This window comes from Streptomyces sp. GbtcB6, from assembly GCF_019091475.1.
Classification (GTDB): Bacteria; Actinomycetota; Actinomycetes; order Streptomycetales; family Streptomycetaceae; genus Streptomyces; species Streptomyces hyaluromycini.
In genome coordinates this window covers 1-57671 of the sequence record NZ_JAGXJL010000037.1, presented here as the reverse complement: position 1 = coordinate 57671, position 57671 = coordinate 1, and the positions used below count along the sequence as shown (strand labels likewise).

General features: G+C 70.8%; 44 protein-coding genes and 2 pseudogenes (1 of these 46 running past the window's edge). 12 read left to right on the top strand and 34 right to left on the bottom strand.

Annotated elements, in window-relative coordinates:
- The 3 genes in view from KVT45_RS40575 to KVT45_RS40565 are tightly spaced (each overlapping or abutting the next) and all read right to left on the bottom strand, a layout consistent with a single transcriptional unit that may run on beyond the window.
- Positions 1 to 1405 carry the 5' portion of an aldehyde dehydrogenase family protein gene (locus tag KVT45_RS40575; protein ID WP_217554393.1) on the bottom strand. The gene continues 47 nt to the left of window position 1, outside the view, so 1405 of the gene's 1452 nt are visible here — the first part of the coding sequence; the start codon lies at positions 1403 to 1405; its stop codon lies off the left edge, out of view.
- Positions 1402 to 2280: an SDR family NAD(P)-dependent oxidoreductase gene (locus KVT45_RS40570; protein ID WP_217554391.1), complete on the bottom strand. Its 879-nt coding sequence runs from the start codon at positions 2278 to 2280 to the stop codon at positions 1402 to 1404. Before KVT45_RS40570 ends, KVT45_RS40575 begins: the two co-directional genes overlap by 4 nt.
- Complete coding sequence (locus KVT45_RS40565; RefSeq protein WP_217554390.1) at positions 2277 to 3623, bottom strand: NAD(P)/FAD-dependent oxidoreductase; 1347 nt, start codon at positions 3621 to 3623, stop codon at positions 2277 to 2279. Before KVT45_RS40565 ends, KVT45_RS40570 begins: the two co-directional genes overlap by 4 nt.
- Positions 3624 to 3944: 321 nt before the next feature.
- On the opposite strand from KVT45_RS40565, the gene KVT45_RS40560 reads away from it, so the two are divergent.
- A complete protein-coding gene (locus tag KVT45_RS40560) occupies positions 3945 to 5207 on the top strand; it encodes an MFS transporter (RefSeq protein WP_217554389.1) in 1263 nt (420 codons plus the stop codon).
- Between the two features lie 57 nt (positions 5208 to 5264).
- On the opposite strand, the gene KVT45_RS40555 is transcribed toward KVT45_RS40560, so the two are convergent.
- A complete protein-coding gene (locus tag KVT45_RS40555; protein WP_217554388.1) occupies positions 5265 to 7652 on the bottom strand; it encodes a SpoIIE family protein phosphatase in 2388 nt (795 codons plus the stop codon).
- A 167-nt stretch (positions 7653 to 7819) separates the two neighbouring features.
- Between KVT45_RS40555 and KVT45_RS40550 the strand changes: the two genes are divergently transcribed.
- Positions 7820 to 8443 (top strand): TetR/AcrR family transcriptional regulator, encoded by a 624-nt coding sequence (locus KVT45_RS40550; RefSeq protein ID WP_217554387.1) that lies wholly within the window; start codon positions 7820 to 7822, stop codon positions 8441 to 8443.
- Between the two features lie 92 nt (positions 8444 to 8535).
- Here KVT45_RS40550 and KVT45_RS40545 read toward each other — a convergent pair whose 3' ends face one another.
- The 18 genes from KVT45_RS40545 to KVT45_RS40460 all read right to left on the bottom strand — a co-directional run bounded on the left by KVT45_RS40545 (position 8536) and on the right by KVT45_RS40460 (position 32700).
- Positions 8536 to 9741, bottom strand: coding sequence for a sugar MFS transporter (locus KVT45_RS40545; RefSeq protein WP_217554386.1), 1206 nt, complete (start codon positions 9739 to 9741; stop codon positions 8536 to 8538).
- 58 nt (positions 9742 to 9799) lie between these two features.
- Positions 9800 to 13024 (bottom strand): bifunctional cytochrome P450/NADPH--P450 reductase, encoded by a 3225-nt coding sequence (locus KVT45_RS40540; RefSeq protein ID WP_217554385.1) that lies wholly within the window; start codon positions 13022 to 13024, stop codon positions 9800 to 9802.
- 433 nt (positions 13025 to 13457) lie between these two features.
- The gene (locus KVT45_RS40535) at positions 13458 to 14252 is read right to left on the bottom strand and encodes an ABC transporter ATP-binding protein (RefSeq protein ID WP_217554384.1); all 795 of its coding nucleotides are present in this window, start codon (positions 14250 to 14252) and stop codon (positions 13458 to 13460) included.
- Between the two features lie 49 nt (positions 14253 to 14301).
- Entirely contained in the window at positions 14302 to 15276 is a 975-nt protein-coding gene (locus KVT45_RS40530) for an iron ABC transporter permease (RefSeq protein ID WP_217554425.1), read from the bottom strand.
- Positions 15277 to 15338: 62 nt separating this feature from the next.
- Entirely contained in the window at positions 15339 to 16379 is a 1041-nt protein-coding gene (locus KVT45_RS40525) for an ABC transporter substrate-binding protein (RefSeq protein ID WP_217554383.1), read from the bottom strand.
- Positions 16380 to 16470: 91 nt separating this feature from the next.
- Positions 16471 to 20718, bottom strand: a complete 4248-nt coding sequence (locus KVT45_RS40520; RefSeq protein WP_217554382.1) for a non-ribosomal peptide synthetase — start codon at positions 20716 to 20718, stop codon at positions 16471 to 16473.
- Complete coding sequence (locus KVT45_RS40515) at positions 20715 to 20960, bottom strand: phosphopantetheine-binding protein (protein ID WP_217554381.1); 246 nt, start codon at positions 20958 to 20960, stop codon at positions 20715 to 20717. The genes KVT45_RS40520 and KVT45_RS40515 overlap by 4 nt, the downstream gene beginning before the upstream one ends.
- A 25-nt stretch (positions 20961 to 20985) precedes the next feature.
- Positions 20986 to 22548 (bottom strand): long-chain-fatty-acid--CoA ligase, encoded by a 1563-nt coding sequence (locus KVT45_RS40510; RefSeq protein ID WP_217554380.1) that lies wholly within the window; start codon positions 22546 to 22548, stop codon positions 20986 to 20988.
- Between the two features lie 17 nt (positions 22549 to 22565).
- Positions 22566 to 23063, bottom strand: a complete 498-nt coding sequence (locus KVT45_RS40505; protein ID WP_217554379.1) for an FcoT family thioesterase — start codon at positions 23061 to 23063, stop codon at positions 22566 to 22568.
- Positions 23060 to 23950, bottom strand: coding sequence for a TauD/TfdA family dioxygenase (locus KVT45_RS40500; protein WP_217554378.1), 891 nt, complete (start codon positions 23948 to 23950; stop codon positions 23060 to 23062). The genes KVT45_RS40505 and KVT45_RS40500 overlap by 4 nt, the downstream gene beginning before the upstream one ends.
- 32 nt (positions 23951 to 23982) lie before the next feature.
- The gene (locus KVT45_RS40495; RefSeq protein WP_217554377.1) at positions 23983 to 24225 is read right to left on the bottom strand and encodes an acyl carrier protein; all 243 of its coding nucleotides are present in this window, start codon (positions 24223 to 24225) and stop codon (positions 23983 to 23985) included.
- Positions 24222 to 25265 carry a beta-ketoacyl-ACP synthase III gene (locus tag KVT45_RS40490; protein WP_217554375.1) on the bottom strand — a complete coding sequence of 348 codons (1044 nt, stop codon included), beginning with the start codon at positions 25263 to 25265 and terminating at the stop codon, positions 24222 to 24224. The genes KVT45_RS40495 and KVT45_RS40490 overlap by 4 nt, the downstream gene beginning before the upstream one ends.
- 99 nt (positions 25266 to 25364) lie before the next feature.
- On the bottom strand, positions 25365 to 26765 hold the full coding sequence (locus tag KVT45_RS40485) for an MFS transporter (protein ID WP_217554373.1): 1401 nt from the start codon (positions 26763 to 26765) through the stop codon (positions 25365 to 25367).
- A 231-nt stretch (positions 26766 to 26996) separates the two neighbouring features.
- Positions 26997 to 27749 (bottom strand): aspartyl/asparaginyl beta-hydroxylase domain-containing protein, encoded by a 753-nt coding sequence (locus KVT45_RS40480; protein ID WP_217554372.1) that lies wholly within the window; start codon positions 27747 to 27749, stop codon positions 26997 to 26999.
- Between the two features lie 356 nt (positions 27750 to 28105).
- Entirely contained in the window at positions 28106 to 28627 is a 522-nt protein-coding gene (locus tag KVT45_RS40475; protein ID WP_217554371.1) for a copper chaperone PCu(A)C, read from the bottom strand.
- On the bottom strand, positions 28624 to 30909 hold the full coding sequence (locus KVT45_RS40470; RefSeq protein ID WP_217554370.1) for a cation-translocating P-type ATPase: 2286 nt from the start codon (positions 30907 to 30909) through the stop codon (positions 28624 to 28626). The genes KVT45_RS40475 and KVT45_RS40470 overlap by 4 nt, the downstream gene beginning before the upstream one ends.
- Complete coding sequence (locus tag KVT45_RS40465) at positions 30909 to 31175, bottom strand: hypothetical protein (RefSeq protein WP_217554369.1); 267 nt, start codon at positions 31173 to 31175, stop codon at positions 30909 to 30911. Before KVT45_RS40465 ends, KVT45_RS40470 begins: the two co-directional genes overlap by 1 nt.
- A gap of 286 nt (positions 31176 to 31461) precedes the next feature.
- Positions 31462 to 32700: an MFS transporter gene (locus KVT45_RS40460; RefSeq protein ID WP_254648075.1), complete on the bottom strand. Its 1239-nt coding sequence runs from the start codon at positions 32698 to 32700 to the stop codon at positions 31462 to 31464.
- 216 nt (positions 32701 to 32916) lie between these two features.
- Here KVT45_RS40460 and KVT45_RS40455 point away from each other — a divergent pair, with 216 nt between their 5' ends.
- Complete coding sequence (locus KVT45_RS40455; protein ID WP_217554368.1) at positions 32917 to 35571, top strand: glycosyl hydrolase; 2655 nt, start codon at positions 32917 to 32919, stop codon at positions 35569 to 35571.
- A gap of 39 nt (positions 35572 to 35610) precedes the next feature.
- On the opposite strand, the gene KVT45_RS40450 is transcribed toward KVT45_RS40455, so the two are convergent.
- Positions 35611 to 35964 (bottom strand): acetyl-CoA synthetase, encoded by a 354-nt coding sequence (locus tag KVT45_RS40450; RefSeq protein ID WP_308311013.1) that lies wholly within the window; start codon positions 35962 to 35964, stop codon positions 35611 to 35613.
- A 532-nt stretch (positions 35965 to 36496) separates the two neighbouring features.
- On the opposite strand from KVT45_RS40450, the gene KVT45_RS40445 reads away from it, so the two are divergent.
- From KVT45_RS40445 to KVT45_RS40430, 4 genes are all read left to right on the top strand, one after another.
- Complete coding sequence (locus KVT45_RS40445) at positions 36497 to 39163, top strand: Ig-like domain-containing protein (RefSeq protein ID WP_217554367.1); 2667 nt, start codon at positions 36497 to 36499, stop codon at positions 39161 to 39163.
- Positions 39164 to 39325: 162 nt separating this feature from the next.
- A complete protein-coding gene (locus KVT45_RS40440) occupies positions 39326 to 40678 on the top strand; it encodes an NAD(P)/FAD-dependent oxidoreductase (RefSeq protein ID WP_217554366.1) in 1353 nt (450 codons plus the stop codon).
- Between the two features lie 352 nt (positions 40679 to 41030).
- Complete coding sequence (locus KVT45_RS40435; RefSeq protein WP_254648073.1) at positions 41031 to 41939, top strand: MBL fold metallo-hydrolase; 909 nt, start codon at positions 41031 to 41033, stop codon at positions 41937 to 41939.
- Between the two features lie 97 nt (positions 41940 to 42036).
- Positions 42037 to 42669 (top strand): TIGR03086 family metal-binding protein, encoded by a 633-nt coding sequence (locus KVT45_RS40430; protein WP_217554365.1) that lies wholly within the window; start codon positions 42037 to 42039, stop codon positions 42667 to 42669.
- Between the two features lie 48 nt (positions 42670 to 42717).
- Here the strand turns inward: KVT45_RS40430 and KVT45_RS40425 are convergent, their stop codons facing one another.
- The 4 genes from KVT45_RS40425 to KVT45_RS40410 all read right to left on the bottom strand — a co-directional run bounded on the left by KVT45_RS40425 (position 42718) and on the right by KVT45_RS40410 (position 45906).
- A complete protein-coding gene (locus KVT45_RS40425) occupies positions 42718 to 43020 on the bottom strand; it encodes a helix-turn-helix domain-containing protein (protein ID WP_254648082.1) in 303 nt (100 codons plus the stop codon).
- A gap of 214 nt (positions 43021 to 43234) precedes the next feature.
- Positions 43235 to 43954: a hypothetical protein gene (locus tag KVT45_RS40420; RefSeq protein ID WP_217554362.1), complete on the bottom strand. Its 720-nt coding sequence runs from the start codon at positions 43952 to 43954 to the stop codon at positions 43235 to 43237.
- Positions 43955 to 44091: 137 nt separating this feature from the next.
- The gene (locus KVT45_RS40415) at positions 44092 to 44994 is read right to left on the bottom strand and encodes an MBL fold metallo-hydrolase (RefSeq protein WP_254648072.1); all 903 of its coding nucleotides are present in this window, start codon (positions 44992 to 44994) and stop codon (positions 44092 to 44094) included.
- A gap of 69 nt (positions 44995 to 45063) precedes the next feature.
- Positions 45064 to 45906, bottom strand: a complete 843-nt coding sequence (locus KVT45_RS40410; RefSeq protein ID WP_217554361.1) for an alpha/beta fold hydrolase — start codon at positions 45904 to 45906, stop codon at positions 45064 to 45066.
- Positions 45907 to 46090: 184 nt separating this feature from the next.
- On the opposite strand from KVT45_RS40410, the gene KVT45_RS40405 reads away from it, so the two are divergent.
- A complete protein-coding gene (locus tag KVT45_RS40405) occupies positions 46091 to 46699 on the top strand; it encodes a TetR/AcrR family transcriptional regulator (RefSeq protein WP_217554360.1) in 609 nt (202 codons plus the stop codon).
- Between the two features lie 358 nt (positions 46700 to 47057).
- Here KVT45_RS40405 and KVT45_RS40400 read toward each other — a convergent pair whose 3' ends face one another.
- The 5 genes and pseudogenes from KVT45_RS40400 to KVT45_RS40380 all read right to left on the bottom strand — a co-directional run bounded on the left by KVT45_RS40400 (position 47058) and on the right by KVT45_RS40380 (position 51581).
- The gene (locus KVT45_RS40400; protein WP_217554359.1) at positions 47058 to 48044 is read right to left on the bottom strand and encodes an SDR family NAD(P)-dependent oxidoreductase; all 987 of its coding nucleotides are present in this window, start codon (positions 48042 to 48044) and stop codon (positions 47058 to 47060) included.
- Positions 48045 to 48160: 116 nt separating this feature from the next.
- Positions 48161 to 48307 (bottom strand): hypothetical protein, encoded by a 147-nt coding sequence (locus KVT45_RS40395; protein ID WP_217554430.1) that lies wholly within the window; start codon positions 48305 to 48307, stop codon positions 48161 to 48163.
- A 148-nt stretch (positions 48308 to 48455) separates the two neighbouring features.
- Positions 48456 to 48728, bottom strand: a pseudogene (locus tag KVT45_RS40390) (NADP-dependent oxidoreductase); the annotation flags it as partial.
- 250 nt (positions 48729 to 48978) lie between these two features.
- Positions 48979 to 49881 carry an LLM class F420-dependent oxidoreductase gene (locus KVT45_RS40385; protein ID WP_217554358.1) on the bottom strand — a complete coding sequence of 301 codons (903 nt, stop codon included), beginning with the start codon at positions 49879 to 49881 and terminating at the stop codon, positions 48979 to 48981.
- Between the two features lie 494 nt (positions 49882 to 50375).
- Positions 50376 to 51581, bottom strand: coding sequence for an MFS transporter (locus KVT45_RS40380; RefSeq protein WP_308311012.1), 1206 nt, complete (start codon positions 51579 to 51581; stop codon positions 50376 to 50378).
- A gap of 138 nt (positions 51582 to 51719) precedes the next feature.
- Here KVT45_RS40380 and KVT45_RS40375 point away from each other — a divergent pair, with 138 nt between their 5' ends.
- On the top strand, positions 51720 to 52256 hold the full coding sequence (locus tag KVT45_RS40375) for a TetR/AcrR family transcriptional regulator (RefSeq protein WP_254648071.1): 537 nt from the start codon (positions 51720 to 51722) through the stop codon (positions 52254 to 52256).
- Between the two features lie 206 nt (positions 52257 to 52462).
- Here KVT45_RS40375 and KVT45_RS40370 read toward each other — a convergent pair whose 3' ends face one another.
- The gene (locus KVT45_RS40370) at positions 52463 to 53122 is read right to left on the bottom strand and encodes a hypothetical protein (RefSeq protein WP_217554356.1); all 660 of its coding nucleotides are present in this window, start codon (positions 53120 to 53122) and stop codon (positions 52463 to 52465) included.
- Positions 53123 to 53517: 395 nt separating this feature from the next.
- Between KVT45_RS40370 and KVT45_RS40365 the strand changes: the two genes are divergently transcribed.
- Both KVT45_RS40365 and KVT45_RS40360 read left to right on the top strand, forming a co-directional pair.
- Positions 53518 to 54195, top strand: coding sequence for a TetR/AcrR family transcriptional regulator (locus tag KVT45_RS40365; RefSeq protein ID WP_217554354.1), 678 nt, complete (start codon positions 53518 to 53520; stop codon positions 54193 to 54195).
- Complete coding sequence (locus KVT45_RS40360; RefSeq protein WP_217554353.1) at positions 54192 to 54593, top strand: hypothetical protein; 402 nt, start codon at positions 54192 to 54194, stop codon at positions 54591 to 54593. The genes KVT45_RS40365 and KVT45_RS40360 overlap by 4 nt, the downstream gene beginning before the upstream one ends.
- 265 nt (positions 54594 to 54858) lie before the next feature.
- Here the strand turns inward: KVT45_RS40360 and KVT45_RS40355 are convergent, their stop codons facing one another.
- Positions 54859 to 56214 carry an ankyrin repeat domain-containing protein gene (locus KVT45_RS40355; RefSeq protein WP_217554352.1) on the bottom strand — a complete coding sequence of 452 codons (1356 nt, stop codon included), beginning with the start codon at positions 56212 to 56214 and terminating at the stop codon, positions 54859 to 54861.
- A gap of 248 nt (positions 56215 to 56462) precedes the next feature.
- On the opposite strand from KVT45_RS40355, the pseudogene KVT45_RS40350 reads away from it, so the two are divergent.
- A pseudogene (locus KVT45_RS40350) lies at positions 56463 to 57571 on the top strand (IS701 family transposase).
- The last annotated feature ends 100 nt before the right edge of the window (positions 57572 to 57671 follow it).

Here is a 57671-nt window from a genome sequence, read left to right as displayed (position 1 = left end):
ATGCGTTGGTGGACCGCTCCGCCCCGCCGAATCCGGACTGTTTCCAGCCGCCGAAGGGGGAGGTGATGTCGCCCTCGCTGTAGGCGTTGACGGAGACCACTCCGGCCTGGATGCCGCGGGCGAGGCGGAAGGCGGTGTCGAGGTCGCGGGTCCATACGGAGGCGGCGAGGCCGTAGTCGGTCGCGTTCGCCATCCGGATCGCCTCCTGTTCGGAGGCGAAGCTCTGGACGGTGACCACGGGGCCGAACAGTTCCTCGATGAGGACCCTGCTGCCGGCGGGGGCGCCGACCACGACGGTGGGCGGGTAGTAGGCCCCGTGCGGGTGCAGGCCTTCCGGCAGTCGGGGTGCGTGCGCCACGGCGCCGGCGGCGACCGCCTCGTCCACGGCGCCGGCGACCCGGTCCCGCGCCGTAGCGCTGATCAACGGTCCCATCCGGGTGTCCGGGTCGGCGGGGTCCCCGATGGCCAGCGCCCCGGCGGCGGCCGTGAACCGTGCGACGACCTCGGCGGCGATGTCCTCGTGGACCAGGACGCGGGAGCCCGCCGTGCAGTTCTGGCCCGCCGTCAGGAACGCGGCCTCGACCATGTCGTCGACGAGTTCGGCACCGAAGTCGAGCGCGTCCGGCATCAGGATCTGGGGGCTCTTGCCGCCCATCTCCAGGGAGACCCGTTTGAAGTTGGTCTCCGCGGCATCCGCCAGGATCCGCCGTCCGGTGGCCGTCGAGCCGGTGAAGGAGAGGGCGTCCACCCCGGGATGGCGGGCGAGCGCCCGGCCGGCTTCCGCCCCGTGGCCGGGCAGGACGGTGAGCGTCCCGTCCGGGAGACCCGCTTCGGTGGCCAGCCGGGCCAGGTGGAGGGCGGAGCGTGGGGTCGCTTCGGCGGGCTTGAGCAGCAGGCTGTTGCCCGCGGCGAGGGCGGGGCCGACCTTCCAGGCGGCCATGGCGAGGGGGTAGTTCCACGGGAGGACGGCGGCGGCCACGCCGACGGGTTCCCGGCTCATCAGGCCGAGGTGGTCGTGGCCGGTGGGTGCGACGCGGCCGAAGACCTTGTCGGCCGCCTCCGCGAACCAGCGGATCGACTCGATCGCGCCGGGCACGTCGCCGGTGCGGCAGTCCGTGATGGGTTTGCCCGCGTCCTCGCAGTCCAGGCGGGCCAGGATCCCGGCGTCGCGTTCCATCAGGTCGGCGAGGCGCAGTAGCACCGCGGCCCGCTCCCGGGGCGGCCACCCCGACCACACCCCGCTGTCGAAGAGCCGGCGGGCCCGGTCCACTGCCTTGTCCACCTCGTCGGCGGTGGCGGCGGGCAGGGTGTCAAGGGTTTCTCCGGTCGCCGGGTTGACGATCCTGAGCAGACGGACGTTCGTTTCCGTGGTCACGGTCATGCCTCTTTCACCAGTCCCCGTCATGCGTCTTTCACCAGTTCCCAGTGGCCGTCGACCTGACGGGCCAGTCCTCTGCGGCGGAGGTCCTCCAGGTACCTCGCCAGGCCGCGCTCGCCGCGCCTGCGGAAGAGCGGGAGGAGCCTGGGGATGAGGTTCGGCACCAGCATGGAGAAGCGCACCAGGCGGGATTCGCCTGCGCGTGGATACGCTTCGAGTCGCGGCCGGTCGAGCATGCTCACCACCGCGGCGACGACGTCGGACGGCTGCTGCGGCGGGTCCTGGAACTGGAGGGAGTTGCCGCCGTCGACGGCCTCCTGACGCAGCATCGGGGTGTCGGTGGCCGACGGCAGGACGGAGCCGACGCGGATGCCCTTGTCCCCCAGGTCCAGGGCGATGGAGAGCATGGCGCCGCGCAGCCCGAACTTCGACGCCGCGTAGATGGGGGTCTCGCCCTGCGGGAAGATGCCGGCCAGGGACACCGTCGTGATGACGCGTGGGTCGCCGGACGCCTTCAGCAGGGGGATGGCGAGACGGGTGGCGACGAGCGGGGAGAGCAGGTTGAGGTCGATCTCCCGTTCGATGCTCTCCACCGCGCGCACGTCGAATCGCTCGGTGCTGGTCATGCCGACGTTGTTGACCAGCACATCGAGGCGGCCGAAGGCGAAGGCGACGTGTTCGAAGAGGGCCACCACCCCTGCCCGGTCCAGCAGGTCGCAGCCGAGCCCCAGGTGACCGGCGCCGGGCAGGGCGTCCGCGACCCGCTGCGCGCGCTCACCGTCGATGTCGACGACGACGCACACGGCGCCGCCGGCCGCGAACCGCCGGCACAGCGCGCTGCCGATGCCGCCCGCGCCGCCGGTCACCAGCATCACCTTGCCGGTGCAGTCGTAGCCGCTCATGCCACCGACTCCTTGCTGCGGACGGCCGGCACCGCCGGGGGGCGTCCCTCGGTGGGCCAGCCCATGGCGGCGGCGACCTTGGTGAGGTACCTGGTGAACGCGGCGCTGTCGACGTAGCCGGTGTGGCGCGGGGAGTCCACGAACCTCAGGCCGCCGGACAGGTCCGGGCGGTCGCCCCGGATCATGCGGGCGAACCGCTCGGCGTTCGGCAGGCCTCGGCGGGCGTCCTGGACGAAGCCGGCGATCAGCTGCGCCTGGGCGTCGAACAGCTTGTAGGCCGCCGCGTTGGTCTCGACGAAGCCGACACCGAACAGCCCCTCGTGCTCGCGGGAGAACGACGACAGGTACAGGTCGGGGTGCTGCTCGTCGCCGAAGTAGCGCTGGGCGACGGGCACTTTGTGGACGTAGCCGGTCGCCAGCAGGATCAGGTCGAAGTCGTTGCTGCTGCCGTCGGTGAAGTGGACGGTGCGGCCCTCGGCGCGCACGATGCCGGGCCGCGCGGTGATGTCACCGTGCTGCAGGTGGTGCATCAGCATCGAGTTGACCGACGGATGGGTCTCGAAGAGCTTGTGGTCCGGCTTCTGCAGGCCGAGGCGCCGCGGATCGCCGTTGACGATCCGCAGAAGGGTGCCGAACAGCTTCTGCTCCAGCCACTTCGGCAGCCGGGGACCGACGCCTTCGAGGGTGTCCACCGGCCTGCCGAACAGATGCTTGGGGATGAACCAGTAGCCGCGGCGCATGCTGATCTCCGCGTGGTCGGCGGCGCGGGCCGCGTCGCAGGCGATGTCGCAGCCGGAGTTGCCCGCGCCGACGACGAGGACCCGCTTGCCGCGCAGTTCGTCGCTGCTCCGGTACCCGACCACGTGCCGGATCTCGCCGCTGAAGTCACCCGGGATCTCGGGCATGCTGGGGTGCCACTGCGAGCCGGTACAGACCACGACCTGCCCGTGCCGGCTGGTCCGTCCGTCGGACCGGGTGACCGTCCAGGTGCCGTCCGGGTTCTTCGCCACGTCACGGACCTCGGTGCCGAACTCGATCCGCTCCGTCAGTCCGTACGCGTCGGCGAAGGACGTCAGATACGACAGGACCTGCCGCCGCGAGGGGTAGTCGGCGAAGTGGTCGGGCATCGGCCAGCCGCCGAAGCCCGAGAGGGTCCTGCTGGAGATGAAATGCGCCGACTCGTACATCGGGCTGCCCGGGTTGTCGATGTCCCACAGACCGCCCGGCCGTGTGTGACGCTCGATGTGCGTGCAGGGAAGCCCTCGCTCGCCGAGCGCCCGTGCCACTGCCAGCCCCGCGGGACCCGCACCGATGACACACGCGTCGTATTCGGACTTCTTCACGAGTCCACCTCCTGTCGTCACCACGTTTGGTGTGGGAGGAACTTAGGCAGCGGACAGGCTCCCGCGGACTGGCCTGTGCGGCCACAAAGGGGGCCGCGGCGGCCAGCCCGTTGACCGGCCGGGCGCGGTGACGGCCGGTGGACCTCGCCGCCCTGGTGGTGTGCCGGTCTCCTGAGGCACCGCCCGGATCGTCCGCCCCTGGCCGCCAGGGTCCTCAGTGTGGCCGTCGGTGCCCTCCGCCGGGTCGGTCCGCATTCCTACGGTTGCTCCCGTTCGCGCGCACCCCCGGCCCGCCCACGGTCCGTGACAGGAAGAGGCCCCATGACCGCGTCCCTCGGAGCGACGGCTCCGCCTCTGCCCGTGAGGAGCGGCCCGCTCGCGGGAGCCCGCCGGGTCACGGCCGCCGTGTTCGCCGCCCAGGGCGCGGCGGTGGCCGCCGTGTCCACCACCGTGCCCGCCGTGGAGAACCATCTGCGGCTGTCGTCCCTGGCGATGACCGCGCTCACGATCGCCCTGACACTGGCCGCGGGCGCCGGCAGCTTCGCGGGCCTGGCCGCCGTACGACGCTCGGGTACCGTCGCCGTCATGCGCGCGGCCGTGCTGACCGCGGCCGTGGCCCTGCTCTCCGTGGCCTGGGCACCCGGTCGGCTCGCCGCCTCGGCGGCCTATGTCCTCCTCGGGCTGGCGCTGGGCGCCATCGACGTGTCCGTCAACACCCGCGCGGCCACCGTCGAACGCCACTACGGGCGCAGCATCCTCTCCTCCTTCTACGCCGCCTGGAGCGCCGCCGGCGTGGCGGCCGCGCTGCTGACGGCGGGCGTGTCCCGGCTGGGCTGGCCGGTCCAGCACGTCCTGACCGTGCACGCCGTGCTCGTGGCCCTCCTGGCGCTGACCGTCCGGCGCCATGAGCTCGGCTCCCCGCCCGGTGAGGTGCCGGATCCGGCCCAGGAGGTGCTGAGTCCGAGGGTGTGGGCACGGCTCGTCCCCTTCGGTGTCGTTCTCCTCGTCGCCTACGTCGTGGACTCCACGGTCTCGGCATGGTCGACCGCCTACCTTCATCAGACCCTCGCCGCGTCCCTGGCGGCCGCGCCGCTCGCGTACGCGGCCTACCAGGCGGGCACGGTGACCGGCCGGGCGAGCGCCGACCTCATGGTCCGCCGGGTCGGGCCGGTGGCGGTGGTCCGCGCCGCCGTCCTGTTCGCGGCCGTCGCCCTGACCGCTCTGGCAGCGGCCCCGAGCTGGCCGTACGCGGTCGTCGCGGCAGGGTGTACGGGCCTCGGAGTCGCCGCCCTCACCCCGCTGTGCGTCGCCGCGGCCGGCCGGCTGCGGCCGGGTGCCCCCGAGACCGTGCTGGCCCGGCTCAACGTCTTCAACTACGTCGGCGTTCTCGTCGGAGCCGGGGCGAGCGGGGGCCTGGGGGCGACGGGCCACTTCCGCGTCGCCTACGCGATACCCGCCGCACTCGCCCTGGTCCTGGTGACCACGGCACGCTTCTTCCGGACCGGCGGCACCCCGGCCGCCGCGGGCGCGGACACCCCGGTGCCCGGGCTCAGCCCACGTCCTCCCCGTGGCCGTACCCCATGACCGCGGTCCCCCGCCGGCATCCTGTGCGGGGCATGCGCACGGACGCGCCGTCACGCCTCAGATGTGCTCCAGGGACTGTTCCGCCCAGATCGTCTTCCCGTTCTGACCGTAGCGACAGCCCCACCGTGTGGTGAGCTGGGCGACCAGGAACAGGCCGCGTCCTCCTTCGTCGGTTGTGCGGGCGCGTCTCAGGCGCGGCTGGGTGCTGCTGGAGTCCGTGACTTCGCAGACCAGGACGTTGTGCCGGATGAGGCGCAGGTCCACCGGTGGCCGGCCGTACCGGATGGCATTGGTCACCAGTTCACTGACGACGAGCTCTGCCGTGACTGCCAGGTGATCGAGGCCCCATGCGGTCAGCTGACGTGTTGTCGCAGCCCGCGCGTCGGAGACGGCCGCGGGGTCCGACGGGAACGTCCAGTGTGCCGTGTCCTCCGGTGGGATGGCGCGGGTCCGGGCCAGCAGCAGGGCCGCGTCGTCCCGGCGCTCGGGATCCCCGAGTTCGGCGAGGAGGTCCCGGCCGGTGTCGTCCAGCGCGCGGTCGGGACGGCACGACGCGGCCAGTGCGTCGGTGAGCCTCCGTACGCCGCGGTCCACGTCTTCGCCGTTCCGCTCGATCAGGCCGTCGGTGTACAGGGCGAGCACGCTGCCCGGCTCGACGTCGAAGGTCGCGGTCTCGTAGGGCATGCCGCCCACGGCCAGGGGCGGCCCCACGGAGATCGCCACGGGTTCGGCCCGCAGGTCGGGCCGGACGACGATCGGCGGGGGGTGTCCGGCGCAGGCGAGGGTGCAGCGGCGCGCGACGGGGTCGTAGACCGCGTACAGGCAGGTGGCACCGACGGCGTCGTCATGTCCGGGCGGCGCCTCGGCGGCGAGGCGTTGGACCAGGTCGGCGATGTGAGCGAGGAGTTCGTCGGGTTCCGGTTCGAGGTCGGCGAGCGACTGAACCGCCGTGCGCAGGCGTCCCATGGTCGCGGTCGCGTGTATACCGTGACCGACCACATCTCCGGCCACGAGTGCCAGCCGGAGGGAGGGCAGGGGGATGGCGTCGAACCAGTCGCCGCCGATCTCGGCCCCGCCGCCCGCCGGCAGGTAGACGCCGGCCGTCTCGGCGGCCGGTGTGTCCGTCGTGGCCGGCGGGAGCAGCCGCTCCTGCAGCGCCAGGGCCGCGCGATGCTCTCGCGTGTAACGCCGGGCGTTGTCGATGGCGAGGGCGCCTCTGGACGCGATCTCCGACACCAGTTCCGTTTCCTCTTCGGTGAACGGGGCGCATCGGTCGCCGCGCCACAACGTTATGTCCCCGAGCAGCAGGCCGCGGGCATGCAGGGGCGCGATCATCAGCGTGCGGAAGTCCTTGGGAAGAATATGCTCCGCCAGCTGGGGATCCCCGAGGTCGGCGACGAACTCGTCACGATCGAAGATGATCGTCTCTCCGCTCTGGAGCCTGCGGAGTTTGGGATGGTCGGGGAACGGAGGAAGTACGTCGCCGGGCTCCATGCCCACATCGAAGGCGCCGATCGGCGCTCTGGCGGCGTCCCGCAGGTGAAGATCACCTCCGCCCAGCCATTTGGCGGGCTCCTCGCCGTCGAAGACCGCCTCTGCGAGATCGACGCTTGCCAGGTATCCGAGGGCGGGTGCGAGCAGGTCCGCGATGCTCTGTGCCGTGCGAGTGATGTCCAGGGAGCGTCCGATGCGTGCGCCTGCCTGCCGTAGGACGTCCAGATGCAGGCGTGCCCGCCTTTGCTCCGTGGCGTCCCTGAGCACCACGACCACCCCGGTGGGATGGCCTGCTCCGTCCTCCAGCCGGAAGGCCGACAGGGACAGCACCGACTGACGTACCGGCTCCCGCAGCCATGCCGTCGGCTCGTTCTCGAGCACCGCGGGTACGCCGGTCCGCAGAACCTCCCGAAGCACGTCCTCGACGCCCTCGGCTTCCGAAGAGGGCAGGGTGTCGCGCAGGCGCCTGCCGAGGACTGCCCGGGGATCGCCGGGCAGGTCCGGACCGCCATTGGTGCGCACGATGGTCAGATCCGTGTCGCAGAGCGCGATCCAGAACCGCTTCTGGGCGAAGAGTGTGCGCAGCAGTGAGACGCCCTGTTCGCTGTCTGTCGCATGCGGTTGCGGGGTCGCGAGGACGAGGAATTCCGGCGAGCCCGCCAAGCGTGTGAGCCGGAAGGCGACGACGACCACGCCCCCTTCGCGGTGCCGCACCCGCACGTGCCCAGCCGCCGGCCACTTGTCGACTTCGTCCTTGGCCCTCCGGCCGTCGTGCGGGTCCGACAGCAACTCCCGCACCGGGTGGCCGCAGACCTCCTCAGCGGCGAAACCCGTCAGGCGCGCCGCCTCGTCGGTCCAGGACACGATCGTGCCGCGGTCGTCGATCACGGCGCCGGCCGCCGCGTCGCACGTGAACGACCGGGCGCTGCCTGAGGTGGTCGATGCACTCATGGCATCCCTTAGGAGATAGACCCTGATTCATACCATAATGCGCATCTGTAGCTCCGGGCCTACAGATGATCGGCGCCCAGGCGGCAGCCGCGGCGCGGCCGCCGGGGTCAGGAAATCCGACTTGGTCGAACGACTTGCTCGGGGGACTAAGTCAGTATGATGCCGCCATGGCTCATGTGTCCGCGGCGGAGCGCCGCCCCCAGCTGATCAAAGCGGCGATCGATCTCATGACCCGCGAGGGCATCGCCGCCGGAAGCACCCGTGCCATCGCCGCCGAACTCGGCGTGGCGCAGGCGACGGTGCACTACACCTTCGGCACCAAGGAGGACCTCTACCGGTCCGTCATGGAACAGATCACCCATGACCTGGTCGCGCAGGTCGAGGAGTGGGCGCCCACGGACGCCGGTTTCGAGGAGTCCCTGGCCGCGCTGGCCGCGTCCCTGTGGCGCACCGTGCACCAGCAGCCGGCCAGCCACCAGTTGCTCAACGAGTTGAGCATGCTGGCACTGCGGACCCCGAGTCTGCACGAGGCCGCCACGAGCCACCACCGCGAGGTCACGGCCGTCACGGCGAAGCTGATCGGCTTGGCGGCCGAGCGTACCGGCCGCGAGCTCGCCCTGCCGTCGGAGACCATCGCCAGGTTCTTCCTCGCCGGTTTCGACGGACTCATCATGCAGCGTCTCTCCCTGCCCGACGAAGAAGCCGAACAGACCTGTCTGCAGGCCCTGGTCTCGGCCGTCGTCGCCCTGGCCGGCGGCCGGCGCGACCTCGTGCCGGTACCCACGGCCTAGCCGGGGCCTCGGCCGGAACCTCGAAAGCCGGCGCCCGTGAAACACCGAGGCCGCCGCCGTCATTCGACGGCGGCGGCCCCGCTTCGTACGGCTCAGGCCGCCGGCGAGGTGGCAGGCTCGCGTTCACCGGGGATCGAGTCACTGGCCACCGTCATCCTCAGCAGCGGCATGGAGGCGACGAAGGTGCCGACCGCCAGGAGCAGGCTCAGGACCCCGGCCCCCGCGCCGTCGAGGACCGCCCCTACGGCCAGCGGTCCGACACCGGTGCCCAGCGCACCCGCTCCGCTGAGCGAGGCCACGAGTCGCCCGGTGGAGTCGATGAGCGCGGCGGCGGCGAGGGTCTGGACCAGGACCGCCAGCTGGCATGTCTGCCAGAGGACGGCCGCGACCGTGAACAGCACGGGGTCGTGCGTGAAGATCAGCAGCGCCATCGCCAGGGCCTGCGCGCCGACGAAGGCCGCCATCGACCGCCTCCGCCCGAAGCGCCGGGCGGCGGCCGGTCCGGCCATCGCACCGACGAGCGCCACGACGCTGGACACCGCAAGCACGGCCGAGACGACGGAGTGCGACATGCCCGTGTGCTGCCGCCCCAGCACCGAGGCGTAGGACCACGCGCCCTGGGTCACCGCCCAAAGGAGCGCGGTCCCGGCCAGCAGGCCCACCGAAGGGCGGGCCGCCCGCTCGTCCGGGATGCGGGCGGACATGGTCCCCGGCAGGGCAGGCCCGTCCGGCAGCCGTCGTACCAGCGGCCAGGCGGCGAGGCAGCAGACGGCCATGAGGAGAAACCCGGTGCCCTCCCCCACGCCGTGGTTGGCCTCGGGCACGGCCATGATCAGCAGGGCCGTCACGCCGACCACACCGGAGATGGTGACCGCGGACGCCTTGTCGGCGTCGTCGGTGGCGGCGAGCGCGGCCGTGGCCGCCGCGTAGACCGCCCCGAGCCCCGAGCCGAGAACCACGTTGGCCAGGATCAGCGTCGGCACGTCGGTCGCCGCCGTCGCCCCGAGAAAACCGGCCGCCGCCAGGACCAGACCGAGCCGGGTCATCCGCACGCGTCCGGGCCGCGCGGCGCGCTTGGCCAGCAGCAGGGTCACGATCGCGGTCGCGGTCAGCTGGGTCGCGGCCACCAGGCCCGCCGTGGAGTCCGCCAGCGCGAACCGCGAGGCGAAGTCGTCGACGAAGACGGGCATCACGTTCGCTCCGCCGTTGCCCAGCGTCACGCCGGCGACGAGCGCCACCGCGACGGCGAAGGTAAGGGCGGCCGGGCCCCGGCGGGGGGCCGAGGGTGCAACAGACATGTGGTCCTCACGAGTTGGGGACATGGGAGGTTCCGGAGGAGGCCGGCGGGCGGAGTGGTCAGCCCGCCCAGACGTCCTCCACGTAGTAGCCGGACTCGGTCAGGGCGCTCAGCCAGACGCTCGCCTCCGCGTCCCCGGCGCCGGTGTACCTGCGGTAGACCGCCATGAACGCCTCCCGCACCGCGGGGGCCATGCGCCGGCCGTCGCCGCAGACGTAGACCCGCCCGCCGGCTTCCAGCGCCGCCCAGACCTCGGCGCTCTCCCTCGCGATGCGGTCCTGCACGAAGCGTGCACCGTCCTCGGGTGCGCAGGAGAAGGCGGGCCGCATGCTGACGGCGCCCGCGGCCTCGGCCGCCTCGAACTCGTCGCGGTGCAGGTAGTCCACGTCAGGGTGGTCGCACCCGAAGTAGCACAGCAGCGTTCCGGTGGACCGGGCGTGGTGCCGGTCGAGGACGGCGCCCCGGAAGGGAGCCAGCCCCGTGCCGGCGCTGACCAGGACCACCGGTACGGACGGGTCCCGCGGCAGCCGGAAGTCCTCGCTGCAGGGCAGCACCCTGGCCTGGACGGTGTCGCCGGCTTCCACCGTCTGCAGGTAGTGCGAGGCGATGCCCCGGAAGGTGCCCTCGCCGGCGCGGTGGGGTGCGGCGAGCAGCGACACCATCAGGTCGACCTCGCCGGGTGCCGCCTGGGCGGACGAGGAGATCGAGTAGTGGCGCGGGCGCAGCACCGGCAGCAGCTCCAGGAAGCGCTCGAACGGCAGCTCGCAGGCGCGGTGGCGCTCCAGCAGGTCCAGCACACTGTGTCCGGCGGCGGTCACCTCCTCGCCGAAGGCTGCCGGGTCCGCGGCGGCGAGCGCGGCCAGGGGCCGTCGTTCCGGCGGGCAGGCCGTGTGTTCGGCGAGTACCGCCACCTGCTCCCGGGTGGCGGGGTCCTGCAGTTCCACGAAGTCGGTCAGCAGCCGGCGCAGGGTCAGCGGGCGGTCGACGGGCAGGGCGCCCCGGCTGCGGCGGCGGGCGCGCAGGCGGACGGTGCGGTCCAGGTCGAGGCCGAAGCGGTCGGCGACCCTGCGGACGAGGGCCTCCGGGTTGCCCGGCAGTACGGCGATGTGGTCGCCGGTGCGGTAGGTGACGCCCTCGGGCAGCCGCAGTCGCAGGAAGCGTTTGGAGCGGCCGAGTTCGTGGTTCATGTCGACCAGTTCACGGGCGGCGAGGACCTCCATCGGCTGGACGCCGTGCCGTGCCGCGAGTCCGCCGATGACCGAGTCGTCCGCGTCCTCCAGCGCGTACAGTCCGTCGTCCGCCTCGCCTTCCGGTTCCGCTGCCGGCTGCGCCTCGCCGTCGGTGCCGTGCCGTTCCAGGAGCGCGGCCCACAGGTCGGCGGTCCACCGGTCCACCGTGCCGGCGAAGTCACCGGAGGCGTCCGCGGCGCCCCGCTCCAGGACCGGCGTGGCACCGGCGGCGGTCAGGCGGTCGTCGATGAGGGTGGGGATGCGCTGGTAGGTGGCGGCCCAGTTGCGGTCGCCGACGCCGAGTACGGCGTACTGCACGCCGTCGAGCGAGCCGGGTTCGAGCCCCTCCAGCCGGCGGACGAACTCCGCCGCGTCGTCGGTGGGCCTGCCGTTGTAGGAGGCGGCCACGATGACGACCGGTCCGTCGGTGGCGGAGAGCCGGTCCACGGCGTCGTCGAGGGGGGCGGCGGTCGCGAGGAAGCCGTGCTCCTGGCCGTCCGCCGCCAGGTCGCGGGCGATGCCCGCGCAGGTGCCGAGGTTGGAGCCGTGCAGCACGGTCAGTGCGGTGCCGGTGGCACGACGGACCGCGGGCCGGTCCCGGGCGTCGGGCGCGCTGCTCGTGGCGACGACGGGCAGGCGGCGCTCACCGCTGGTGCGCCGGGCGAGTTCGAGGGTGAACCCGTCGGGCTTGATGGTGAGCGACTGCTTGATCTTCAGGTGGTAGTCGCAGTGGTCGACCAGACGGTAGCGGTGGACCAGCAGACCCAGCAGCAGGGTGGCTTCGTGCAGGGCGAACTGGCGGCCGATGCAGGCACGTTCACCGTTGCCGAACGGCTTGAACAGATGGATCGGGCGCGCCGCCTCCTGCTCGGGCGTGAACCGCTCGGGGTCGAAGAGCTCGACGTTCTCGCCCCAGGCGGGGTCGCGGTGCAGGGCCGGGGTGAGGATCATCAGCGTCTCACCCTTGCGTACCTGGTACCTGCCGCCGATGACGGTGTCCTCGATCGACTCCACGGCGAAGGCGGGCGCCGTCGGCCACAGCCGCAGGCTCTCGGTGAGCACCTGGCGGATGTAGGTGAGCTTGCCGATGTCCCCGTACTCGGGCTCGGGGTTGTCGGTGTCGCCCCACAGGGAGTCCACCTCGGCCTGGGCCCGGGCCAGTACCTCGGGGTGCTTGGTCAGGTAGTACAGGGCGAACGACAGGGCCCCGCTGGTGGTCTCGTGGCCGGCGATGAGGAACGTGATCACCTGGTGGCGGATGTTCACGTCGTCCAGTGGCTCTCCCGTTTCGATGTCACGGGTGTGCAGCATGCGGCCCAGCAGGTCGCCGGTGCTCGTGTCGCCGGAGGCCCTGCGCTGCCGGATCACCTCGTCGACGAGGTTCGTCATCAGTTCGGCGTCCTTGCGGAACCGGTCGGCCTGCTTCCTCCGGAACAGCTCCGTGCCCGGGATCGACTCGCCCTTGGCCTGGGTGAAGGCCAGCGCGCGTGACATCGCCTCGACGAAGGGGTGCGGCTCGTCACGACGGAAGGACTCGAAGTCGTAGTCGAAGCCGCACAGCCCGATCGTGTCGAAGGTGAGCCGGGTCATGTCCTCGGGAACGTCCACGGAGTGCTGCCCGGCGGCCCGGTCCCACTTGGCGAGGAGAGAGCGGGCGGCCCGGAGCATGGTCGCGTGGTAGCCGCGCATCGCCCCGAGCGAGAAGGCCGGCATGAGGATGTCGTGCGCCCTGTGCCAGTTCGGTTCGTCGTTGAAGGCCGTGAACAGGCCGTCCCCGGCGATCTGGCGGATCTCGACCAGGTCCGGGTGCACGTTCTTGCGGAACCGGGTCGTGTCGGACAGCTCGGCCACCAGGTCCAGGCCGCCGACGAGGACGGTCTCGATCCCGAAGACACGGACCCGGAACACCGGACCGAGCTCCTTCATCTCCTTCATCAGGTGGACGAGGCCGTCGGCGCCCTTCGGGATGCCGAGCGCGTGACCGAACAGGGGCAGCGCCGGGCGCTCGGGGATCGCCTGGAGGGTGTCGCTCGTGTCGACGAACGCGTGAGTCATGGGCGTGCCCTTTCGTTCCACATCAGCAGTCGCTTGTCGATCAACATACAAGCGACATTGTCACTCGACAATGTCGATCGATTGTGTTGATTGACACGGTCGACCGACAGAACCAAGTCGAGATGCAGAGCGTCTGGATCGTTCGGCCGCCGCGCCGACCGCAAGGGCGCCTGAGGGCAGGCCGGCTGCCGTCGAAGGGCAGCCGGCCGTCACTCCCTCCCGCTCGGCGGCCGACCGCACCTGTCACCGTCCACGACATCAGCGCGGTCGGCATGCTCGTGACGGCGTGGCGGGGAGGCCCACGCTCGCGAAGCGCGACGGGGCGAGCGACGCCCGCGCGGGCGTTCGGTACGCCGACGACGGCGACGTCGTCAGCTCGGTCGGGGTGTCGGCCGGGATCCCGTACGAGCCGGCCGGCACCTGGCCTCGCGCGTCACGCCTCCACCGGTGCGGGCTCCCGGGCCAGGGGCTGGGCCGCGTACGTGATGCGGACGACACCGTCCGCATGGCGTTCCGTACTGCCTCGGACGCCGAAGACGTCGCGGAGGAGATCCGGGGTCAGGACGTCCAGGACGGGCCCTGCCGCCACCACCGCGCCCTCGTGGAGGACGACCAGGTGGTCGCAGAGCCGGGCGGCCAGGTCGAGGTCGTGGAGGACCGCCAGGGTGGTGATGCCCGTGCTGCGGATCAGGTCCAGGAGCTCGAACCGGGCGCGGATGTCGAGGTGGTTGGTGAGTTCGTCGAGGACCAGGAGCCGGGGCCGCTGGGCGAGGGCGCGGGCGAGCAGGACGCGTTGGCGTTCGCCGCCGGAGAGGGTGGTGTGGTCTCGGTCCGCGAAAGGGCCGACTCCGCAGCGGGTGATCGCCTCGGCCACGGCCTCGCGGTCCTCGGTGCCGTCGCGGCCCATCAGGCCGTGGTGGGGCGTGCGGCCGAGAGCGACGATCTCGGTGACGCTCAGTCCGGTCGTGGTGCCGGCGTCCTGGAGGACGGCCGCGGTGCGGCGGGCGGCGGTGCGTGCGGAGAGTTCCCACACGTCGTCGCCGCCCACCCGGACCACTCCCCCGGCCGGGCGCAGGGAGCGGTAGACCGTGCGGAGCAGGGTGGACTTTCCGCTGCCGTTGGGGCCCACCAGCCCGACGATGTCGCCCTTCGCCGCCTCCAGGGTCACCTCGCGGAGGATCGGCTTGCGGTCCAGTGTCACGGCCAGCTTGTCGACGGTCAGTTTCATGCGCGAGTCGGTTTCACGGGCGAGGTCATTTTCGTGCGCGACGTCATTTTCATACGGTGTCCAGGCCCTTGTTGCGGCGCAGCAGCCACAGGAAGAAGGGGGCGCCCAGCAGGGCGGTGAGGATGCCGAGCGGGAGTTCGTTGGGGCGGGTGAGGGTGCGGGAGAGCAGGTCCACCAGGACCAGGTAGATCGCGCCGAGGAGGGCGGTCAGGGGCAGCAGGCGCCGGTGGTCGGCGCCCACGGTCAGGCGGATCAGGTGGGGAATCATCAGGCCGACGAAGCCCACCCCGCCCGCGACGGCGATGACGGTGCCGGTGAGCAGCGCGCTGATGACGAGCAGGACGGCCCGGAGCCGGTGGACGTCCACGCCGAGCGCGGTCGCGGACTCGTCGCCCGCCAGCAGGGCGTTGAGGCGCCGGCCGAACAGGGTCAGCAGGACCGTGCCGGCCAGGACGACGACCGTGACGGTGGGCAGTTGGCTCCACTGGGCGCCCGCGACGCTGCCGAGCATCCAGAACATCACCGTCCGCAGCTCGGTGGGGGTGGCGAGCAGCTGGACGAAGCTGGTCATCGACAGCAGGACGTAGCCGACCGCGACGCCGGCGAGCACCAGCCGGGTCGGGGCGAGCCGGCCGCCCCGCTGTCCCAGGGCGAAGACCAGCGCGCCGGCGGCGAGCGCGCCCACGAACGCCGCACCCGAGACGCCGAGTCCGCCCAGTCCGGCGAGCGCGGCACCGCCGAGGGTGATGACCAGGACGGCGCCGAGTGAGGCGCCGTAGGAGAAGCCGAGGACGACCGGGTCGGCGAGGGGGTTGGAGACCAGGGTCTGCAACACCGCCCCGGCGACGGCCAGGCCCGCGCCGACCAGGGCGGCCAGGGCGACGCGGGGTGCCCGGAAGGTCCATACGATCTGGTCCAGGGCGGGGTCGCCGGTGGCACCCCGGCCGGTGACGTGGTGCAGGAGGATCCGCCACACGTCGCCCACCGGGATGTTCACCGCGCCGATGCTCACCGCCACCACCATGACGGCGACGAGCACGATCGGCAGGACGACGAGTCCCAGCCCGCTCAGGATCTCCGGCGCTTTCAGAACTTGTCGGGGTGCAGCATCTCGGCGATCTTCGCCACGGCCAGGTCGTTGCTCGGGCCGAGGTACATCGAGTCGGAGAGCGCTACGTACTTGTCGTTCTTCGCGGCCGGCCACTGGGGGAACTCCTTCAGCAGTTTCCTGGCGTAGGCCGCCGGGTTCGGGTCGTTGTAGCCGATGACGACGAGCGCGTCGACGTCGGTGGCGGCCACCTTCTCCTTGCTGAGGTCGGCGAAGGAGGTCCTGGAGGCGTTCGCGAAGGCGTTGGTGCCGCCGGCCTTGGCGAGGATGTCGTTGTAGATGCCCTTGGCGACGACCGAGCTGAAGTCGTTGCCGCCCATGGCCATGTTGGAGAAGAGGACCATGACCTTGGGCTGCTTCTCGCCCTCGACCTTGGCGGCGACCTCGTCGATGTGCTTCTGCGACGCGGCGACGAGTTTCTCGGCCTGGGCGCTCCTGCCGAAGATCTTCCCCATGTCGCGCAGCAAGGTGTAGCTGTCCGCGATGGTCATCCTGGAGGTGTCCTGGTCGCAACCCTGCGGCGAGACATAGGTGTTGGCGCCGGCCTGCTTGAGCTGGTCCCGGGTGGCGAAGCCGTTCTTCTCGTCGAAGCCGTACGACGTCGTCGACAGCACCAGGTCCGGGCGCAGCCCGATCATCGCCTCGCGGGGGATGTCGTAGGCGTCGTTGAGCTTGACGTTGCCGGTGGGCAGCTTCTTGACGGCGGCGGCGCGGCCCGCGACCTCGGACATCCCGTAGCTCTGCTGGTTGGCCACGATGCGGTCGCCGAGGCCGAGGGAGAGCAGGGTGGAGACCTCGGCGACGGAGGCGCCGTTCATGAGGACGACGCGGCTGGGCTCCTTGCCGAACTTCTCGGACTCGCCGCAGTTCGTGAGGGTCACCGGATAGCCGGACTTCGCGGCTGCGGCGGACGCGTCGCCGGCGGCGCCGTCCGCTGTGCCGGTCGGGGATCCGCACGCCGCGGTGACCAGACAGAGGGCGCCGGCCAGGGCGGTCGCGGCCGGCCGTTTCTTCGACATGCAGACTCCTTCTTGGGGGGGCGTTCGTGAGGCGTCGGGTTCTGTTGCAGTAGTCGGGGGGCGCTGCCGGCGAGTTCCCGGAGGTTCCCGACTACCTTGTGGGGACGGCGAGTTGGCCCTGTTTCCGGCCGGGCGCGGGGAGCGCTCCGGTGGTGACGCAGTGGTCGAGGTAGCGGAAGACGAGGTCCCGGTCGGCGGGCGGGCAGGTGAAACCGCTGCCGCGCAGACCGTCGGCGGTGTTCTCGGCACGGATGTGTCCCAGGCGAAGGCCGGGTCCGGTCACGTCGTCAGCCGCCATGTCCGTGGCTTCGAAGAAGGCGAGCATGCTCCGTGCCGCGTCGGAGGGCGCCGAACGCGGTAGTTCGGCGCGCCACCGGGCCAGCGGCAGGCGCCGCAGCGGGTAGCCGTACTCCTCCAGCCAGTCGTAGACGTCGCTCAGCCGCACCGGGGCGACGGTCGCGTGGTTGAAGACGGTGGCGCCCGGGGGCCGCCGGACGAGGCACAGGTGGACCAGGGCCCGGGCGACGTGGTCGACCGGCATCCAGATCTCCTCCTCGAACAGCTCGGGGACGATGCCGGCGGGGATCCCGGCGCGCAGCACGCTCCACAGGAAGTCCCGCGCGTTGACGTATCCGGTGGCGGCCGGGCCGACGATCCGGCCGAGCCGGTGCACGGTGACCGGCAGGCCCCGCTCGGCGGCCTGTTCCAGCAGGCGCTCGGCGGCCCACTTGGACTGCTGGTAGCCGTGGCGCAGTCCCGGGTGGGGCGGCAGGAACGCCTCCGGTACCTCGGGGCCGAGGGCGAGCGGCAGGGCCACGGACAGGGTCGACACGAAGTGCAGGGGCGTCGACCGTACGGCCGCCATGCGCAGCAGCGTCCTGGTGGACTCGGTGTTGGCGGCCCGGAGGGTGGCGTACTCGCGCATGATGCTGACCGTCGCGCCGTTGTGGAGGATCGCGTCGCAGGTGCGGGCGAGGTCCGTGAACCGCGCCTCGTCCAGGCCGAGGTGGGGGCGGGCGAGGTCGGCGGGGAGCGCCGTGACGCGTTTGCGTGCCGTGGCCGGGAGATCGACCAGGTGCGTCTCCAGGGCCCGGTGGAGGCGTGCGGCGGCCTCGTCGGGGCTCGCGGCCCGAACCGGGCAGACGACCTCCGCGCCGGTGGTCGTGAGGAGTTCGGCCAGCAGGTGGACGCCGACGAAGCCGGTGGCGCCGGTGAGCAGGATCCTGTCCGGTGCCCCGGTCGCGTGGGGGCCGTCGCCGGGGCCTATGTCGGGGTCGAGGACGGAGTCCGTGAGCAGGGCCGCCGGGAGACCGGGGGCGGCCGGACCGTCCTGTTGTTCCAGGTGGCGGGCGAGCCCGGCCGGCGTCGGATGCTGGAAGAGCCAGGCGACCTTCACGTCACGGCGCAGCTCCACGCCGAGGCGGTTGGCGACCTGGATGGCCTGGAGGGAGTGGGCGCCCAGGTCGAAGACGTCGTCGCGGGCGGAGACGGCGGGCACGCCGAGCACCTGTTGCCAGACGGCGGCGATGGTGCGCTCCGGCTCGCCGTCGGACGCGGTCGTCTGCGCCCGGGGCGCGGGGACGGCGAGCGCCTTTCTGTCGGTCTTGCCCGAGCTGGTCAGGGGCAGGCGGTCCAGGAACTCGACGGCCGACGGGATCACCGCGGCCGGCAGCGTCGACCGGAGGTGGTCCCTGACCGAGGCCACGGCCGGGGCGGGCCCGGCCGGGACGACGTACGCGGCCAGGCGCCGTGTCCCGTCCTCCAGCACCTGTCCGACCACGGCGGCGGCGCCGATCCCCGGATGGGCCAGCAGCGCGCTCTCGACCTCGGCCGGATGCACACGATGTCCGCTGATCTTGAACTCGGTGTCCGAGCGGCCGAGGTGGCGCAGTTGCCCGTCGTCGCCGATCCGTACGAGGTCGCCGGTGCGGTAGGCGCGGGGGGCTCCGGGGAGTGCGTCGAGCGGCGCGAAGCGGGAGGCGTCCGGGAGGTCGTGTGCCCGGTAGCCGACGGCCAGGTTGTCGCCCAGGAGGTGGAGTTCGCCGTCGGTGACGGCGGCGCGGGTGCCGGGGAGGGGCAGGCCGATCGGGACGTCTCCCGGCGCGAGGGCGGGGTCGTGGAGGTCGGCGACGGTGGCGACGACGGTGGCCTCGGTCGGGCCGTAGGTGTTCAGCAGCCGCACCGAGGTGCCGACGGACCTGCGCCAGCGGTCGACGCGTTCCGGGAGGGCCGCCTCGCCGCCGATGACGACGGTCCGCACCGCTGTCGGCAGTGTGGCGGTGCCGGTCGACACGGCGTAGGCCAGTTCGTGCCAGTAGGCGGTGGGGAGGTCGAGGAAGTTGATCCGCAGCCGCGCGCAGGCATCCAGGAAGGAGGGGACGGAGTCGGTCATGTCGTCGGTGCGGACGACCAGCGTGGCGCCCGCGCACAGGGTGAGGAAGATTTCCTCGACGCTGGTGTCGAAGTGCAGTGGGGCGAACTGCAGGACGCGGTCGGCCTGTTGGAGACCGTAGCGGTGGGTGGCGCCGGCGACGAAGTGGGCGAGGGCGCGGTGGTCGACCTCGACACCCTTGGGGCGGCCGGTGGAGCCCGAGGTGTACAGGACGTAGGCGAGGTCGCCGGGGGCCGGCGCGGTCGGCTGTAGGGTGCGGGGCCCGGAGTCGGAGGCGTGCAGGTCGGCGGCCGTCAGGACGAGCGCGGGCCGGGCGTCCGCCAGCAGCTCCGACCTGCGTGCCGAGGGGGCCGTCGGGTCGAGCGGGCAGTAGGCGGCGCCGGAGAGAAGGATGCCGAGGAGGGCGGTGACCGCGTCGATGCCGCGGGGCAGGTCCACGGCCACCAGGTCCCCGGGGCTCACTCCCCGGGCGGCCAGTCGGCGGGCCAGGTCGCGTGCCGAGCCGAAGAGTTCGGCGTACGTCACGCTGCGTCCGTCGTGTTCGACGGCCACGGATCCGCCGCGCCGGGCGGCATGGCCGGCGATCAGGCCGAGGACCGGGCGGGCGGGGCCCGGCAGCGGTCCTCCGTCCAGGACCGGCACGGTCGCACGCGCACGCAGGTCGCCGAGCGGCCGGTCGGGTGCCGCGACGGCCGCCCGGAGCAGGACGAGGAGCCCCTCCTGGAATTCACCGGCGTCGGCCTCGTCGTAGAGGTCGGGGTTGGCGTCCACGGCGATGCGCAGCCCCGCGCCCTCGGAGCGGTCGTAGACGTTGACGGCCAGGTCGTCGACGGGTCCGGCGGAGACGTTGTGGACGGTGCTGCGGTGTCCGGCGAACCGCAGGTCGTACGCGAACGGCATGATGTTGACGCCGGGCCCGGACAGGCGCCGCTGTCCGCCGACGAGCCTGAGGTCGCGCCGCAGCCGCTCGTAGCGGTAGCGCTGGTGGGGCAGTGCGGCGCGGAGTTCGGCCGAGATCCGGGCCGTGAGGTCGCGCAGGGTGTCCGACGCGGTGACGCCGACGCGCAGCGGCAGGATGTTGCGGACCATGCTGGGGACGCGCAGGGAGACGGAGCCGAGGCGGCCCATCGCGGGCAGGCTGAGGACGATCTCCGGCTCGCCGGTCAGGTGGTGCAGTCGGGCGGCGGTGACGGCGAGGACGACCTCGGACCAGGTGGCCCCGAGGTCGCGGGCGACCGCGCGCAGCGCCTCCGTCTCCGCCGGCTCCAGGTCGGCCACCCGCCGGTGAAAGGTGCGCGCGGGCAGGGCCGTTCGCCCGGCCGGGGTCGCCACCGGCGGCCGGTCCGCGTACCGGTCGGCCCAGTAGGCGCGGTCCTTGGCGAAGCGGGGCGACTCCCGGTAGGCGCGTTCCTCCTCCCGGACGGAGTCCAGGGTGCGGAAGCCGTGCTCCGGCACCGGCTCCCCTGCCGCCAGGGCCGTGTAGACCTGCGCGACCCGGTGGGCGACCAGCGACAGGCCGAAGCCGTCGAGGGCGATGTGGTGGACGCGGTGGTACCAGAGGTACTCCCGGGGTGCGATGCGCAGCAGGGCGTGGCCGAAGACGGGCTCGCGGGTGAGGTCGACCGGGCGGGCCATGTCCTGGTCCATCCAGGCCAGGGCCGCCGCGTGCGGGTCGGGTTCGGCGGTGAGGTCCGCGGAGTGCGGCTGCCAGTCGGCCGCCGGGGCGGGCGTCTCCCAGGGGCGGCCCCCGTCGTCCACGACGTAGGCGACGTTCAGGGCCTCCGTCTCCGCGACCACCCGGTGCAGGGCGGCGGCGAAGGCGGCGGTGTCCACCGGCCCGTCGATGTGGACGTACTCGGCCGTGTTGTAGGCGGGGCTGTCCGGGTCGAGCCGCTGACCGGTCCAGATGCCTTCCTGGGCGGCCAGCAGCGGACGGCGCACGGTCACGCGGTCGCCTCCCGCCGTGCGGAGAGGAGTTGCCACCACTGGGCGAACGAGGTGCACTCGGCGAGTTCGACGAAGGTCACGTCCACGCCGGCCGCCCGCCACCGCTCCACGAGGGTGGTGATGCGCAGGGAGTCCAGTCCCGCGTAGAGGGGGTGCTCTTCGAGGTCGACCTCGTCGGGCTGCTGGTACAGGAACTCCGCCAGGTCCGCGCGGAAGCCCTCCAGCGTGAGGGGAGCGGTCATGTCGTCATCTCTCGGGTGAGGAAGGTCAGTTGACCTTGCGCGCGGTGTCGCTCCAGAAGCGGTCGCGCAGTTCGCGGCGCAGGATCTTTCCGCTGGGGTTGCGCGGGACGCTGTCGATGAACTCGTAGCGGGCGGGCAGCTTGAAGCCCGCGAGCCGTGGGACGAGGTAGGTGTGCAGGTCCCGGGGGCTGGGCCGCTGTTCGGGGTCCGGGACGACGAAGGCGTGCACGTACTCGCCCCAGCGTTCGTCGGGGGCGCCGACGACGACGGCCTCCGCGACGCCGGGATGGCCCTCCAGTACGTTCTCGATCTCGGCCGGGTAGACGTTCTCGCCGGCGACGAGGATGGCGTCCTTGATGCGGTCGCGGATGAAGAGGTAGCCGTCCTCGTCGACGTAGCCGGCGTCTCCGGTGTGGATCCAGCCGTCGACGAGGGTCTCGGCGGTCCTGTCGGGCAGCCCCCAGTACTCGACCATGCGGGCGGGCGTGGCCAGGCAGACCTCGCCGACCGCGCCGGGCGGCAGTTCGCGCCCCTCGCCGTCGATCACCTTGCTGCGGACCCCGGGGTACGGGTGCCCCGCGGCCTGCATGAGGGGGCCGCCGGGGACATGGGCGGCCGGGGGCAGGCAGACGGCGGTGTTGCCGGTCTCGGTGAGGCCGTAGATCTGGGCGAACTCGCAGTCCAGGACGGCGAGGCTCTCCTCCAGCAGGGCCTCGGAGATCGGGGAGCCGCCGTATACCGTCTTGCGCAGGGTGGTGAAGTCCTCGGCGGTGACGCCGGGTTCGGTCAGCATCATGCGGAGCATGGCCGGGACGACGCAGGCGGTGGTGATGCCCAGGTCCCGGATCAGGTCGACGGCCTGGCGGGCGGCGAAGGCGCGCATCGCGACGACGGTGGTGCCGGCGTTGAAGTTCTGGGTGGCCCACCACAGGCCGCCGATGTGGAAGCCGGGGATGCCGATCAGGGCGATGTCCCCCGCCCGCCAGTCGATCCAGTCCAGGTTCTCGCGCGCCAGGGCGTCGCGGATCGCGAAGAAGCTGCGGTGGGCGAGGACGACGCCCTTGGGCAGTCCGGTGGTGCCGCTGGTGTAGAGCTGGGCGACGGGGGTGTCCGGGGTGGCGCTGTCCGGCACGTCCGTCTCCGGGTGAGGTGCCTTCCAGGCGGCGAAGGGCTCCCCGAGCGCCACGGTCGTCTCGGGCGGCGCGGTCGGCATCTTCTCGACGATCGGCGCGAACTCGTCCTCCAGGAACAGCAGTCGGGTGCCGGAGTCCTGGAGGATGTGGCTGACCTCGGGTGCGGTGAGCCGCCAGTTGACGGGCACCAGGACGGTGCCGCTCTTGGCGCAGCCGAAGAGGATCTCGTAGTAGTGCTCGGACTCCTTGCCGAGGTAGGCGACGCGGTCGCCCGGTGCGAGTCCGGCGGCCTGGACGGCGTGGGCGATGCGATTGCTCTCGCGGTGCAGCTGCCCGTACGTCAGGGTGCGGCCCTCGCAGCGGACCGCGGGGGTGGTGGGCCGGTGTTCGGCGTGGAAACCCGTGGTCCGGACGAGCGTCCGGAGCTCCGGGTGGTAGAGCCGGTCGGTGGTCATGGACAACTCGCCTCAGGTCAGGGGATGTTGACGATCGCCAGGGTCGCCTCGCCGTCGCAGCGGCCCGAGTCTGCGTCCCAGTAGCGGAAGACGGTCTCGGCGCGCAGGAAGGCGCTGCCGCCGGCCGGGGCGCGCCGGGTGACGGACCGGATCTCCATCTCCCCGGAGAATGCACGGGGGTTGACGGGCCGCCGGAAGTTCGAGGCGAAGCGCGCGATGAGAATGTCCGGGAGCTGGTGCTTGAAGAAGTCGTCCAGCGTCCAGCCGGGGAATCCCGTGCCCAGCCCGTCTTTCACGGACTTGGCGACGAGGTAATACATCATCTGGTTGTAGCAGATGTTCACCTCGACGGAATTCAGATGGCCGGTGTCGTCGATGTAGCACGACTCGGTAATCGCGAACTCGCAACGGGCGGACGTCCGGTCGTCGGCCTCCGTCACGACGGCCGAACGCAGGTACCTGCAGTGGTCCTTGTACGGCGTCAGCACCCGGGCCAGCAGAGACTCGTCCGTCATGCCGCCCTGATCCCGTCGTGCAGCTTGCGTTCGTCGTGCACGGTCACGCGGAACGAGACGGTCGGCTCGGGCGTGGTGGTGTGCCGGGCCCGGTGGATCAGACTGCGGTTGTCCCAGACGAGCAGGTCGCCCTGCTCGAAGCCCTGCAGGTGGATGTTGTCGTGCTCGAAGGTCTCGTCGAGCTGGCCGGTGGCGTCGAACAGCCGCTTGAGCAGCTCCTCGTCGAGCGGATGGCCGTCCTCGTCCTCGATGCCGACGGTGAAGCCCTCGCTGATGTAGAGGACGGTCTCGCCGGTCATGGGGTGGGTGAAGGTGGTCGGCTGGCGGACGGCCGGGGTCTTGCGCTCGACCTCGTCGATGATCTCGGAGAGGGGACGGTAGATGTCGTGGGGCCGGATCTTGAAGTACTTGCGCACGGAATGCCGGCAGTACGTACCGGCGATCTCGTTCTTCAGCTCCTCCGGCAGTCTCCCGTACGCCCGGCCCATGTCGATGAAGTACGTGCCTCGGTTCTTCTCCGGAATGACCTGGGGGTAGATCAGGGTGATACCGAAGGGGTCCGGCATGAACTGGTAGTCGGCGTGCCAGAACTTTCCGGTCTTCGGTACGCCTATCTGCCTGCCGTTCTCCGGCACGTTGGAGGAGACGAATATCTCCGGGATCGCCGGATGCTTGTACATCGGCTCGTAGTAGGTCTCCGGGCGGCCCAGCAGCCTGCCGAGTTCGAGGAACTGCTGCGGAGTGAGGTCCTGGCCCTTCAGTACGGCGATCTTCTTCGTGTAGACGGTGCTCCTGAGCGCGTCGATGTCGGCGGCCGAGGCGGTCGCGTGGTCGAAGCCCTCGACGGTGGCGCCGATGGCCTTGCCGGGTTGTTCCTTGATCTGCATGGCTGTACTTCCTTCCGTGGGGTGAGGCGGGTTCACACAGCCGCCTGCCGGGCGTCGATGAGTCCGGCGATGTCGGCGAGCGTGCGGTCGGGCCGGAGTTCTTCATCGCCGACGGCCACTCCGAGGTCGCGTTCGATACGGATGCTGATCTCGACCGTCGTCAGTGAGTCGACGTCCAGCACGCCGAGGGTCGCCTCGGGGCGGATCCGGTCGGCGGGGGCGTCGTGCAACTTGCGGAGGATCTCGACGAGTTGCTCGTAGGTCGTGTCACTCATGGCATGGTCCGTTCTGGTCGAGGGAGCGTGGGCCAGGTCAGGAGGCAGGAACCCCAGGTGAGACCACCTCCGAAGGCGGTGAGCAGCAAGCGGTCGCCGGGCTTGAGCACCTGGCTTTCGGCGGCGTCGGCGAGGGCGAGCGGTATGGACGCGGCGCCCGTGTTGCCGACGGACTCGACGTGGGTCGCACACCGCTCCCGGGGCAGCCCGAGGTCGTCGGCCACCGAGTGCAGGATCCGCAGGTTCGCCTGGTGGGGTACGAAGTGGTCGACGTCGTCGATCTTCCAGCCGGCCCGGGACAGCGTGGCGCGCGCCGACTCCGCCATCCGGGTCACCGCATGCCGGTAGACCTCCTTGCCCCGCATGGCGAAGTGCCGTTCCGCGCGGCCGGGTTCGCCCGGCCGGGACCGCTGTCTGGAGCCGCCGGCCGCGACCATGATCAGGTCCTCTTGACCGCCGTCGCTGCCGAGGTCGAAGTACCCGACCGCACCGGGCTCGTCGGAATGCCCGGCACGCAGCACGACGGCCCCGGCGCCGTCTCCGAAGATGATCGCGTTGGCCCGGTCCAGCGGGTCCACGATCGTGGAGTAGGTGTCCGCGCCGATGAACAGGACCCGTTCGGCCACGCCGGCCGCGATCAGACCGGCGGCCGAGGCGAGGCCGTAGACGAAGCCGGTGCACACGGCACCGACGTCGAAGGCGGCCGCCCCCGCCAGCCCCAGGCGTGCGGCGACCGCGGGTGCGGTGGCCGGGCAGGTGTGGTCCGGGGTCGTGGTGGCCACGACGACGGCGTCCACACTGTCGACCGCGGCCGAGGCGAGGGCCCGGCGGCCGGCCTCGACTGCCAGGTCGGAGGTGGCCTGTCCGGGGTCGATGACGTGCCGTTGCCGGATGCCGGTCCGGGTGCGGATCCATGCGTCGTCGGTGTCGAGCCGCCGGGCCAACTGCTCGTTGGTGACGACACGGGACGGCACCCGGCCGGCCAGCCCGCACAGGACGGCGGCCGGAGGGGCACAGGAACCGGCGACGGTGGGGGACATGCGGATTCTCCTGGCATGGCGGAGGACGGCCCGGGCGGCCCGGACGCGGGGAGGAAGGGAGTTGCGAGGGGAACTTGGGGAACCTGAGGAACAGGGGGCCTAGGGGTTGGTGGTCCTGCTGGCCCATCTGGCCCTGCTGGCCCTGCTTGTCCCGCTGGTTCTGCGGAGAGCGAGCAGCGCCAGCGCGCCGCATCCGATCCCGCCCGCTATGACGAAGACGGCGGTACGGAGGCCGTCGAGGAGCCCGGGGCCGGAGGCGCTCTGCCCGACGCCGCCCGCGACCGCGACCAGCACGGCGAGGCCCACCGCGCCGCCCACCTGGAGGGTGGTCGACGCCATACCGGAAGCCACGCCCTGGTCGCCGGGGGCCACCCCGGCGGCCGCGGCGATCCACATCCCGGTCCACGCCGCCCCTTGGCCGAGCCCGAGCAGCACGATCCCGGGCAGGAGCCGGGTGTACGAGCCGTCCGAGGTGAGCGCCAGGGCGAGGGCCACGGCTCCAGCCGCGCCCAGCGCCATGCCGCCCACCAGCATGCGGCGCATGCCGAACGCGGCCACGGCCCGCTCGCCGGCCTGTGTACCGACGGCCACCACGACGGCGGGCACCAGGAAGGCGAGCCCGGTCGCGACGGCGCTGTAGCCGTGGACCGTCCGGAAGTAGAGCGTCAGGAAGTACGGCACCGAGCTGAACGTCGCGCTGAACAGGGCGGTCACTCCCATCGCCGCAAGCAGGCCGCGGTGGGCGAACAGCCGTGCCGGCACGAGCGGATCACGTGCCCGCCGCTCCACGACGGAGAAGAGGGTCAGCAGGACGACGGACAGCACCGCGCTCGCGACGGCCGCGGGCGTGTCCCAGCCCTCCGCCGGCGCATGCACCAGGAGGAACACCACGAGGGTCACTCCGCCGGTGGCGGTGAGCGCGCCCGCCACGTCGAAGTGCCGGGAGCGGTCCCGCGGTCCGTCCGCCGGGAAGAGCAGCACGGCCGCCACCGCGAGGGCGGCAGCCACCGGCACGTTGACGAAGAACACCGACGGCCAGCCGAACGCCTCGACCAGGACTCCGCCGAGGAGGGACCCGAAGCAGAGTCCGCCGGCTCCCGCCGCTCCCCACACCGCCAGGGCCCGGTTCCGGGCAGGCCCTTCGTCGTGGAGGGTGTTGATCAGGGACAGTGTCGCCGGGAAGAGCAGGGAGCCGCCGATGCCCTGGACCGCCCGGACGGCGACCAGGACGCCGGGTGTCCCGGACAGGCCGCCCACGAGGGACGAGCTCGCGTACAGCAGCGCCCCGGCGACGAACATCCGGCGCCGGCCGAGCAGGTCCGCGGCCCGGCCGCCCAGCAGCAGGAAGCCTCCCGTGGCCACGACGTAGGCGCTCACCACCCATTGCAGGTCGTGGTCGGAGAAACCGAGGCCGGCGCCGATGTCGGGCAGGGCGACGTACACGATGTTGTAGTCGAGGGAGATGACGAGCTGCGCCAGTGCGAGAACCAGCAGTGCCATCACCGATCACCTCCTCGGGAAACAGGAAACCGAATTCCCATGGACGGGAATTCCAGCAGGCCGATCATTTTCGGTCCGTAACCTAGCAGCCCGGATCCGGCTTGTGAATCCCCGACTTCTCCATGAAGATTTCCCCCTCCCTGAATATCTGGGCAGCACCGGGACCCGACAGTCGAAGACTGCCGGGTGCGCGAAATCAGGGAATTACCGCAAGGAATTCCTGAAGCCGGTTCAGCCCTCCCCCATCAACCGCCGGATCTCGGTGATCAGCGCCACCAGCGCCCGGCGCTCCGGAAGGGTGGTCTCCGGATGCCAGAGGTCGATGAGCAGGCAGGTCCGTGGATGAATGCCCAGGTTGCGGGCCTCATGCTCGAAGGAGTAGTCGAAGAGCAGGCACTTTCCCTCTTCCCAGGAGCGGGTCTCCCCGGCGACCGTGATGCTGCACCCGTCGGGGATGTCCACCGCGAGATGCAGGTTGATGCTGAAGTTCCACAGATCGCAGTGCGGGTCGATGACGGCACCCGGCAACAGGGTGGAGAAATGGCACTCGAGGAGAGGGCATATCTTCTCCGTTTCGACGGCGGCCTCCTTCACCACGCGATAAGCGGTGGGAGCAGTGGCGGCGGACTCGGCTACGAGACCTCCGCCGCGGAAGAGGTAAAGGGCCTGCCAGTCCTCCTGGCGGGTCAGATAGTGCTCGTAGTCCGAGAAAACCTCCCGGCGCCCGGCCCATGCGGAATTCAGTTCCTCCTTGATCGCCCGATGGCTTGCCTCAAGGGCACGGACGACCGGAGCGAGTTCGTCGTAGGCGTACGGATCGTGCCAGGGCGTGGGTGAGAGGCCCGGCATGATCCACTTGGCGGCCTTCTGCGACGGGTGCCGTCCGCTCCCGCCCGGCTCCAGCATCCGCTCGACCCGGGCGATCGAGTCCGCGCCGTATTCGGCCCTGATCGCGGCGAAGGCGTTCTCCATCTCCGGTGTCATCCGGGCCGCCGGAGTCGAACGGCCGGCTGCGTCCGGGACCGGGTCGCCCGGAGGGCGCCGGTCGTCGCCGCGCGGGTCTGCGCCAGACGTCTGCGTTCCACGTGTGCCGAACCACCTTCGCCCGAAGTTCCGCGCCCCGGCCCGCCGACCTCACACGGTGGTCAGCAGGTGTCGGGCCGCGCCGTCGAACCAGTAGTCGGGCGCGGGCGGCGTCGAGTTCCCGGCCGCTCGGTCAATTTCCTTTTACGAAGCGGAACTTGGGTGTCGGCGTGTCGCCCCGGCAGGCAGGGCAACCAGGCCTCGGAAGGGTCCTTCCCTGCCGTCACCCGGCGGAGCCGGCGAGGGAGACGGGACGGTTACCCGCTCTCCCCCGGGCTGACCACCACTGCGAGAGTCCTCACGGCCCCGCTGTGCTCGAAGTACAGGGTGAACGGGACGAGATCGCCGGGCTGCCAGGTCGCCTTCGCCGGAACGATCGCGTCAAGGCCGTCCGGGGACATCGCGAGGCTCTCACCGGCCGCGACGGCCACCGACCCCACCGCCCGCGCGTATGCCGAGCGGTTGTCGGTCATGCGATGACGGCTGAGCGTGATGGCTCCGTCGACCTCGGCGGACGCCACCTTCACCAACCGGTCCGCAGATCCCCCGCTGTTGGTGATCCGGAAGAAGGCCGCCGTCTCCGCGACACCCGCGGACGGCAGATAGACGCGCCCCTCGGCGACCGTGATCCGCGCCGGGCTGCCGGCGTTGCCGTGGACGGTCCACATGCTCAGCCCCGCCAGGGCGATGATGCACATGGCCACGGGCGCGAGCGCGGCGAGCAGGGTGTCGTCGAGCCGGCGCCGGGTCGGCCGCCAGAGTCCGCCGGCCGTGGTCATCGGGTGGACCTCCTTCGGGCTGCGGGCGAGGGCTGCCGGCCGCGCAGCCGCAGGCTGTTGGCGACGACCAGCACCGAGCTGACCGACATCGCGGCGGCGGCGAGCATGGGGTTGAGCAGGCCGACCATGGCGAGCGGCACGGTGACGACGTTGTAGCCGAACGCCCAGACGAGATTGGCCCGGATGGTGCCCGACGTGCGCCGGGCCAGCCGGACCGCGTCGGCCAGGGCTTCGATGTCCCCGCGTACGAGGGTCACGTCGGCGGCGCCGATGGCCACGTCGGTGCCGCTGCCCATGGCGATGCCGAGGTCGGCACCGGCCAGCGCGGCGGCGTCGTTCACACCGTCGCCGACCACCGCGACCCGGTAGCCCTCCTCCTGGAGGTCGCGCACGAGGGCGGCCTTGTCCTCGGGGGTGCAGCGGGCGTGCACCTCGTCGATGCCCAGGTCGGCGGCCACGGCCCGGGCGGGTGCCTCCCGGTCGCCGGTGGCGAGCACGGGCCGTACGCCCAGGCGCCGCAGCTGGTCCACGGCCCGGTAGCTACCGGGCCGTACGACGTCACCGACCTCGATCAGCGCCTCGGCGGCGCCGTCCACGCGGACCACGACCGGGGTGTGCGCGGCGGCCTCGGCCAGCGGCATCACCTCCGCCAGGGCGGCGGGCAGGTCCTCGTCCGGGGCGAGGACTTCGACCAGATGCCCCTCGACCCGGCCGCGAACTCCCTTTCCCGGCAGAGCGCGGAAGTCGTCGGCAGCGGGCAGCGGGACCACGGGCAGCTCCCGCCGGGCGTACGCGGCGACGGCCCGCCCCAGCGGATGCTCCGACCCCTGCTCGACCGCCCCCGCCAGCCGCAGCACCGCCTCCCGGCCCAGCCCACCCGGTACGGCGCTGACCCGGGCGACGGTCATGTGCCCGGAGGTGAGGGTGCCGGTCTTGTCGAGAACGACGATGTCCAGGTGCTGCAGCCCCTCCAGTGCCTGCGGACCGCTGACCAGGACGCCCAGTTGGGCGCCGCGCCCGGTGGCGGCCATCAGCGCGGTCGGCGTCGCCAGCCCCAGCGCGCACGGACAGGCCACGACGAGGACGGCCACGCACGCCGTGATCGCGGCCTGCGGATCGGCCCCGGCACCGAGCCAGAACCCCAGCACCGTGACGGACAGGGCGAGCACGACCGGCACGAAGACGCCCGCGACCGAGTCGGCCAGCCGCTGCGCCTTCGCCTTGCCGGCCTGCGCGTCGGTCACCAGCCGGGTGATCCTGGCGAGCTGGGTGTCCGCCCCGACGGCGGTGGCCCGTACGAGCAGCAGCCCGCCGGCGTTGACGGCCCCGCCGACCACCGCCGAGCCCGGCCCGACCTCGACCGGCTCGCTCTCCCCGGTGACCAGGGACAGGTCCACCGCCGAACTGCCCTCCGCCACCAGGCCGTCGGTCGCCACCCGCTCCCCGGGCCGGACGACGAAGACCTGTCCGACTCCCAACTGCGTTGCCGGGACGAGCCGTTCGGTGCCGTCGTCCGTGCGGACCGCCACCTCTTTGGCCGCCAGACGGGCCAGCGACCGCAGCGCCGCCCCGGTCCCGCGCCGGGCCCGTGCCTCCAGGAACCGGCCGGCAAGGACGAACAGCGGTACACCGGCGGCCGCTTCGAGGTAGATGTGCGCGACGCCGTCCGCGGCGGCGGGCACGAGACTGAACGGCATCCGCATCCCGGGAGCGCCGGCGCCGCCGAAGAACAGCGCGTACGCCGACCACGAGAAGGAGGCCACCACCCCCAGTGACACCAGGGTGTCCATGGTCGCCGCGGAGTGCCGCAGCCCCCGCACCGCCCTGGTGTGGAACGGCAACGCGCCCCACACCGCGACCGGCGCGGCCAGCACGAAGCACAGCCACTGCCAGTTGCGGAACTGCCATGCCGGGACCATCGACAGCACCAGGACGGGAACGGCGAGCAGCGCCGTGACCAGAAGCCGCTCCCGCTCCTGCCGGGCGTCCGCGGCCTCCCCGTCCTTCGCCTCCCCGTCCTCCGCCTTCTCGCGCCGTCGCTCCTTCGGCGGCTCGGGCAGGGCAGCGGTATACCCGGCCTTCTCGACCGTCGCCACCAGCTCCTGCGGGCTGATCTCCATCGGATGGCTCACCCGGGCGCGCCCGGTGGCGAGATTGACGGTCGCCGTGACGCCGTCCAGCCTGCCCAGCTTCTTCTCGACGCGGCTCACACAGGCCGCGCAGGTCATGCCGCCGACGGCCAGGTCGGTGGTCACCAGAACGGTGACGGACTCCGCGCCCATCACCGGCCTCCCCCGTGCCCGCCGCCCATGTTCATGTCGTCCATGTCCGTGCCGTCTCCCCCGCCACCGCCGACGCCGCCCGTTGCGCCGGCGCCCGCTCCGGTGCCGTGCATGCCGGGCGCCACCGGTCCGGAAGCCGTTCCGACGGCGTACGACACCGTGAACATCAGCGCCAGCAGCAGAAGGAAGCCGCAGAGCGCGGGCGGCGGTGCGAACCTTCGCGCCACCGCGCCCGTGCCCAACGGGGATTGCCGGGACTCGTCCATCAACCGCGTCTCCAGGTCACAGGGCACGGCTTCGTCCGAATCGAGCCGTGCTGCATCAGAGGTCGGTCGGGATGGGAGGTGAGTTCCCGGAACAAACGAGACCACGACGTGACGCACGTCACAATCTCGCGCCACCGCCGACGACCTGCACCCGCACGGGCGGCGCACCCGACCCGGCCGTCACCATCAGCGCGGCCTCGGAGCGCCTGCTCGTCGTACGTCCCTGCTCGCATCGCCCTCGTGGCGGGCGAGAAGGAGGGGCGGATCGTGCGCGGATCGCACCTGGTCAACGCGGTGGCCGGACCCCCGCCCGACGCGGCCGTGCCGGCCCGCCGACCGTCAGCAGGACGAGGGCCAGCGCCTGAACCGTCACGACCACCGCGATCAGGGCCGTGATCGACACTCCGTAGAGGGCGCCGATCAGCGCGCCGCCCGCCAGGCTCGCCGCGCCGACCACCCCCGCGAAGACGCCGTAGGCCGTCGCCCGCCTCCGTGGCGGCACCAGGTCGGCGACCGTCGCCCGCAGCGTGGACTCCTGAATGCCCATGGCCGCGCCCCACACCAGGGAGCCGAGCACGGCCACCGTCACGGTGTTCGCGAACGCCAGCATCGGGACGGCGGCGGCCAGCACCGGCAGGGCGACCAGCACCCGCGCCCCGACCCGGTCGTACAGCCAGCCGGTCGCCAGCGCGGCGAGGGCGTCGACGGCCATCGCGGCGGCGTACAGCACGGGCACCCATGCCGCCGTCATCAGGTGGTGCTCGACGAGGTGGTAGGAGAGCAGGCCGAAGGTGGCGAAGCCGGCGGTGGTGGCGGCGGTGAACGCCGCGTACGTCCAGAACGCGCGCGGCAGGCGGCCCTCCGGCGCGGGCTCGTCCGCGGAAACGGCAGCCTCCCGCTCGTACGCCTCAGGGTCGGGCACGCGTGCCCGCAGCCACACCAGCAGACCCAGCACCGCGACCCCCGGGACGGCGAGCACACCGAGCGCCGGCCCGTAGTCGTCGCCGGTGAGTGCGAGCATGCCGGCCACGACGAGCGGACCGATCAGCGCGCCGACCTGGTCCATCGCCTCGTGGACGGCGAAGCCGCGCCCGCGCCCGGTGGCAGCGGTGGCGTGCGACAGCAGGGTGTCCTTGGCGGGTGAGCGCACCGCCTTGCCCACCCGTTCGGCCACCACCAGCGCGCAGGCGGCCCACAGCACGCCGACCGTGCCCAGCAGGGGTACGGAGATCACCGTCAGCGTGTATCCGGCGATCGTCAGACCCCAGAAGCGGCGGGTGCGGTCCGCCAACGGCCCCGAGACCAGCCGCAGTCCGAGCGCCGCCGCCTCACCCGCGCCGGTCACCACGCCCACCACCAGTGCAGACGCGCCCAGCGAGGCCAGCAGCGGTCCGGTGATCGAGCGGGCGCCCTCGTACACGAAGTCCGCGAGCAGACTGACCGTGCCGAACCACACCACGAACCGCCAGGGCCGCATCCGGGTCGGGGCTGCCGGGTGGGCCGCCCGGGGCTTCGGGGCTGTCATGGGCGTACGTCTCCTCGTCGACGACGCCACCGGTTCCGGGACGTCCGTGCCGCCCATCATCCTCCGGCTCGTTCCCGACAGCGGCCGGCCCGCATCGGCCCGCCGCCCCCCGAAATGACAGGTTCCAGTCAAAGTCTGCCCAAGTTCCGGACACCCCCTCCCGCCCGTGATCGGGTCCCAGCGACGGCCGTACCAAAGCCCGTTTGGGAGGATCTGGTGTCAGCACCAACCCGAAGAAGACGATGGCTCACGACCTGCGCCATCACCGCAACCGCCGCACTCCTCGCGATGCCCGCGAGCGCCGCGTCCAGCCGGAACAACAGCCCGTTCGGCGCCCGCGAGCTCGCCCGGCTCGCCGCCGAACGCACACAGTCGGTGGGGGCCGTCACCCCCAAGGCGACGGCCCAGGACGATGACGGCGGCAACGAGGCGGACGAGATAGCCGAGGGCGCGGACCAGTACGCCGAAGCCCGCACCTCACCCGGCATCGTCGCCCCCGGTGCCTACGGCGCCGCCTGGACCAGCCTGGGCAACCTGTCCAGCACTGGCGGCAGTTGGCGGAACATCACCGACCTGCCGTACAACTCCGACGACGCCCGCTACCGCGACATCGACTCCAACTCCAGCGGTGGCTCGGGCAATGTCACGGGCCGGATGGCCGCGATGGCCGCCGACGACGACGGATACGTCTACGCGGGCAGCGCGGGCGGCGGTGTGTGGCGGTCCCGGTCCGGCGGTGGGCACTGGCAGCCGATCAGCGACCGGCTCTCCTCCCAGTCCACCGGCGCACTCGCGCTCGACACGGCCGGTCGACTGTGGCTGGGCACCGGCGAGGCGACCACGAACGCGGACGCCTACCTCGGCAGCGGCGTCTACGTCCTCTCCGACCCGCACCACGGCACCTTCTCCGCCCGCAGCAGGGTCGGCGGCGACGAGCTGGAGTCCACCACCATCCACGAACTGCGCTTCGGCGGCGGCAAGGTGTGGGCGGCGACCAGCGAGGGCGTGTGGAGCCACTCCACGAAGAAGCTCACCGGAGCCTGGAAGCTGGAGTTCGCGCCCAACCCCGACTATCTGCCGGGCGGTTCGCTCGCGAGCGACCCCTCGGCCGCGTACAAGAACATCGCCAACGACATCGCGATCGACCCGAAGGACCCGGGCAAGGTGGTCCTCGCGGTCGGCTGGCGCAGCGGTGACGACTACAACGGCTTCTACACCAAGGACGCCGGCGGCACCTGGACCCGGATCACCAGCGGCCTGGGCGATCTGCCGGCCGACCCGGACGACGTCGGCAACGTCACCTTCGCGCGCTCCGCGGACGGCTCCCGCTACTACGCCATCGACCAGTCGCCGGAGCAGCTGAACACCAACCCGGACAGCGGCCTCGAGGGCATCTACGTCTCCAAGTCGGGCTCCCCCACCGGCCCTTGGACGAAGATCGCCGACTACCAGGGCCTGGCCGCCGACGGCTCGGCACTGACGACCAGCGGCTACATGCCGGGCGTACAGGCCTGGTACAACCAGTTCCTCACCGTCGACCCGGCGAACGCAGACCACGTCTACGCAGGTCTGGAGGAGGTCTACGAGACCAAGGACGGCGGCAGCACCTGGTCCACCGTCGGCCCGTACTGGAACTTCTCCTTCCCCTGCTGGTCCATCGACCCGGCCGAGCAGACCGGCGCCTGCAACCAGACCACCCACTCCGACCAGCACGGCGTGGCGATCGGCAGCTACCACGGCAGGAGCTTCGTCTACGTCGGCAACGACGGCGGCGTCTACAGCCGCCCGGTCAACGGCTCCCAGGACGCCTCGGGACATGCCACCGACTGGACCTCGCTGAACGACGGCACGATCGACACCCTCCAGTACTACTCCGTCGGCATCGGCAAGGACCTGGCCAACGGCGGCGTCTCCGTCACCGGCGGCCTGCAGGACAACGGCCAGTCCATCCTCCGCGGCAACGACACCGTGATGGGCTCCGACTTCGGCGGCGACGGCGGAGACACGCTCACCGACCCGGGCAACGGCTGCAACCTCGCAGAGGAGTACGTCTACCTCGCGATCCAGGTCACGCAGAACTGCGCTGTCAACGACGGCAGTTGGATCACCGACTCCACCAAGGCCACCTCCTACAACGTCGCCCCCGCCGACAACGCCACCGGCGAGGCCCGCTTCATCGCCCCACTCGCGGCGGACGCGAAGAACCCCGCGACCTGGATCGCGGGCGGCCGGCACATCTGGGTGCAGACCCACGGCTACGCCATCCGCAGCGGTGCCGAGTGGAAGAGTGTGTACGACCTCGGTGCCGGCCGCACAGCGACCGCCGTCGCGGCCTCGGGCGGCAAGGTCTACGCGGCCTGGTGCGGCCCCTGCAACAACCAGGGCTTCGCCCGCGGCATCTCCGTCGGCAACGCGGACGGCACCGGCTGGCACGACATCAGCCTGCCCGGCACCGGCACGGACGGAACCGTACCGAACCGCTACCTGAGCGGCTTCGCCGTCGACCCGAAGAACGCCGACCATGTCTTCCTCGCGGTCAACGGTTTCTCGCGGCACTGGACGGAGGGCCCCGGGGCGGGCGTCGGCCACGTCTTCGAGTCCACCGACGGCGGCACCACCTGGAAGGACATCTCCAAGAACCTCCCCGACGTGCCGGCCGACTCCGCGGTCGTCACACCGAACGGCGGTCTCGCCGTCGCCACGGACCTCGGCGTCGTCTACCGCGCCCCGGGCCACACGCGGTGGGAGCGCGTCGGCTCGCTCCCGGCGGTCGCCGTGCTCCAGCTGAAGCTGAGCCCCGACGGCAGCACCCTGTACGCGGCCACCCATGGCCGCGGCATCTACACGATCAAGGTGCGCGACTGCGACTGACCCAGCGGCATGACAGGGGGTGACCCGGACTCTTCCGGGTCACCCCTGCGTCGGGTACGGCACCACGCTCACGTCAAGCGTGAAGGCGACCCGAGCGGCGCCCGCCACGTCCGGTGCCTTCGCCGTCACGGTGACCACGGTCCTGCCGCCCCGGGTGCCGGCGCAGCGCAGCGAGGCGTGGGCGGTGCCGTCCGCGTCCAGCCGCCATCCGGAGGCCACGGCGAAGGCCGGCGCCGAACTCCGCGCGCCTGTCCAGCGCTTGTCGTCGATGCGGGGCTCCAGGACGAGCGACAGCACGGTTCCGGGCCGTACGCACAGCTCCCGCCGGGGCGCGTCCCCCGGTGCGACGGTGACCTCGGCGTGTCCGGCGGCACAGTTCCCCGCCGAAGGCACGGTGACCGAGGCGGACGCGCTTCCGGACGGCCCTTCCGTCGTTCCGCCACCCGCAGTTCCGCCGCCCGCCGTTTCACCGCAAGCCGCCAGCACAACCGCCCCCGCGACCATCCCCACCCCGGCCCACCAGCGCATCCCGCCGCCTCCCGACGCATTCGTACACCTACCAGCATGCCCTCCAACTCATATTCCCTGCCGGGGTGTTGCCGCGCAGGGCCCGTCGTCCTTCCCCGCCGCAGGTGCGGCAGACCTGCGACGGTCCATGCCGCCGCCGCTCCCGAACGGGCCAGCGAGTTACTCCGTACGGATGGTTCTGGTGAGGGTCTTGGTGAATTCAGCGTGTCCCGGTCGAGGGCTCACGGGTGAGCGGTAACGCGGTGTCACAGTCATCTGGCCCGATGAACAGATCTTCAGGGTGCCCGCGCCTCGGCCGGACCAGAAGGAGAGGGATGATCAGGATCAGAGAGGGGGACCCATGTTGAACAGTCAAGTTCAACGGCGTGTCCTCACCGTTGTCGGCAGCACTCTTCTCATGCTGCAGTCGCTCGTGGTCATGGGACCCGCCTCCCCCGCGTGGGCGGGCGACGACCGCAGTCTCGCCACCAACGGCAACGAGCCGCACAACGCCACCGTCAATCCCCGCAGGCCGAGCCAGGTCGCCGTCATGCAGGGGTGCACCGTCCGGATCGACAACAACTTCGGCAAGGACGGCTTCCCGATCACGCGGACGTCGACCCTCCCCTGCTCGGGCGACCCCTCCATCGCCTTCGACTCCCAGGGGCGCCTGTTCGTCGCCCATCTCTCCAGGAGTTTCAACACCGCCCCCAGCTTCGGAGTGGGTGTCGGCCGGATCAACGATCTGACGACGCCGGGGAACCAGACGTACACGGCGACCCAGGTGAGCGCCAACAGCACCGTCAACGACGACAAGCCCTGGCTGGTGGCCGACACCAACCCCACCAGCCCGTACCGGGACAACCTCTACATCGTCTGGTCACACCTCGGCACCCCGTGGCAGATCCAGTTCTCCCGCCTCGTGAGCGGGAGCACGACATGGTCGGCGCCCAGCGTCCTCTCCGCGCCCGGAGAGGGGAACGTGTGGCCTTCCCACGCGGCGGTCGGTCCGAACGGTGATCTCTACGTCGCCTACCACGCCGACGGATGCAACGAAGGAACCGACGGAGCTCCCGGCCAGGGCACCACGCAGCTCCTTCGCGACGGCTCCGGGGGAGCCGATTTCGCCGCCGGTACGGTCCAGCAGAAGACAACGGCGTTCGGAGCGGGGCAGGCCACCATCACCTGCAACGTGGTGAACTCCCCGGGCGGTGACATCCCGGGGACCGACTTCTGGCTCCAGGGCAGCATGCAGCCGTGGATCCTGCCCGACCCGGCGCGGCCGGGGAACGTCTACGTCGTCGCCAACGACGACCCGAACAACATCTTCGGGAACGGCGACGACGCCGATGTCGTCATCGCCCGCTCCACGGACAACGGGCAGACGTTCACCCGGGGCAGGGTCGACCACGGGCCGGGCCAGACCTTCGCCGTGATGCCCACCGCGCACATCGACCAGGACGGCAACGCGGTCGTCACCTGGTACGACAACCGCGGCGGCGGGCGCAACTTCGGCACCGGGCCGAACGGGAGCAACAACTTCCTGCTGGAGCTCTACGGCACGACGAGCCGCGACGGCGGGCAGACCTGGGCGCAGGACTTCCGGGTCAGCGACTCCCCCTTCGACCCCGACCGCAACGCCCCGTGCCGCTTCGCCTGCGGCGCCGGCTCCACCCAGCAGACCCTCCGCATCGGCGAGTACAACGGACTGTGGTCGGCCGACGGGATCGGTTACGCGACCTGGACCGGCAACACCACCCCGCCGACGGCCACCGCGTCGGCCCAGGGCAGTCAGACCACCTACTTCGACGTGTTCTCGCTGCTCGGCGCCTTCCCGGACGCCTTCGAACCGAACGAGTCGATCGACACCGCCGTCGCCACCGCGCTCGGCACGAGGAACAGGGTCACCAAGCCGCGCCTGACCCTGCACAGCGCGACCGACGTCGACTTCTTCAGGATCGAGCCCCGCCACACCGGGCACCTGCAGGCCGAGATCGCCTTCAACGAGGTGATCTCCCGGCTCCAGGTCCGCGCGTACGACAAGTTCGGCAACCAGGTGGCCACCGGAACCACCGCCACGACCAGGCCGGGCAGTTCGACCAGCAGACTCGCCATCCCGGTCGTCGAGGACCAGCCGTACTTCGTCGCCGTCAGCGACGCCGGCATCGCCGACCCGACCAGGCCGGGTGACGCCTCGCCGACCGACCCGCCACAGGCCACCTACGACCTCACCGTCGTCAACCGCGCGGCCCCCGAACCCTTCGGCCTCGACCTCGCACGCAAGTCGGACTCGGGCCGGTACGACAACGACGACGTCACCAGGATCCGCGGTCCGCAGCTCTTCCTGCGGGTCGACGACTCGGAGCTGCGGGCCGCGGGCATCCCGCTGTCTCCGCAGAACAGCACGGCCACGCTCACGGACGACGCCCCCGGCTACAAGGTGGCCGTGGAACGCGACGGACAGCGCGTCGGCTTCGCCCAGCCGGTGGACCCGATCGCCAGACCGGGGCTGTACCGGATCCGTCTGAACCCTGTCCTGGTGGAGGGCGAGAACCAGATCACCGCGGAGGTGGTGATCGTCGACCAGTCCGACGACCATGGCATCCCCGGGGTGTCCCACGTGGTCGGTTCGGGCAGGGAGAGCGCGCACCGGCTGTTGATCACACTCGACACCCACGCACCGAGGCGTCCGGCCGCCCCGGACCTGCTGTCGTCGAGCGACACCGGCAACCACAGGGACAACATCACGTCGATCGGCAAACCCACCTTCCAGGGCCGGTCGGTCGAGCCCAACGCACTGGTGCGGCTGACCGCCGATCCGAAGGGACCCGTCCGTCCGGCCGTGGTCGGCAAGGACACCGTCACCTCGGGCGGAGCGTACGAAATCGCCAGCGCCCCGCTCGACCTGGGGAAGTACGGCTTCGCCGTACGTCTCGAAGACCTCGCGGGCAATGTGAGCCCGGCATCACCGGTCCTCAAGGTGGAGATCGCCAAGAACCCGTCTCATGCCAACGAGCACCACCCGAAACCCGCTCCTCCATGTCGCTCAGGTGACTGTCACCGTCCGCCCCGGCATACCAAGTAGACGCCGAGTGGAGTGAATCCCCCCGTCGGCGGTGCTCGGCCCGGTCCCCGATCACCCGGGACCGGGCCGAGCACGTGAAGGAAGTCGACGGCCGTGTCGCACTGATCGGCGCCGTCGTTGATCCCCGTGATTCGCCCTGCCCCGGCAAGCGTGGGAGACGACATGCAGACGAACCGCCCCTGGGGCAAGGCCGTTGTCATCGGCGGGAGTTACGCGGGGCTGGTGACCGCGCGGGTGCTGGCCGACTTCTTCTCGGAAGTCGTCCTCGTGGAGCGGGATGCCGTGGACGAGGACACCGGTGCTCATCAGGGTGCGCCGCAGGGCTATCACGCGCACGCCATGCTGGCCAAGGGCGGCGAGATCCTGGAGCGGTTGTTTCCGGGGCTGCGGGAGGAGCTGCGGGAAGCCGGTGCGCCGGTGTTCGACTACGGGCAGGGAATCGACTTCCTGCTGCCGACCGGACTGGCACCCCGTGCCCGGACGGGGGTGCAGATCCAGACGTTCACCCGTGACGAACTGGAGCGCCGGCTGCGGCGCAAGGTGCTCGCCCGCTCCGAGGTCACGCTGCTGGCCGCCACGCAATGCTCGGGGCTGACCCTGGACGCCTCGGGGCGGGTGACCGGGGTGACGTGCCGGCAGCAGGGCACGGAAGCGGTCGACCTGGCCGCCGATCTGGTCGTCGACGCCTCCGGGCGGTCCAGCTCACTGGAGGACTGGCTGGGTGCGGTGGGTGTCACGATCCCCCCGAAGCGGACCGTGAAGGCGAAGGTCACCTACACGTCGATGAACTTCGACCGGCCCGAGGAGGGCCACCCGGGCCACCCGGACTTCTACATCGCGTACCAGATGCTGTTCGCTCCGCGGGTGCCCCGGGCCGGGGTCCTGCTGGCCGTGGAGCGCAACCGGTGGACGTGCTCGCTGCTGGGCTTCCAGGACCCGCCGCCGGCCGACGACACGGGCTACCTGCGGTTCGCCGAGAGCCTGGACAACCCGCACCTGGCCCAGCAGATCGGACGCCGTATGGTCCAGGAGCCGACCCATCGCTACACCAACGTCGACAACCAGTGGCGGCCCTACCACGCCGTCAGGAACTGGCCGGACCGGCTCATCGCCGTCGGGGACGCGGTCTGCGTCTTCAACCCCGTCTACGGCCAGGGGCTGACCGTGGCCGCGATGGAGGCGGAACTGCTGCAGCGGACGCTGGCCCGCCGCAGCGAGTCCGGGAAACAGCTGGACGGGCTGGCCGGCGGTTACCAGAAGCGGGTGGGCCGGCTGCTGCTCGGCCCGTGGACACTCTCCACCAACTCGGACCTGATGTGGAACCCGGACCCCCAGCCCCTGGGGGCGCGGTTCGCGCACTGGTACAACACGAGGCTCTTCCAGGTCGCCGTGAGGGACGCGGCCGTCTGGTCGAGGTTCGTGCGGGTGGTGAACATGGTGGCCTCCCCCGCGGTGCTGTTCCACCCCGCCGTGGCCCTGAAGGTCCTGTCCACCGCGCTCGTCCCCCGGGGCTGACCTTTTCTCCGCTTGACGGCGCCACGTGGCGCCCCCGGTCACGAACCACGCGCCGCACGTGATTCCTCGGGCCGGGAAGTGGTGTGAACCTCGATACAGGAGACGCCTGGCCCGGCGGTGCCGCACCCCCCGAGCACGGCCACGCCGCGTCTCGACGGCCGGTCGCCCGTCGAATCCGCAGCACAGCCTTCGAGCTCGGCGTCCGCCCCCAGCCGACCGGCGATCCGCCCGCCGACGGCGGTGTCGCGTCCCTCCACCCAATTCCCCCTCGGACCCCATTGGGCACTAGCTCCCCCGCAGAAACGTGGTCTACATTAGAAACCACTAGAGCCAACGCAAAGAGGAGATCACCATGACCGAGTTCAAGCCTGTGCCCGACTTCGCCCTCGGGCCGGACATCCCGGAGTCCACCGGGTATGCCGTCACCGACCGGGGCGGCGATGCCTACATCGTCACGCAAGGGATGATCAACACGATGTTCCTGGTGACGAAGAAGGGCGTCGTCCTCGTGGACGCGTCACCGTTCCTCGGGGACAAACTGCTGGAGGCCATAGAGTCGGTCACCCCCAAGCCCCTCACCCACCTCATCTACAGCCACGCGCACGCCGACCACATCGGCGCCGCGCACCTGCTGAACCGGGACGGCCTGAAGATCATCGCGCACGAGATCACCGGCGACCTCATCAGAGAGGCCAAGGACGACCGGCGCCCGCTTCCCACCGAGACCTTCAGCGGCCGGCACCAGGAGATGGACATCGACGGGGTCCGGTTCGTCCTCGACTACACGAGAGACTGGCACGTGGCCGGCAACCTGTTCATCCACCTCCCGGAGCAGAGGCTCATGACAGCGGTGGACAGCTTCACACCGAAGAGTGCGCCGTTCTTCCGGCTGTACTTCTCCGCGCACGTACCCGCGTACTACGACGCGATGGACGAGTTGCTCGAGTACGACTACGACACCATCGTGACCGGCCACATGGCCCTGCCCGGCACCCGCGAGGACGTGGCGGACAACCGTGAGTTCATCCGCGACCTGCGCACCGCTGCCGCCGAGGCACTGCGGACGGTCGACCTGAGGGAAGCCGCAGCCGACGCCAAGGTTCCGCACAACAACCGCCAGGCCGAACTGAAGGTCTGGATGGACGCGGTCGTCACGCGTGCGGAGGAGCTGATGCCTTCCTGGGACGAGCGCCTGGCAGGAACCGACATCTTCCTGCGTGACAACCTCAACGCGGTCGCCTGGAGCGTCTTCATCGACTAGACCGAAGGCCCATGGAGACAGCGGCCCGCGGTGCATCTCGAACAAGCCGCCACAGGACCGTTCGTCCGGATCCGGCGGCGAAACGGAGGGACGTCTCATGACACCACCGGCCGGAGCGGAACAGCTTGCGCAGAGTATCCGCCTGGTCACGGGCGCTGTCGACGGTGCGCCGGTGGACCAGTACGAGAACCCGACTCCGGATTCGGAGTGGAGGGTGAAGGACCTCGTCAATCACATCGCCATGATGCTTGTGCTGACACGGGATGCGGGTGCCCGCACGGCTTCGGACCCCGCCCTGCTGACTGCGAATCCGGTGCCCGTTCTTGCCGGGCGGCCGGAGTCGGAGTGGGCTCTGGTCGTGAACGGCCTGGCGGAGCCGGCAGCCGGAGCGTGGTCCGAGACGAGGGCGTGGCAGGGGGAGGCGGGCCTCGGCGGGCCGCCCATGCCCGCCGAAGCACTCGGCGAGATCCTCATCGCGGAATTCGCCGTCCACGCCTGGGACGTGGCGGTAGCCACCGGCCAGCGTCTCGACGTGCCCGAGTCCTTGGCCAGGGCCATGCTCGGCACCTATGCGCGTGAGGCTCCGCGTATGCGAGGACTTGGCCTCCTGGCCGACGAAGTGCCCCAGGACGTCCACGCGTCCCCGTTCGAACGAAGTCTGGCGCTCAGCGGCAGAAACCCGCGATGGAGTTCCCGTGCGCCGGAGGCGGCAAGGGGTGCGACTGACTGATGTCGGGTGATCCGGTGGTCCCCCGCGGGCTTCGGGGCGAAGCTCGTCTCAGGCGTCCTGGCCGGTGTCCTGACGTCGGTCGTAGGCCGCGCGGGCTTCGTGTACCACGGTGGTCCGCTTCTCGGTCCAGGTACACAGAGCCCTTGTTTCCTCGGCGAGTTCACCGCCGAGCTCGGTCAGGCTGTACAGCACCAGGGGCGGAGTCGACCTGGGGTCGACGGAGCGCAGGACAAGGCCGTCCCGCTCCAACGTCCGCAGGGTCTGGGACAGCATCTTGCGGCTGATGCCGCCCAGGGAACGATGCAGTTCGGAGTAGCGCTGAGCGCCGCCTTCGCGAAGACACACCAGCATGAGCAGAACCCACTTGTCTGCCAGGTCCACGAATACGTCACGGCTCGGGCAGAGCGCGTCAAGAATGTTCGGCCGGTCTGGGGCGCCGCGCACTGATCGGTCTTCTACTGTCACAGCCGAACCCTATACTATGCCCCCAAAAGGGTCCATGGCTCCACCTGTGACATGGTCACCATTGGAGATCGAGGTCGGGTTCCTCGTGTGCGAGCCGTCGTCAGTCGACGGAGATCTCGGTGAGGTCGATGGAGATCAGGACCGGTTCCTCGAGAGCGCGTCCGTCTTCCCGGGCGGGCACGACGTACCGGTGGGTGGGGAAGACCAGTCCCGACGCCGTGATGTGCCGTTCGGCGAAGTGCGCGGCGCCGGGGCGGCCGAGGACGTCGGGTGCGTAGTCCTGGCGTCGCAGGAGGCCGTCGCCGTCGTAGTAGAAGACCTGTTCCGTGTTGTGCGTGGCGATGTCCTCGGGAAAGGCGGCGTGGAGCCGACGCCAGGTCGCGCCGTCCTCCTGCCAGGGCTCCACTTCCTTCAGTACTACGCCGGGGCGGGTGAGCAGGTAGGGGGCCGTGAGGTAGTTCCACATCGCGTAGCCCGCGAAGTAGAGCGCGTGCAGCTCGTCCCAGGGGGTGTCCGGGCCGTGGTCGGCGAAGGACTCGCGGGGAGCGGTGCGTTCGGCTACGACCTCGCCGTCCCGCTTCTCGATCGCGACGCGGTCGGGGGTGAACACCCCGCGCAGCTCCGGGCCGGTGAAGCCCGCGTAGACCAGATGCTGTCGCTGTACGTCGACGGTCATGTCGGCCTTGGCGAAGATCCCCTCCTGGCCGCGCACGGGCCACAGCAGCCCGCCCAGGGAGCCCTGGGCTCGGATGGTCCTGGCCTCCTGCCAGCGGGAGAGGCCGCCGTGGGCCTCGAGAACGAGATTCAGCAGGTCACTCATGGGACGCCGTCCATTCGTGGGGTGTCGTGTTACGGAAGTTGCGTTAAGGGAGTTGCGTTGCGGGATTACTGCTACGGGAGTTCTGTTGCGAGGGGGCAGCCTGCCGACGTGCTGTCGGCAGGCCGGCAGACCCCGGCTTACTGCCGCCAGGCCGCGACGAGGTTCTGCACCGGGTCGCCGCCTTCGCGCGCGAGGTAGAGGGCGCGGGAGCCGACCCAGAGGACGGTCGGGCCGACATGGTCCGGGTAGTGGTCGAGCATCGCCTGGAAGAACGCGTCCGGGGTGTCATGCGCGGCCAGCGCGGCCTCGGCGTCGTCGAGGTAGCGGCGGGTCTCGGCGAGGAGGCGCGCTGCGTCGTCGTCGAGGTTCTTGTTCTGGTGGCTCGCCACGATGTGGCGCGGTGCCAGCGCGGCGACGGTGTCGATGGCCCTGCGCCAGGGGCCGAAGTCGCCGTCGGCGGACTCGGCGAGGTAGACGTGGACGCCGTTGTAGATGACGTCGCCGGCCACCACGAGGTCGAGGTCCGGCACATGCACGACCGCGCTGTCGTCGCTGTCCGCGTGCCCCACCTCCACGATGTCGAGGTCGTGGCCTTCGAGGGTGAGGCGGTTGCCGGACGCCGCGACGGCCGTCACCGGGGACGCGGGGATCTGGCCCGGCCACAGGACGTCCCAGAGGACCTCCCTGGCGTACACGTTGTTGTGCATCTGCGCGATGGTGGCCGCGGAGGTGATCACCTGGGCGCCGAAGCGCTCGGCGAGCACGCCGGCGGTGAACCAGTGGTCGCCGTGCCCGTGGGTGACGACGATGTGCGTCAGCCGCTTCCCGCTCGCCTCGACCCAGTCACCGACCGCTTGTGCCTGGTCGAGGGTGAGCGGTGGGTCGACGAGTACGGCGTCCCGCGTGCCGTGGATCAGGGTGACCGCGATGGGCTGGAAGGTGCGGGGCTCTCCGTTGGGGAGCGGTCCGGGACCGGCCATGGGCAGCGGGTCCGCGACGAACACGTCGTAACCGAGGCCGGAGTTGGTGCTGGTGGACATGATGTCTCCTGTCGATCAGTGCATGAGGCAAGGCAGTTGGTGCGGTGGGCGGCGTTGTCGACGGGGTGCTCACGCGCGGTCGAGGAACTCCTTGACGTCACCGGCGAACTCCTCGTGGTGCTGGAAGAGGAAGCCGTGCGCCGCGTCCGGGTAGATCTTGATCCGGGCGTCGGGGACGAGCCCGGCGAGCAGGTGGGAGTAGCGCGGGAGGATCATCGGGTCGCTGTCGCCGTTGGCGACGAACACGGGTGCCTGGATGGCGGTCACCCGCTCCAGGAGCCCGACGTCGGGGATGCCCCAGGCGGTGACCGCGTCGTACTGTGCCTGGCGCGTCTGCCAGGTGGTGGGGGCATCGAACTCGGCCCGGGTGAACATCCGGCCCATGGCCTTCTCACCGGCGGACCGGCTGTCCGGCGAGGGGGTGTAGAAGACGTCGAGCACCTTGGCGGGAACGACCTCCGGCTCGCCCACCGAGTCGATGACCCACTTCGCCCAGCCGTGCATGCCGGGCGCGCCCTGGGGTGCCGCCGAGGCGAGCACGAGTCGCCGTACCAGCGCGGGCCAGATCAGCGCGATCTCCTGGGCCACGAAGGAGCCCAGGGAGAAGCCGAGGATGTCGGCCCGCGCCAGGTCGAGGGCGTCGAGGAAGGCGATGGCGTCCAGCGCCATCTGCGCGACCGTGCTGGGCGTGCTGCCGCTGGATCCGCCGACACCGGTGTTGTCGAAGGCGATGACGCGCCGGCCCTGCGCCAGGGCATCCACCAGCGCCGGGTCCCAGTAGTCGAGGTTGCCCCGGAAGTGCATGAGCAGAACCAGCGGCACCCCATCCTCGCCGACCTCGCGGTAGGCGTACTCGACGCCGTTGGCGGCGGACACCGTCTTGATGGGCGCCTGTGCGTAGGTCTCCGTCATCGGACTCTCCCTTCAGGCCGGCCCCGCTGGAGCCGGGATGGATGCTCCGGCGCACAGAAACCGCAGGTCGGCCACTGAGCGCCATCGATGTCCGGCGATCGATGTATACCGATCGCTTTACTTCGATGACGCTGAAGCTACTAGCTCACTCGACGGATGTAAAGCGGTCGCTATACTTGCGGCCATGGAGACTGGGACAACGACCACCGGGACCGCCCGCAGCGGCGGACGCGGCGCGCGGGAGCGCATCCTGCGTGCGGCGGGAGAGCTCTTCTATGCGCGCGGCATCCACGCCACCGGCGTGGCAGCGCTGATCGAGGCCGCGCATGTGTCGCCGCGGACCTTCTATGTGCACTTCCCGACCAAGAACGCGCTGGTGGAGGAGTATCTGCGCCGGTTCGAAAAGGAGACGCCGCTCCTCGCCGAAACAGAGCTGGAGCGCGGCGATCTGACGCCGGTTCAGCGGCTGTTGGCGATCTTCGCTCCGATCGACGGGGGCCCGGCCGCGGTCATCCGTGGCTGCCCGTTCCACAACGCCGTCGTCGAGGGCGCCGGAGAACTGCCCGAGATCGCCCACCTCGCGCAGCAGCACAAGCAGGCCTTCCGCGACCGCCTGGTGGCCACCGCCGCCGAGGCAGGAGCGGCCGACCCGGAGCCCCTGGGCCGGCAACTGGCCGTGCTCTACGAGGGCGCCAACGCGCTCGCGGCCTCCAGCGACGACGCGGAGGCCTTCACGGACGCCCGGCGAGCGGCCGAGACGCTGCTGGACGTGGCATTGAAGACCACGCCCTGACCGGGACACTCGCCACCGGGCCCACCCGGCCGACCCGGCCCACCGGCTGGGGCCGGCCTCAGGCCGGAAAGGTGGGGCCGCCCCCGAACCGCCGGTTCTTCGACCGCCACGCGACCGGGCGTGAACAGATCCCGCGGCGCGGAGCCGGTGAAGCCGTCGGACACCAGACGCTGCCGCCGTACGTCACGTACGTCACGTACGTCACGTACATTGACGGTCGCGTCGGTCTGGCGACAATGCCCTCCTGCCATCGCTGGAGGCCCGGTCCGCAACCGTCGCGCTCTTCGCACCGGGCAGATGAGCACGACGGCTGCGGCTGCCGAATCGGCGACTGTGGTGTGGTGTCCGACGACCGTGGTCACACGCGCGCTGCGGCGAGCGAAAGTTCCCACAGGCGCTCGGCGGCGTCCGGGTCGAGCGCGTACGGGGCCACGCCGCCGGGGGCGGATCCCACGGCCTGGGGCGTCAGCTTCTCCGCCTCGTTGTTGTCCTCGAAGTAGCGGCCGCCGATGCCCTCCAGCCGGGGCGAGGTCGCGACCAGCACGCTCGTCGCGGCGCCCTGGGCGATGGTCTTGAACCGGAACGGCGCGCCCTGGATCGAGCCGAGTTCCCCGGCCGCCTCGGCGGCGCGCAGCTGTGCGGCTTGGTCGGGATCCATGTAGCGCGACAGGTTCGTCGACATGATCACGCCGGGGTGGACGGCGTTGGCGGTGATTCCGTCGGTGGCCCAGCGGTTGGTCGCCTCGACTGCGAAGAGAACGTTGGCGGTCTTGGACTGCCCGTAGGCGAGCCACGGGTCGTAGGGGCGGGTGTTGAAGTTGATGTCGTCGAACTCGACGGGCGAGGCATGGTGGCCGCGGGAGCTCAGCGACACGATCCGTGCCTTGCCGGCGGCCGCGAGCGCGTCGTGCAGTCCGAGCGCTAGTGCGAAGTGCCCGAGATGGTTGGACGCGAACTGGAGTTCCCAGCCGTCCGGTGTGCGCTCGAGCGTGGGCAGTGCCATGACGCCTGCGTTGTTGACGAGGATGTGCAGGGGCCCGGACCAGGCGCTCGTGAAGGCGGTGATCGAGGCCTTGTCGGCGAGATCGAGTCGGCCGACATGGACGGCGTCGTTTCCGGTCTCCTTGCGGATCTCGGTCGCGGCCTGCTCTCCGGCGTCCGTGTTGCGGACCGCGAGGGTGACCGAGGCGCCGGCGCTCGCGAGGGCGCGGGCGGTCTCGGCGCCGAGACCCGAGCCGGCGCCGGTGACGACCGCGTGCTTGCCGGTGAGGTCGATGCCTTCGATGACCTCGGCGGCCGTCGACTCGTCTCCGAAGGGGGTGTGGATGCGCTGGGTGGTTGTCATGACCTCAAGTCCTAGTCACTGGTCGGTTGTTCTGCCCTCACCAGAACAGGTGAGGAAGTCGCTTCGGCGGACCGGTTCAGGTCCGGTTCAGGTGCGCCAGGGGGCAGGGGGCAGGCTCACGCCTGGTGCTCGGGTTCGAGGACGAGCTTGCCGGTGTTCTGGCAGGTGAACAGGCGTCTGAGTGCGGCCGGGAACGTCTCGATGTCGCCGTGCGCCGTGTCCTCGACGCTCGTCAGCCGACCGGCGGCGAGCCAGTGCGACATCTTCGCGATGGCCTCGGGGCAGCCCGAAGTAGGCGGTCATACCCAGGACGCCGAGAAACGTCGCGAGGGACCTGCCCTCCTCGGGGTGAACCTTGTAGACCCCGGCTCCGTCCGACAGGGCGAACTCCTGGACGCCGAACGTGCCGTGGACGAAGTCGCCCTCGGCGAAGCCGGGATGGCGGGAGTGCACGACCTGTCCGATCGTGATCGCCCGCATGACGGCCCCGACGTCCACCGGGGTGACGTGTCCTGCGTTCATCCAGCCGCGCATGGCAGGGTCGATCGACAGGTGTGTGCCCTTGACGAGGAGCTCGCCGTCGCCGGGCACGGGAACGGGTGTCCGGACGAGCTCGAAGTCGGAATCCCTGAAGGGGCCGGCCGGGCGGGCCTTGAGCCGGTATTGGCGATTGGTGTCGATCATCTCGGCTCACCTCGCCTGCAGAACCGGCCAGAGAGCGTCGCGTAGCCGCCCTCGGCAAAAGCGAGTTGGGGGTCGGAGCTCAGGGTGGCCGGGCGTGCCGAAGAGGGCACAGAAGGCCGCCGGAACGAGTTCTCTGTTCTGCTCGGGTGTGGACATGACGTGCTCCAGAGGGTGACTGTCCTGGGTCCTGCGGACGTCGTCACGAGTGCGCTTCGCGGTGCCAAGCGGTGCCAAGCGGTGCTATGCGGTGCTATGCGGTCTTCGCGGTGACGCCGGCGAGGCCGGCCAGGCGGCGCCACTGGACGAGCGGCGGGCTCTCGCCTCCCTCGCCGGTGATGAGTTGCAGGGCCAGGTGGTCGGCGCGGGCCGCGTGGAACTCGGCCAGTCGGTCGCTGATCGCGTCGTCGGTTCCCCACGCCACCAGGGCGTCGACCAGCCGGTCGCTGCCGCCGTCGGTGAAGTCCTCGTCGGTGAAGCCGAGGCGTTCGAAGTTCGTGGTGTAGTTGGGCAGCCGGAGGTACAGGTCGAGGTGGTCACGTGCGATGGCACGCGCCCGAGCGCGGTCGCTTTCCAGGACCACGGTGACCACGGGAGCCAGGAGCGGTCCGTCGCCCAGGACCTCCCGGGCCTGCTCGATGTATTCGGGGGTGACCATGGCGGGATGGGCACCGGCGGCCCGGTCTCGGGCGAGACGCAGCATCTTCGGTCCGAGCGCCGCCAGGATCCGGCGGTCCGACGGGACGGCGATGGCCGCGTTGTCGAGGGTGTCCAGGTACTCCACCATCGTGGAGTAGGGCCGCTGGTAGTTCTCGGCCAACTGCGCGTGACTCGCCCCCAGGCCCAAGAGGAACCGGCCGGGGTGAGCGTCCTCCAGCTCGGCTCGCTGCTGGGCCACCGTGGCGGCGTCCTCGTACCAGATGTTGAGGATGCCGGTGGCCAGGGCGATGCGTTCGGTGGACTCGGCCAGCGCGGCGGCGTGGTGCACACTGCTGTTGCCGCCGAGCCAGATCGCGCCGAAGCCGAGGCCTTCAAGCTCGGCCGCCGCGTAGCGTCGCCGGCCTTGAAGTGCCGGATCCTCGGAGCGCAGTTCGTGGCTGAAGATTCCGAAGCGGCCCAGGGACTGTTGCGGTGCGGTGCGGGATACAGAATGCATTGTTTGTTCCTTAAATTGACAAATGCCCCCACTGAGAGCCACCAGTCCGGCCTCCCCTCGGTGCCGGGGAGCCTGGCCGCTCCTGGATGTCATGACTTCAAGTCCTAGCCACTCATCGCCCGTGTTTCCCTCACCTGAATAAGTGAGCCGGTCCGATCCGGTTGGACGTTGCGCGGTCACTGTGCGCGTCGGGCGAGGAGCCGCTGCCGGGATTCTTGTCGTGAACACTCGGCTCAGCACGGCCGGGAGCGTCCTGCGGCAAGCAGCCACGCGGGCCGGAGCAGACGCCTGGTCCAGTCAGCCGTGTCGCTCCGCATCCGAGCGGGTTCCGGCTGGCAGGCAGGTCACCGCCGATTCGGAAGACTCCGGAGGCTCGGGCGGGAAACCGGCTCTCCTGTGTCATGGTGCGCCTCTGACTGTTGGGGAGTCGCCTGCGGAGGAAGGGGGTGTACCGGCCGCTGTTGATCATCGGCGATCGCCGGGCGATTCGTCGGTCAGCGACCGGCAGGCCTGCGGTACTGCGCTAGCAGGCCGAGAGCCGCGGCGGCGATGATGACGACGCCGTAGCCGAGGACGGTGTGCAGCAGTCCGAGCGGGGCGATCAGGAGGCCTGCGATGATCGCCGGCACTCCGAAGCTCAGGTAGGCGACCAGGTAGACGGCCGCGAAGAGCCCGGCCCTCTGATGGGGTTGCGCGAGGGGGGTGATGGTGCGCAGGGCTCCGGAGAAGGAGGCACCCACGCCCACACCGCCGATGAGTCCTCCCAGCCACAGCAGCGGGAGTGCCGCGGTGGCGACTCCGGTCATGTTGACCGCGGTGCCCAGCAGCACACCCACACCGCCGACGAGAATCGTGCGACGCGGTGCGAGGCGGCCGAGTGAGAGACCGGCCACGGCGGCGGCCGCGGGCTGGACGAAGACCGTGGCACCGTTCAGGAGACCGCTGTGCAGGCCCAGCAGGTCGCGGAGGATGGTGGGGACGAGCCCCATGAACAGTCCCGCCAGCATCCATGCGGCCATGTGCACGGGGATGCTCGCCACGAATTCACGGCGCGCGGCCCTGGGGACGGAAACGTGCGGCGCCAGGGAGCGCGCGGTTCCCGGCTGCGGAGATACCGTCTCGGCCGAGAACGCGACGACACCTGTGCCGATAACCATGATCACCGCGAGGGCCGTGAAGACCAGGACGCTCGCATGGGTGCTGAACTGGACCGCCGCGCCGGTCAGGAGGGCGCCCAGGCCCAGCCCACCGGCCGGCGCGATGCTGGTGATGATCGTTGCCAGCTTCTTTCGGTGCTCCGGGGCGTGTTCCACGACCGAGGCCGAGAAGGCGCTGGTCGCCGCGCCGGTGGCGATGCCCTGAATGGTGCGGGCCGCGATCACCCAGCCGATGTCGGCGGCGAAGACGAACATCAGCATCGCCCCGAGCTCCCCAACGAGGGAGCCGATCAGGACGGGGCGGCGTCCGACGTGGTCGGACAGGGAACCCGCGACCAGCAGGGCCGCCAGCAGGCCCAGCGCGTAGGACGCGAAGGCGACCGTCAATACCCACGCCGGGAAGCCCCACTGCTGCTCGAAGACGACCAGCAGCGGCGTGGGCGCACCCGCGGCCACGTAGAGCGCCGCGAACACGGCACCCGATCCAGCGAACGCGGCGGAAGGAGCGAGCAGCCTCCGGGCCCGGGCAGGCTCGGCGTGCACCGGGACCGGACTGCGGTCAAGCGTTGATTCGATGACGCGATACACGTCGAAGCCCCCTAAGGCCAGGATCTGTGCTTTACGAGGAGCCTAGACCCGAAGGAGAGTTATTGCCAAGCCCTGTGCGTTACTGTGGCTTCCATGACTGCCGAATCGACCCCGCGACGCCGCACCGGCGGCCGCAGCGCCACCGTGCTCGCGTCCATCAGGAAAGCCGTCGAGGAACTGATCTCCGAGCTGGGCAGCGACGCCATCACCATCCCGATGGTCGCGGAGCGCGCCGGGGTGAATCACTCCAGCATCTACCGGCGATGGGGCGACGCCAGGACGATGATCAACGACTTGGCGACCTACCGGCTGGACCCCGAGCGCAGCCTTCCCGACACCGGGGACGTCCGGAGCGACCTGGCCGGATGGGCGCGGGAGCTGATCAGTCACTACAGCGTCCCCGTGAACGCCGCCATCCTCCGGGGAGGGGCCGCCGCGGCGGGCGAGAGCGAGTCGGACTGCCTGCGCGACCGGCGGGCCGAGGCGGCTGCCTTCGCCGCGCGGTCCGGCGGCACGTTCAGTGGCGACGAGGTCATCGACCGGGTGGTCGCCCCGATCATCTACCGGGTCATCTTCCTGCCCTGGACGCTGCCCGAGATCGACGCGCAGGCGTACGTCGACGAGCTCTGAGAGGACGCCCTGAGGCGCACGCAGATCGACGAGCTCACCGCACGTCCGCACGAACCCAACGACGAGACCGAGAACCTGGCGGCGACCCGCAAGACGCTCCTCGCCCTGCCGTCGAGTGCCCCAGAGCCAGCCGAATCGCCGCCCGTTCTGCCGGCCTACCCGGCCCACCGGCAGATCCTCGACACATCCGGCTCACGACGCGATCGTCAGTGACCCGTAGCCCGGAGCCACCGCATCGTTGTGACAAGCTCCTCGCCGAAGTCCTCGCACAGCGCGAGCAACTCGCAGCCCGTGGACGAGTCGAGCAGCCCTGCGGAATCGGGGAGACCCCGGAGGGCGCCATGGCCGGCGGATTCGACGGCGAAGTTGCGTGACGCGAAATATCCCTCGCCCGCCCGGTCCGTCAGGTTCGCCAGGTTCGCGAGGTACTCGTGGTGAGCTTCCTCCGAGGGGTGCGGGTAGAGCGAGCCCTCGACGAGGCTGTCGAGGTAGTTCGCCAGGCCGGCCGAGCCTTCGACCACCCGCTCTGCTACGTCCGCCCCAGGTTTGTCCAGCAACTCGCCGAAGGTCAGCAGGCTGCTGATGGTCTCCAACTGGAAGAGCTGAACCGTGTCCGGGTCGACTTCAGACGTGAAGAGCGGGGCCGTGCACAGCTCGGCGACCGCTCGCCGGAATGCACGATCCGACTGTTCACCGGCAGGCGACGCTGCCAGCTGGAACAGCGAATCCAGCGCAGCTCGGTCGATGCCCCACTCTGCATCGAGCTCGAACGCGAGCATGGGCGCACGCCACCGCCACAGGGCCAGGACGGCGGCCTGACGCTGATGGACGGGCTTCAGGTCCGCCAACCGCTCGATGTGCACCACGCCCTTGAACCGATCCTTCCGAGCTACCGGTCCTCGCCCGACCCCTTCGACCGGGACACCGTAGAGGCTGCCGAAGGACCACGCGATCGCCTGAACAACACCCCACCCCCGAGTCAACACCAGAATCGGGCATACCGGTTCAGAATTTCCCACAGGGACTGATCCGCTCGGCAGCCCGGCCGATCCCTCCCCCGGAATGTCGAGTCGACAGGCCGCAGCTGCCGGCCGGCATGGACCGAGCGACGAGCCCGCACCACGCCACTCGCGAGCTTGGTGGTCGAGTCTCGAACTCCTTCGGTGGTTGACGTCGCGGTCGACGACTTGGCGCCGTGTCGATCAGTGGCTGGTTTCGGACTCTTGCCCAGTGCTTCTGATGACCTCTACGTTTTGAGCAGTTGCTCAAACCGATCGATCAGTCGGAGAGGTGCCACGTGGCCAGAGCCGGAGGGAAGCGGTCGGTTGAGCCGTCTGGGAGCCCCAGTTCGGCGGCGACGCGAGCGGCGCTGGTCGCAGCAGCTGTCGCCGCACTGCGTGAGGAGGGTTTCGCCGGTGCCAGCGCGCGGGAGATCGCCCGGCGCGCCGACTGTCACCAGTCGCTGGTCTTCTACCACTTCGGTTCGGTGGCCAAGCTGCATTTGGCGGCCTTGGACGCGGTCAGCGATGCACGCAACGCGCGCTACCAGGCAATGGTCGATGAGTCCAAGAGCATCAGCGACCTGGTTCGGGCCGCCAGGTCGGTCTTCGACGAGGACCTGGACCAGGGGCACGTGACCGTGCTCGTCGAGATGATCGCCGCTGCCCAGTTCACCCCCGAGCTCCGCCCGGAAGTCGCCGCTCGGATTCGCCCGTGGCGCACCTTCGCCGCCGACAGCGTCCGCGAGGCACTCGCGGGCTCTCCCGCCGCTCGACTCCTGCCCCCCGAAGAACTCGCCCACGCGATCGTGGCCCTGTACCTGGGCCTGGAGATGCTCGCCGGCCTCGAAGAGGAACGCGAGCCTGCTCTGGCCCTGTTCGACCGCGCCGGGAAAATCGCCTCCCTTCTCGACATCTTCAAACGAAAGAAGAAGGCATGACCAGCAACAGACGCGCCTGGCTGCTCTTCACGGGATGGCTTCTGACAGGAGCCTGCTACCTGCTCGCCCTCCTCACCATGCTGTCGATCGGGATCTTCATCCTGCCGATCGCCGTGGCCGGCACCGTCGCGCTGGCCACGCGTCGGGACACCCGGCAGAGCCTGCCCGGCCTGCTGTCAGGTGCCAGCCTGCCCCTGTTCCTTCTCGCCTACCTCAACCGGCACGGCCCCGGCACCTACTGCACCACCTCGGCCGGCGGCAGCAGTTGCACCGATGGCCTGCTCAACCCGTGGCTCCTGCTGGCTGTCGGCCTGCTCGTCCTCAGCGCCGGACCTGCACTGTTCCTCAGGATTCGGCGACAGCCGGTGAACAGCGCCACGCCGAGACCCTCCGAGTAGTCGGACCGTCGTCCGGTGCGATCACCGGGCGGGCGGGACGCCAGGTCCCGCTCTCGCCTCTGCCGCGTGGCCGGCCGGCAGGCAGGCGTTGGTCAGCCCACCGTGGGTGAGGGTGCACTGCCGGGTCCGGCGCCGACGGCGCGCTTCAGGACACGCAACTTCACGACCATGCGGTCGGCCGCATCGTGTTTCGAGTCGCTGGGGCGGACTCGTCTCCGAGGGTGACCGCTGCGGGCATGCGGTGAGACGTAGGGGCGAGTATTCGCTACTCGGCCCTGGCTGACGCGTCCTGTTCCTTCTGGCGCTGCTCGTACCGTGCGGGCGCGCCAAGGATCCAGGACCAGGCCTCGTACTCGTCGACGGGCCCCACCCGGCCGGCGCCGTCGACGCAGCGCGGATCGTCCCGCTCGGCCAGCCCATGGACGGCCCAGATGCGGGTCTGCTGGTCATCGTCGTCGAGCAGGCTGGCCAGAATGTCCCCGACGGCGGGTTCCGGATTCAGGCTGTGCGCGAGTTGGTAGGCGGCGACCTTGCGGACGGAGGCGTCGGTGTCCTGAGCCAATGCGAGGAGGGCGTTCAGCCCCTCGGAGGTGAACGTCTGCCGCCCGGACCTTTCCGAGTCGACGATTCTCAGGGTCGAGGCAACCCCCGCACGTACCTGCGGGGCGGAGTGGGCGAGGAAGGAAAGCCCCAGTGGTTCGATCCTTGGATCTTCATGTTGGCCAAGGCCGGACAGGGTCTCGGCCAGGACGTCCGGGTGTTCCTCCTCCGCTGCCCAGCCGAGGAGGAACTCGAGCGTGCGCTGTTCGAATGGGCTCGGGGCGTCCGACACGGGATCTCCGAGGTTGAGGGAAATCAGGACCTCCGCGCCGAAGCGGCGGTGCAGGGGATCAGGGTGAGCCCGCAGTGCCGTCGCAGCCTCCCAGGTCTCATTGTCCTGCCTCTGGGCAAGGGTTCTGGTGATCTCCCACCAGGCGGCGTGCTCCCAGTCGGGGTACTCAAGTGCGCACGCGCGGGCGGCCAACTCGTCAATACCCGGATGGAGTCCGAAGTGTTTCTCGAGGAGGGTGAGGATCCCTGTGTGGCCGTCGCGGACGGTCATTCCGCCGAGCCGGATCTCGTGGTAATCGGCGGACCATTCCCTGTCCCGGATCCGGACCCGCTCGACCGAGTCCGAGGCGCTGGTTCGCTCCCGCAGCATGGCGACCGGGCCCATCTCATGCCACTGCCGGGCGCGTGCCAGCAGTTGCACGCGGGTGGCCTCACTGAGCTGGGCCGCTTTACCGAGCAGGCAGTGGGCGAGGCCGATGGAGCCGCTGTCGACGGCCCGCAGTCGGGGTGTGGTCCCGTCGGACAGTTGGCGGTCCGGATCCGCGCCGCCTTCCACCAGGTAGCTGGCGATCGTCGAGTTGAATGCTGAGATGGCCAGGCAGAGTGCGGGGCTGCCCTGCTCGTCGACGGCGTCGGGATCCGCCCCGTCCTCCAACAGCACTCTGACCGCGTCCTCGTCCCCGCTCCGCACCGCCGTAATGAGTGGGTCCTCGCCCATGCCCCGCCCCCTGTTGCACTCGATCACCGGCCCTACAAGCAGCCGCGGGCCGGGAGAAACGTCGTCGGCCAAGTCCGTCACGCAGTCCCCGGGGCCGAGCCAGGGGCTGAACATCCGGGCGTCGGGCCGCTGACGATCGGCGGTCGATCCCGAGCCTCGTCCTGTGCGGAACCCACTGGCTAAAGCAGCCTGTCACACCCGCTGGACCTGGAGCGGCCACCGCGTGATCATCAAAGGCTTTGTGGACTCCTGAAGATCGTGTTGTGACCGCGGACAACAGCATAGACGCCGCCTGTTGGCGTTCAATGTTCGATCAGGCCATGGCCCGGATCGCGGGCCGGTTCAAGCGAGTGGAGCCGTGGGCGACTGCCCGCGCCTTTGTGCTCGCCCTGCTGTCCGGCGTCGAGCGGAAGAACTGCCGGCGGCTGGCCGAGCAGGCCGGCCATGCCCGCCCCGGGCCGATGCAGCGGCTGCTGCGAAGCACCCGTTGGGACGCCGACGCGGTCCGCGCTGACGTCCGGGCTTACGTCATCGAGCACCTCGGTGTCGACGACGGGGTCCTGATCGTGGACGAGACCGGCTTCCTGAAGAAAGGCACCGCTTCGGCTGGCGTGCACCGCCAGTACACCGGCACCGCCGGCTCTACCTGCCCGAAGCCTCGTGGTGCCAGGACGCCGAGCGCCGAACCCGCGCCGGCGTGCCCGACCAAGCGGAGTTCGCTACCAAGCCCACGCTGGCCGGGCAGATGATCGCCGCAGCACTGGACGCCGGGACCAGCACCACCTGGGTGACCGGCGAAGAGGCATACGGCCAAGACCCCGGCTTACGCCCCCTACTGGAGTCCCGTGAGACCGGCTATGTCCTGGCCGTCGCCTGCAGTACCCGGGTACGGATCAACCAGGGCCGCACCGCCGCCCGCGCGGATGCCATGGCCAACCGCCTGCCCACCTCGGCCTGGCACCGGCAGAACGCCGGATCCGGAGCAAAGGGGCCGCGCTACGACGACTGGGCCTGGATCGAGATCGGCGCCGACGGCCACCGAGACCTGCTGATCCGCCGCAACCCGAACAGCGGCGAACTCGCCTTCTACCTGTGCTGGGCCCCGAAGCCAGTGCCGCTGTCCGAGCTGATTCGGGTGGCCGGAACCAGGTGGTGCATCGAGGAATGCGTCCAGGCCGCGAAAGGCCAAGTGGGACTGGATCACCACCAGGTCCGCTACTGGACCGCCTGGCACCGGCACATCACCCTGGCCATGCTCGCGATCGACCTGACCGTCCCCGAGATCCGCCACCTGCTCGGCGCCTTGCTGAACCCGCCGAGCACCTCCCCGCGCAGGCTGCTCCACTGGTCAAACTGGCGCAGGCGCCACCAGGCCACGGCCCGCCGCAGCCACTACCAGCGACGACTCGCCAGCCCTTCAACCGCATAGATCACGAAGTCACACCGGAGTACTAGTACTGCAGTGGGACTTCAATGTTTCCGCTGGTCAGAGGCGTAGTTTCGAGCGTACCGGGCTGACAGCCCGTCAC

Excerpts from the sequence above, each read along its gene's own strand:
- KVT45_RS40570 (WP_217554391.1), bottom strand. The coding sequence starts at position 2,280 with ATGAGCGGCTACGACTGCACCGGCAAGGTGATGCTGGTGACCGGCGGC.
- KVT45_RS40560 (WP_217554389.1), top strand. The coding sequence starts at position 3,945 with ATGACCGCGTCCCTCGGAGCGACGGCTCCGCCTCTGCCCGTGAGGAGC.
- KVT45_RS40555 (WP_217554388.1), bottom strand. The coding sequence starts at position 7,652 with ATGAGTGCATCGACCACCTCAGGCAGCGCCCGGTCGTTCACGTGCGAC.
- KVT45_RS40550 (WP_217554387.1), top strand. The coding sequence starts at position 7,820 with ATGGCTCATGTGTCCGCGGCGGAGCGCCGCCCCCAGCTGATCAAAGCG.
- KVT45_RS40545 (WP_217554386.1), bottom strand. The coding sequence starts at position 9,741 with ATGTCTGTTGCACCCTCGGCCCCCCGCCGGGGCCCGGCCGCCCTTACC.
- KVT45_RS40540 (WP_217554385.1), bottom strand. The coding sequence starts at position 13,024 with ATGACTCACGCGTTCGTCGACACGAGCGACACCCTCCAGGCGATCCCC.
- KVT45_RS40535 (WP_217554384.1), bottom strand. The coding sequence starts at position 14,252 with ATGAAACTGACCGTCGACAAGCTGGCCGTGACACTGGACCGCAAGCCG.
- KVT45_RS40530 (WP_217554425.1), bottom strand. The coding sequence starts at position 15,276 with ATGGTGGTGGCGGTGAGCATCGGCGCGGTGAACATCCCGGTGGGCGAC.
- KVT45_RS40525 (WP_217554383.1), bottom strand. The coding sequence starts at position 16,379 with ATGTCGAAGAAACGGCCGGCCGCGACCGCCCTGGCCGGCGCCCTCTGT.
- KVT45_RS40515 (WP_217554381.1), bottom strand. The coding sequence starts at position 20,960 with ATGACCGCTCCCCTCACGCTGGAGGGCTTCCGCGCGGACCTGGCGGAG.
- KVT45_RS40510 (WP_217554380.1), bottom strand. The coding sequence starts at position 22,548 with ATGACCACCGACCGGCTCTACCACCCGGAGCTCCGGACGCTCGTCCGG.
- KVT45_RS40505 (WP_217554379.1), bottom strand. The coding sequence starts at position 23,063 with ATGACGGACGAGTCTCTGCTGGCCCGGGTGCTGACGCCGTACAAGGAC.
- KVT45_RS40500 (WP_217554378.1), bottom strand. The coding sequence starts at position 23,950 with ATGCAGATCAAGGAACAACCCGGCAAGGCCATCGGCGCCACCGTCGAG.
- KVT45_RS40495 (WP_217554377.1), bottom strand. The coding sequence starts at position 24,225 with ATGAGTGACACGACCTACGAGCAACTCGTCGAGATCCTCCGCAAGTTG.
- KVT45_RS40490 (WP_217554375.1), bottom strand. The coding sequence starts at position 25,265 with ATGTCCCCCACCGTCGCCGGTTCCTGTGCCCCTCCGGCCGCCGTCCTG.
- KVT45_RS40485 (WP_217554373.1), bottom strand. The coding sequence starts at position 26,765 with ATGGCACTGCTGGTTCTCGCACTGGCGCAGCTCGTCATCTCCCTCGAC.
- KVT45_RS40480 (WP_217554372.1), bottom strand. The coding sequence starts at position 27,749 with ATGACACCGGAGATGGAGAACGCCTTCGCCGCGATCAGGGCCGAATAC.
- KVT45_RS40475 (WP_217554371.1), bottom strand. The coding sequence starts at position 28,627 with ATGACCACGGCCGGCGGACTCTGGCGGCCGACCCGGCGCCGGCTCGAC.
- KVT45_RS40470 (WP_217554370.1), bottom strand. The coding sequence starts at position 30,909 with ATGGGCGCGGAGTCCGTCACCGTTCTGGTGACCACCGACCTGGCCGTC.
- KVT45_RS40465 (WP_217554369.1), bottom strand. The coding sequence starts at position 31,175 with ATGGACGAGTCCCGGCAATCCCCGTTGGGCACGGGCGCGGTGGCGCGA.
- KVT45_RS40460 (WP_254648075.1), bottom strand. The coding sequence starts at position 32,700 with ATGACAGCCCCGAAGCCCCGGGCGGCCCACCCGGCAGCCCCGACCCGG.
- KVT45_RS40445 (WP_217554367.1), top strand. The coding sequence starts at position 36,497 with ATGCTGCAGTCGCTCGTGGTCATGGGACCCGCCTCCCCCGCGTGGGCG.
- KVT45_RS40440 (WP_217554366.1), top strand. The coding sequence starts at position 39,326 with ATGCAGACGAACCGCCCCTGGGGCAAGGCCGTTGTCATCGGCGGGAGT.
- KVT45_RS40435 (WP_254648073.1), top strand. The coding sequence starts at position 41,031 with ATGACCGAGTTCAAGCCTGTGCCCGACTTCGCCCTCGGGCCGGACATC.
- KVT45_RS40430 (WP_217554365.1), top strand. The coding sequence starts at position 42,037 with ATGACACCACCGGCCGGAGCGGAACAGCTTGCGCAGAGTATCCGCCTG.
- KVT45_RS40425 (WP_254648082.1), bottom strand. The coding sequence starts at position 43,020 with ATGCTGGTGTGTCTTCGCGAAGGCGGCGCTCAGCGCTACTCCGAACTG.
- KVT45_RS40420 (WP_217554362.1), bottom strand. The coding sequence starts at position 43,954 with ATGAGTGACCTGCTGAATCTCGTTCTCGAGGCCCACGGCGGCCTCTCC.
- KVT45_RS40415 (WP_254648072.1), bottom strand. The coding sequence starts at position 44,994 with ATGTCCACCAGCACCAACTCCGGCCTCGGTTACGACGTGTTCGTCGCG.
- KVT45_RS40410 (WP_217554361.1), bottom strand. The coding sequence starts at position 45,906 with ATGACGGAGACCTACGCACAGGCGCCCATCAAGACGGTGTCCGCCGCC.
- KVT45_RS40405 (WP_217554360.1), top strand. The coding sequence starts at position 46,091 with ATGGAGACTGGGACAACGACCACCGGGACCGCCCGCAGCGGCGGACGC.
- KVT45_RS40400 (WP_217554359.1), bottom strand. The coding sequence starts at position 48,044 with ATGACAACCACCCAGCGCATCCACACCCCCTTCGGAGACGAGTCGACG.
- KVT45_RS40395 (WP_217554430.1), bottom strand. The coding sequence starts at position 48,307 with ATGTCGCACTGGCTCGCCGCCGGTCGGCTGACGAGCGTCGAGGACACG.
- KVT45_RS40385 (WP_217554358.1), bottom strand. The coding sequence starts at position 49,881 with ATGCATTCTGTATCCCGCACCGCACCGCAACAGTCCCTGGGCCGCTTC.
- KVT45_RS40375 (WP_254648071.1), top strand. The coding sequence starts at position 51,720 with ATGACTGCCGAATCGACCCCGCGACGCCGCACCGGCGGCCGCAGCGCC.
- KVT45_RS40360 (WP_217554353.1), top strand. The coding sequence starts at position 54,192 with ATGACCAGCAACAGACGCGCCTGGCTGCTCTTCACGGGATGGCTTCTG.